56 protein-coding genes, 2 tRNA genes and 1 pseudogene (2 of these 59 cut by a window edge) are annotated in these 55,999 nt (G+C 61.4%); 30 read left to right on the top strand and 29 right to left on the bottom strand.

Annotation, left to right across the window (positions count from 1 at the left end; translation table 11 throughout):
- Together IB234_RS11740 and IB234_RS11735 are read right to left on the bottom strand one after the other, a co-directional pair.
- Positions 1-78 carry the start of a hypothetical protein gene (locus IB234_RS11740; protein WP_192317666.1) on the bottom strand. Its footprint begins 291 nt before the window's first position, so only the first 78 of its 369 coding nucleotides appear in the window; its start codon is at positions 76-78; the stop codon falls past the left edge of the window.
- Positions 79-484: 406 nt separating this feature from the next.
- Positions 485-751, bottom strand: a complete 267-nt coding sequence (locus tag IB234_RS11735) for a hypothetical protein (RefSeq protein WP_192317664.1) — start codon at positions 749-751, stop codon at positions 485-487.
- Positions 752-1,109: 358 nt separating this feature from the next.
- Here IB234_RS11735 and IB234_RS11730 point away from each other — a divergent pair, with 358 nt between their 5' ends.
- Positions 1,110-1,472, top strand: a complete 363-nt coding sequence (locus IB234_RS11730) for a histone-like nucleoid-structuring protein, MvaT/MvaU family (RefSeq protein ID WP_192317662.1) — start codon at positions 1,110-1,112, stop codon at positions 1,470-1,472.
- Positions 1,473-1,605: 133 nt separating this feature from the next.
- Here the strand turns inward: IB234_RS11730 and IB234_RS11725 are convergent, their stop codons facing one another.
- From IB234_RS11725 to IB234_RS11715, 3 genes are all read right to left on the bottom strand, one after another.
- Positions 1,606-2,301: an inovirus Gp2 family protein gene (locus IB234_RS11725; RefSeq protein WP_192317659.1), complete on the bottom strand. Its 696-nt coding sequence runs from the start codon at positions 2,299-2,301 to the stop codon at positions 1,606-1,608.
- Positions 2,302-2,802: 501 nt separating this feature from the next.
- Positions 2,803-3,033 (bottom strand): helix-turn-helix transcriptional regulator, encoded by a 231-nt coding sequence (locus tag IB234_RS11720; RefSeq protein WP_192317657.1) that lies wholly within the window; start codon positions 3,031-3,033, stop codon positions 2,803-2,805.
- Between the two features lie 65 nt (positions 3,034-3,098).
- Positions 3,099-4,124: a hypothetical protein gene (locus IB234_RS11715; RefSeq protein ID WP_192317655.1), complete on the bottom strand. Its 1,026-nt coding sequence runs from the start codon at positions 4,122-4,124 to the stop codon at positions 3,099-3,101.
- A 270-nt stretch (positions 4,125-4,394) separates the two neighbouring features.
- On the opposite strand from IB234_RS11715, the gene IB234_RS11710 reads away from it, so the two are divergent.
- Entirely contained in the window at positions 4,395-5,042 is a 648-nt protein-coding gene (locus IB234_RS11710) for a hypothetical protein (RefSeq protein ID WP_192317653.1), read from the top strand.
- 662 nt (positions 5,043-5,704) lie between these two features.
- Here IB234_RS11710 and IB234_RS11705 read toward each other — a convergent pair.
- The 12 genes from IB234_RS11705 to IB234_RS11650 form a co-directional block, all read right to left on the bottom strand.
- Entirely contained in the window at positions 5,705-6,373 is a 669-nt protein-coding gene (locus IB234_RS11705; protein WP_318652003.1) for a hypothetical protein, read from the bottom strand.
- Positions 6,374-6,463: 90 nt separating this feature from the next.
- Positions 6,464-7,405, bottom strand: a complete 942-nt coding sequence (locus IB234_RS11700; protein ID WP_192317651.1) for an endonuclease NucS domain-containing protein — start codon at positions 7,403-7,405, stop codon at positions 6,464-6,466.
- A 280-nt stretch (positions 7,406-7,685) separates the two neighbouring features.
- Positions 7,686-7,762, bottom strand: a tRNA-Pro gene (locus tag IB234_RS11695).
- 82 nt (positions 7,763-7,844) lie between these two features.
- Entirely contained in the window at positions 7,845-8,201 is a 357-nt protein-coding gene (locus tag IB234_RS11690) for a MerR family transcriptional regulator (protein WP_043310659.1), read from the bottom strand.
- On the bottom strand, positions 8,182-8,484 hold the full coding sequence (gene ihfA / locus IB234_RS11685; protein ID WP_002553164.1) for an integration host factor subunit alpha: 303 nt from the start codon (positions 8,482-8,484) through the stop codon (positions 8,182-8,184). Before ihfA ends, IB234_RS11690 begins: the two co-directional genes overlap by 20 nt.
- Before the next feature lie 3 nt (positions 8,485-8,487).
- Positions 8,488-10,866, bottom strand: coding sequence for a phenylalanine--tRNA ligase subunit beta (pheT, locus tag IB234_RS11680; protein WP_192317650.1), 2,379 nt, complete (start codon positions 10,864-10,866; stop codon positions 8,488-8,490).
- A gap of 43 nt (positions 10,867-10,909) precedes the next feature.
- Positions 10,910-11,926 (bottom strand): phenylalanine--tRNA ligase subunit alpha, encoded by a 1,017-nt coding sequence (gene pheS, locus IB234_RS11675; protein ID WP_192317648.1) that lies wholly within the window; start codon positions 11,924-11,926, stop codon positions 10,910-10,912.
- A gap of 95 nt (positions 11,927-12,021) precedes the next feature.
- Complete coding sequence (gene rplT / locus IB234_RS11670) at positions 12,022-12,378, bottom strand: 50S ribosomal protein L20 (protein WP_003243409.1); 357 nt, start codon at positions 12,376-12,378, stop codon at positions 12,022-12,024.
- Between the two features lie 31 nt (positions 12,379-12,409).
- A complete protein-coding gene (gene rpmI / locus IB234_RS11665; RefSeq protein WP_021701550.1) occupies positions 12,410-12,604 on the bottom strand; it encodes a 50S ribosomal protein L35 in 195 nt (64 codons plus the stop codon).
- 60 nt (positions 12,605-12,664) lie between these two features.
- Positions 12,665-13,216, bottom strand: a complete 552-nt coding sequence (gene infC / locus IB234_RS11660; protein WP_192317831.1) for a translation initiation factor IF-3 — start codon at positions 13,214-13,216, stop codon at positions 12,665-12,667.
- The gene (gene thrS / locus IB234_RS11655) at positions 13,216-15,138 is read right to left on the bottom strand and encodes a threonine--tRNA ligase (protein ID WP_192317646.1); all 1,923 of its coding nucleotides are present in this window, start codon (positions 15,136-15,138) and stop codon (positions 13,216-13,218) included. Before thrS ends, infC begins: the two co-directional genes overlap by 1 nt.
- Positions 15,139-15,362: 224 nt before the next feature.
- A tRNA-Val gene (locus IB234_RS11650) sits at positions 15,363-15,439 on the bottom strand.
- A gap of 185 nt (positions 15,440-15,624) precedes the next feature.
- Here IB234_RS11650 and IB234_RS11645 point away from each other — a divergent pair.
- Positions 15,625-16,908 (top strand): NAD(P)/FAD-dependent oxidoreductase, encoded by a 1,284-nt coding sequence (locus IB234_RS11645; protein WP_192317645.1) that lies wholly within the window; start codon positions 15,625-15,627, stop codon positions 16,906-16,908.
- Positions 16,909-16,964: 56 nt separating this feature from the next.
- Here IB234_RS11645 and IB234_RS11640 read toward each other — a convergent pair whose 3' ends face one another.
- Positions 16,965-17,270 (bottom strand): DUF2388 domain-containing protein, encoded by a 306-nt coding sequence (locus tag IB234_RS11640; protein WP_192317643.1) that lies wholly within the window; start codon positions 17,268-17,270, stop codon positions 16,965-16,967.
- A 146-nt stretch (positions 17,271-17,416) separates the two neighbouring features.
- On the opposite strand from IB234_RS11640, the gene dusA reads away from it, so the two are divergent.
- Positions 17,417-18,409 carry a tRNA dihydrouridine(20/20a) synthase DusA gene (gene dusA, locus IB234_RS11635; RefSeq protein ID WP_192317641.1) on the top strand — a complete coding sequence of 331 codons (993 nt, stop codon included), beginning with the start codon at positions 17,417-17,419 and terminating at the stop codon, positions 18,407-18,409.
- A gap of 74 nt (positions 18,410-18,483) precedes the next feature.
- Complete coding sequence (gene tal / locus IB234_RS11630) at positions 18,484-19,407, top strand: transaldolase (protein ID WP_192317639.1); 924 nt, start codon at positions 18,484-18,486, stop codon at positions 19,405-19,407.
- Positions 19,408-19,471: 64 nt separating this feature from the next.
- On the opposite strand, the gene rssC is transcribed toward tal, so the two are convergent.
- A complete protein-coding gene (gene rssC, locus IB234_RS11625; RefSeq protein ID WP_192317637.1) occupies positions 19,472-19,966 on the bottom strand; it encodes an anti-sigma factor antagonist RssC in 495 nt (164 codons plus the stop codon).
- Positions 19,963-21,147 (bottom strand): two-component system response regulator RssB, encoded by a 1,185-nt coding sequence (gene rssB, locus IB234_RS11620; protein ID WP_192317635.1) that lies wholly within the window; start codon positions 21,145-21,147, stop codon positions 19,963-19,965. Before rssB ends, rssC begins: the two co-directional genes overlap by 4 nt.
- A gap of 215 nt (positions 21,148-21,362) precedes the next feature.
- Between rssB and IB234_RS11615 the strand changes: the two genes are divergently transcribed.
- Positions 21,363-21,662 carry a PilZ domain-containing protein gene (locus IB234_RS11615; protein ID WP_192317633.1) on the top strand — a complete coding sequence of 100 codons (300 nt, stop codon included), beginning with the start codon at positions 21,363-21,365 and terminating at the stop codon, positions 21,660-21,662.
- Positions 21,663-21,711: 49 nt separating this feature from the next.
- On the opposite strand, the gene IB234_RS11610 is transcribed toward IB234_RS11615, so the two are convergent.
- Positions 21,712-22,413 (bottom strand): VacJ family lipoprotein, encoded by a 702-nt coding sequence (locus tag IB234_RS11610; RefSeq protein ID WP_192317631.1) that lies wholly within the window; start codon positions 22,411-22,413, stop codon positions 21,712-21,714.
- Positions 22,414-22,528: 115 nt separating this feature from the next.
- Between IB234_RS11610 and IB234_RS11605 the strand changes: the two genes are divergently transcribed.
- The 3 genes from IB234_RS11605 (at position 22,529) to IB234_RS11595 (ending at position 24,045) form a co-directional block, all read left to right on the top strand.
- Positions 22,529-22,936 carry an acyl-CoA thioesterase gene (locus IB234_RS11605; protein ID WP_192317629.1) on the top strand — a complete coding sequence of 136 codons (408 nt, stop codon included), beginning with the start codon at positions 22,529-22,531 and terminating at the stop codon, positions 22,934-22,936.
- Between the two features lie 62 nt (positions 22,937-22,998).
- A complete protein-coding gene (locus IB234_RS11600; protein ID WP_192317627.1) occupies positions 22,999-23,661 on the top strand; it encodes an HAD family phosphatase in 663 nt (220 codons plus the stop codon).
- A gap of 120 nt (positions 23,662-23,781) precedes the next feature.
- The gene (locus IB234_RS11595; RefSeq protein WP_192317625.1) at positions 23,782-24,045 is read left to right on the top strand and encodes a DUF4404 family protein; all 264 of its coding nucleotides are present in this window, start codon (positions 23,782-23,784) and stop codon (positions 24,043-24,045) included.
- Positions 24,046-24,164: 119 nt separating this feature from the next.
- Here IB234_RS11595 and IB234_RS11590 read toward each other — a convergent pair.
- The 3 genes and pseudogenes from IB234_RS11590 to IB234_RS11580 form a co-directional block, all read right to left on the bottom strand.
- Positions 24,165-25,939 (bottom strand): annotated as a pseudogene (locus tag IB234_RS11590) (DEAD/DEAH box helicase).
- A gap of 195 nt (positions 25,940-26,134) precedes the next feature.
- A complete protein-coding gene (locus IB234_RS11585; protein ID WP_192317621.1) occupies positions 26,135-26,890 on the bottom strand; it encodes a spermidine synthase in 756 nt (251 codons plus the stop codon).
- A complete protein-coding gene (locus IB234_RS11580; protein WP_192317618.1) occupies positions 26,887-27,855 on the bottom strand; it encodes an AraC family transcriptional regulator in 969 nt (322 codons plus the stop codon). The genes IB234_RS11585 and IB234_RS11580 overlap by 4 nt, the downstream gene beginning before the upstream one ends.
- Positions 27,856-27,959: 104 nt before the next feature.
- Between IB234_RS11580 and IB234_RS11575 the strand changes: the two genes are divergently transcribed.
- The 10 genes from IB234_RS11575 to IB234_RS11530 all read left to right on the top strand — a co-directional run bounded on the left by IB234_RS11575 (position 27,960) and on the right by IB234_RS11530 (position 38,871).
- Positions 27,960-29,306 carry a flavin-containing monooxygenase gene (locus tag IB234_RS11575; RefSeq protein ID WP_192317616.1) on the top strand — a complete coding sequence of 449 codons (1,347 nt, stop codon included), beginning with the start codon at positions 27,960-27,962 and terminating at the stop codon, positions 29,304-29,306.
- A complete protein-coding gene (locus IB234_RS11570) occupies positions 29,287-30,204 on the top strand; it encodes a bile acid:sodium symporter family protein (protein WP_192317614.1) in 918 nt (305 codons plus the stop codon). The genes IB234_RS11575 and IB234_RS11570 overlap by 20 nt, the downstream gene beginning before the upstream one ends.
- A complete protein-coding gene (locus IB234_RS11565) occupies positions 30,201-31,028 on the top strand; it encodes an SDR family NAD(P)-dependent oxidoreductase (protein ID WP_192317611.1) in 828 nt (275 codons plus the stop codon). Before IB234_RS11570 ends, IB234_RS11565 begins: the two co-directional genes overlap by 4 nt.
- Complete coding sequence (locus IB234_RS11560) at positions 31,025-31,753, top strand: sulfite exporter TauE/SafE family protein (protein WP_192317609.1); 729 nt, start codon at positions 31,025-31,027, stop codon at positions 31,751-31,753. The genes IB234_RS11565 and IB234_RS11560 overlap by 4 nt, the downstream gene beginning before the upstream one ends.
- A 148-nt stretch (positions 31,754-31,901) precedes the next feature.
- Positions 31,902-33,689 (top strand): N-acyl-D-amino-acid deacylase family protein, encoded by a 1,788-nt coding sequence (locus IB234_RS11555; protein ID WP_192317607.1) that lies wholly within the window; start codon positions 31,902-31,904, stop codon positions 33,687-33,689.
- 315 nt (positions 33,690-34,004) lie between these two features.
- The gene (locus IB234_RS11550; protein WP_192317605.1) at positions 34,005-35,348 is read left to right on the top strand and encodes a class II 3-deoxy-7-phosphoheptulonate synthase; all 1,344 of its coding nucleotides are present in this window, start codon (positions 34,005-34,007) and stop codon (positions 35,346-35,348) included.
- A gap of 59 nt (positions 35,349-35,407) precedes the next feature.
- Entirely contained in the window at positions 35,408-36,289 is an 882-nt protein-coding gene (locus tag IB234_RS11545) for a serine hydrolase domain-containing protein (RefSeq protein WP_192317603.1), read from the top strand.
- A gap of 120 nt (positions 36,290-36,409) precedes the next feature.
- The gene (locus IB234_RS11540) at positions 36,410-37,162 is read left to right on the top strand and encodes a M48 family metallopeptidase (RefSeq protein WP_192317601.1); all 753 of its coding nucleotides are present in this window, start codon (positions 36,410-36,412) and stop codon (positions 37,160-37,162) included.
- Between the two features lie 461 nt (positions 37,163-37,623).
- The gene (locus tag IB234_RS11535; RefSeq protein ID WP_192317599.1) at positions 37,624-37,944 is read left to right on the top strand and encodes a DUF2025 family protein; all 321 of its coding nucleotides are present in this window, start codon (positions 37,624-37,626) and stop codon (positions 37,942-37,944) included.
- 75 nt (positions 37,945-38,019) lie between these two features.
- The gene (locus tag IB234_RS11530; protein ID WP_225580471.1) at positions 38,020-38,871 is read left to right on the top strand and encodes a substrate-binding periplasmic protein; all 852 of its coding nucleotides are present in this window, start codon (positions 38,020-38,022) and stop codon (positions 38,869-38,871) included.
- Between the two features lies 1 nt (position 38,872).
- Here IB234_RS11530 and IB234_RS11525 read toward each other — a convergent pair whose 3' ends face one another.
- Both IB234_RS11525 and IB234_RS11520 read right to left on the bottom strand, forming a co-directional pair.
- Positions 38,873-40,174 (bottom strand): phospholipase, encoded by a 1,302-nt coding sequence (locus IB234_RS11525; RefSeq protein ID WP_192317827.1) that lies wholly within the window; start codon positions 40,172-40,174, stop codon positions 38,873-38,875.
- A gap of 104 nt (positions 40,175-40,278) precedes the next feature.
- Positions 40,279-41,004, bottom strand: coding sequence for a substrate-binding periplasmic protein (locus tag IB234_RS11520; protein ID WP_192317597.1), 726 nt, complete (start codon positions 41,002-41,004; stop codon positions 40,279-40,281).
- A 139-nt stretch (positions 41,005-41,143) separates the two neighbouring features.
- Here IB234_RS11520 and IB234_RS11515 point away from each other — a divergent pair, with 139 nt between their 5' ends.
- Positions 41,144-42,121: a zinc-dependent alcohol dehydrogenase family protein gene (locus IB234_RS11515; RefSeq protein WP_192317595.1), complete on the top strand. Its 978-nt coding sequence runs from the start codon at positions 41,144-41,146 to the stop codon at positions 42,119-42,121.
- 44 nt (positions 42,122-42,165) lie between these two features.
- Here IB234_RS11515 and IB234_RS11510 read toward each other — a convergent pair whose 3' ends face one another.
- A complete protein-coding gene (locus IB234_RS11510) occupies positions 42,166-43,506 on the bottom strand; it encodes a DEAD/DEAH box helicase (protein ID WP_192317593.1) in 1,341 nt (446 codons plus the stop codon).
- Between the two features lie 189 nt (positions 43,507-43,695).
- Here IB234_RS11510 and IB234_RS11505 point away from each other — a divergent pair, with 189 nt between their 5' ends.
- The 5 genes from IB234_RS11505 (at position 43,696) to IB234_RS11490 (ending at position 48,697) form a co-directional block, all read left to right on the top strand.
- Positions 43,696-44,229 carry a sigma-70 family RNA polymerase sigma factor gene (locus IB234_RS11505; protein ID WP_192317591.1) on the top strand — a complete coding sequence of 178 codons (534 nt, stop codon included), beginning with the start codon at positions 43,696-43,698 and terminating at the stop codon, positions 44,227-44,229.
- On the top strand, positions 44,226-45,194 hold the full coding sequence (locus tag IB234_RS11500; protein ID WP_192317589.1) for a FecR domain-containing protein: 969 nt from the start codon (positions 44,226-44,228) through the stop codon (positions 45,192-45,194). Before IB234_RS11505 ends, IB234_RS11500 begins: the two co-directional genes overlap by 4 nt.
- 158 nt (positions 45,195-45,352) lie before the next feature.
- On the top strand, positions 45,353-46,099 hold the full coding sequence (locus tag IB234_RS24235) for a TonB-dependent receptor (RefSeq protein ID WP_318652002.1): 747 nt from the start codon (positions 45,353-45,355) through the stop codon (positions 46,097-46,099).
- Between the two features lie 3 nt (positions 46,100-46,102).
- Positions 46,103-47,767, top strand: coding sequence for a TonB-dependent siderophore receptor (locus IB234_RS11495; RefSeq protein WP_318652001.1), 1,665 nt, complete (start codon positions 46,103-46,105; stop codon positions 47,765-47,767).
- A gap of 276 nt (positions 47,768-48,043) precedes the next feature.
- Complete coding sequence (locus IB234_RS11490) at positions 48,044-48,697, top strand: 7-cyano-7-deazaguanine/7-aminomethyl-7-deazaguanine transporter (RefSeq protein ID WP_192317588.1); 654 nt, start codon at positions 48,044-48,046, stop codon at positions 48,695-48,697.
- 27 nt (positions 48,698-48,724) lie between these two features.
- Here IB234_RS11490 and IB234_RS11485 read toward each other — a convergent pair whose 3' ends face one another.
- Positions 48,725-49,342 carry a hypothetical protein gene (locus IB234_RS11485; RefSeq protein ID WP_192317586.1) on the bottom strand — a complete coding sequence of 206 codons (618 nt, stop codon included), beginning with the start codon at positions 49,340-49,342 and terminating at the stop codon, positions 48,725-48,727.
- A gap of 213 nt (positions 49,343-49,555) precedes the next feature.
- Between IB234_RS11485 and IB234_RS11480 the strand changes: the two genes are divergently transcribed.
- The 4 genes from IB234_RS11480 to IB234_RS11465 all read left to right on the top strand — a co-directional run bounded on the left by IB234_RS11480 (position 49,556) and on the right by IB234_RS11465 (position 54,734).
- Positions 49,556-50,755 (top strand): efflux RND transporter periplasmic adaptor subunit, encoded by a 1,200-nt coding sequence (locus tag IB234_RS11480; RefSeq protein WP_192317585.1) that lies wholly within the window; start codon positions 49,556-49,558, stop codon positions 50,753-50,755.
- Position 50,756: 1 nt separating this feature from the next.
- Entirely contained in the window at positions 50,757-52,700 is a 1,944-nt protein-coding gene (locus IB234_RS11475) for a MacB family efflux pump subunit (RefSeq protein ID WP_192317583.1), read from the top strand.
- Positions 52,701-52,704: 4 nt separating this feature from the next.
- Positions 52,705-54,105, top strand: a complete 1,401-nt coding sequence (locus tag IB234_RS11470) for an efflux transporter outer membrane subunit (RefSeq protein WP_318652000.1) — start codon at positions 52,705-52,707, stop codon at positions 54,103-54,105.
- An 80-nt stretch (positions 54,106-54,185) separates the two neighbouring features.
- The gene (locus IB234_RS11465) at positions 54,186-54,734 is read left to right on the top strand and encodes a dihydrofolate reductase family protein (protein WP_192317581.1); all 549 of its coding nucleotides are present in this window, start codon (positions 54,186-54,188) and stop codon (positions 54,732-54,734) included.
- A 64-nt stretch (positions 54,735-54,798) separates the two neighbouring features.
- On the opposite strand, the gene IB234_RS11460 is transcribed toward IB234_RS11465, so the two are convergent.
- Positions 54,799-55,629: an oxidoreductase gene (locus tag IB234_RS11460; protein WP_192317580.1), complete on the bottom strand. Its 831-nt coding sequence runs from the start codon at positions 55,627-55,629 to the stop codon at positions 54,799-54,801.
- Positions 55,630-55,745: 116 nt separating this feature from the next.
- On the opposite strand from IB234_RS11460, the gene IB234_RS11455 reads away from it, so the two are divergent.
- Positions 55,746-55,999, top strand: the start of a protein-coding gene (locus tag IB234_RS11455; protein WP_192317578.1) for a LysR family transcriptional regulator. The gene runs 655 nt beyond the window's last position; 254 of the gene's 909 nt are visible here — the first part of the coding sequence; the start codon lies at positions 55,746-55,748; the stop codon falls past the right edge of the window.

Genomic DNA, 55,999 nt, shown 5'->3' with positions numbered 1-55,999 from the left:
AAATGGAACCGGAGCAATCATAACGATGCAACTGGGAAAGGCTTGTTCGGCAGTGAAGAGAAAGTAGCCCCAATCCATGGCCTCGCTCCCCCTAACGTTTGGCTAAGGGGCGGCCGCTTGCGGACGTCCCGAGTGAGCGAAGCGAACGACTTGAGCCAATTGTTAGATTGCCCAGCCGTACGTGGCAAGCGAGGCCAGCGCGGAGCTCACCGACTGGAGCGCACGGCGCGTCGGTTTTGGCCCGGAAGGTTATTTGTGATGTGCGCATTCTCTGAAAGCAACTCCTTTGCTGAGCACAAATAACGGCCTCTATTGTCAGGCGACCATTCGATTCAGGGACACCGCGGCGGTGCGGTGATTGTGTTTCCTGGCTCGGCGCTGAAACCCAATATTGCCCTTGCGCCTAACGTTTGGTTAAGGGGCTGCGGAACGCAGCCCCGAGTGAGCGAAGCGAACGACTTGAACCATTTGTTAGGTGAGTTGGTCAATCACCCTTGCTCTTTAAATAAGCCTCTTTTGCCTTGTTTCGCTTTAGTTCTTTTGCTGCTTCTTCATGCATTTTTTGTGTTTGGGTTTTCTTGGCTTCTCGGATTGTTATCTCCGGGGTTCTCTTTAAAGCTTGAGACCAGCCGCGCTCAAAAATATCATGTTCTAGAGAACCAGGAGGATAAGGGTTTTCATACTTTCCTTTGTTTGAAAAATAACGTTTCCTTCCTTCTTGGTACGCGGGATGATCATGAGCGTTGTTCATGACTTTCACCTAACTATAAGTAGACGACAGAAGTGGCGTAGCATTTTCCGCCGCATGTGTCGCATAACGCTCCACGCATAAGTCTAACTCCATGAAAATTAACAAGGGACGTGCAGATCAGCGACAGTGTAGGAAACCACCGCTGCAGCGAAATATTACTACCTCCAGGCTGACAGACAAGCCCAGCGCCTACAAGGCCGTATGGCGCCAGGCATAGGCAAGCCACTGCTCTACATTTTTTTTGCGGTGTGACGCGATGGGCGTATGCCGGACATGAGACACAGATAGTTCTTCCACTCTCATAGAACGAGCAGTAGAGTGGCACTGTGACCTCCCCTACCGAACAAAAGGCCGATCCATGTCCAAACTTGCTGAATTCAAAGCTCTTGAAGCTCAACTCGCCGCTCAACTTAAGCAGCTCGATGAGCTGAAGAACGATGGTGAGCTGCAGCGTGAAATTGAGTTCGAGGAGAAACTGCGCAAGTTGATGGCTGAGTACGGCGTCAGCTTGAAAGGCATCATTGCTCTTCTAGATCCCCAGGCCAGCTCAAGCGTAAATGCTTCTGCCCCTGCTCGCGGCCAGCGTCGCCAACGCCAAGTCAAAGTGTATAAGAACCCCGAGACCGGCGAGGTTGTGGAAACGAAGGGTGGCAACCACAAAGTGCTGAAAGCGTGGAAAGAGCAGTACGGTGCACAGAAGGTAGATGAATGGCTGCAGTAGCTCGACGCACGAGAAGATGACAAAGCCAGGCAAATGCCTGGCTTTTTTGCTGCAGGGCAATACGCCCATCAAGGCGTTTCTGACTCAATCCGTATGACCGCTACGGCACGTGGTCACTGGGTCCAGCCCATCGCTACCGGCTACCTCTGCTAGTACCGAATCCTCGCTGGCGATCTCCGTAGGACTTAGTAGCTGCCTTGCACAGGTAGCTCGCTCGATAGAACAACTCAGGCAGTGCGTCCTTATCACCAGAGCGAACATTCCGGTCGACTCGGTATTCAGCACTCTCCGGGATATGCACCAGCGCCCTCGCCTGCTCGTCCGGTATGCCCAGAGCATTAGCCCAAGACTCTTCCATCCGACTGATCATGTTCACTCTCTCTGACCCCAGCCGACCTACCGTGTAATAGGCATCCCGATTCAGCAGGATCAGCAGGTGGTAGTGCTGCCTACCGGACTCACCTATCTCCCTCGCCCATACGTATCGGACATTACAGTCACGGGCATACCTACTGCGCTTACGCAGCCTGTGTTGGTCATATCGGATCTTTCTCGTGAAAGACTCGAAGAACCGGCTGATGACTCGGTTCGTATAGGTGGAGTCAGGCAGATCTCCCTCCTGAGGAAGCCTGAGATCCACCCTGAATGCCAATACCCTAGGGTACTCATCCATAGCCGATTCAATAGTACGTTTCAGATCAGCGAGGTACTCCTTAACAAAGGGCCCTTTATCGACCATCACTGGTAGACCTTCGTAGGTCTCGTCGTAGTGGAGGTGGAGGTTGTTGTTATCTGGATGGCGAGTAGGCTTGCTAGCAGAGATAGGCATGGCTATGAGGTCTCTTAGGTTGAGTTCATAACCAGTGCTGCGCTGTGTGAGTCTTTACTGCTATCTCATCGCTAGCACCACGTCATCCCTGAGGTGAAACGCAACTAACCTCTCATGGCCTACCAAGCGTGATAGACAACTGATCATCTGGATCAGTCATACACCCGCAGGTGCGTAGGTGAGTACTAGAAGGGTCTCTGGTGAATAGGTGGTAGGTAGTAGAGGTAATCTGGGAGGTGATAGAAAGCATATTACCCGCACCGCAAATCACCTCTCCCCCAAGCAGGGGAAATCCACTTTTATCTCCCGGCCAACGAAGCATTTTTTGCTGAAAGGGTATTCCGGAAATAAACCAGCCCAAAGTCCGTGTCCAACCCCCTGGACTCGACCGAGGCGGCGGGAGACAGCACCACCCCTGCGTCTCAGGTCTACCTAATGACCCACGGGCTAATCAGCATAATCGCCATGACCAGCTACGGCTGGTCATGGCGTAAACGTGTCTTAGCTGGCCATTTTCAGAAGGCTAGTGGCTTGGACCACATGACCCTCTGCCAAATCTCGCTCCTCGATGCGGGCAAGAATCCAGTCCTGTACTTCACTCTCAACCCACCCGACACAGCGGTCGCCTAGCGGAACGGGTTTAGGGAAAGTCCCTTCCACGATGTGCTTGTAGATAGTCGACCGAGCTAGCCCGGTGGACTCAATAACTTCTTTTAGGCGAATGATCCTCATGAACGGGTCTCCTCGTGGTTCGTTCAGAGGATTCCCTTGCCGAGTGAAGCTCTACAGCTATATCCCTAAGCTATTGACTCATCAGAATTCCAGCGAATTAGATCCATTTCCCATTTGCCATAGGGAAGTATCCAGACACGCTCTTCCTCGTTGATATGATAGTCTGCAATGTAATGATCAGCTAAATAAACAGCCCATTCGGCCAGATCCTTACAAAGCAACTCAAAATCCACCCCATCTGCCTTGTTAGGTGAGTCAGCTCGCAGGGTAGACATTATCAACTCACCGACCGCCGCCTTATCCTCCAGGCGTATCGTCCACCTCAACGTAGATAGAGCGATTGAGATAAATCTATGCAACATAAGCCAAACGCCAAGCATAGACTCTCGAGATACTTTGAACCCTTTTTGCCTGGACAGACTTCCCTTAGCACTCGAAAAGTGCCCCCCTCCCACACTGAAAGTCTCGTAGACACGCTGCTCTTTAGCACTTGGCAGCAAATCATGGCTCAAAATGAAACTACTTTTCACCTTGCCACCAGGAAATCTTGCGGAAGCAAACCCTGGCGCGTGAAACATCACCAACCTAAGTTCCTCTAGAATGGACAAGCGATTGCGAACCCTATCGCCATTAAGCCCTGTCATCCTTTGTAGATCTGATCTGCTAACACCTACCACCAACCCCACATCATTGGCGTGATCTAGCAGAACAGCCAGAAGAAGTCGATTGAGTACGCCTTGTTTAAGCTTTTTCAGGACAATCTCCGCTGCTATCAAAAGCTCTCCACCATTCTGCTGAGATACGCCAGGTGATCGTTCAACGCCTAAAAAAAGCCCATCAAACAACGATGAGAAAGGGGACTCTAAAGGCTTCAAGTCATTCCGAACCTCACCACTCACTTGGTAGCTGATTGGCGGTCGCCCTCTTCTCTCAGTGACTGCGGATAGCCGGATCAGCAGCCCAGCACTCACCAAGTCATCCACTCCCACTGAGACGAAGTTCTTCGTCAGCCTCAACCTTCTAGCCAAGTCATTCTTCTTGCCATTCCATAGCTCCCCCCTTACAGCCATGCGAAGCACTGCCTCAATCAAGAACCTAGCTTCTGGACCCACGCCCCAAAGGCGCCTCTCCAGACCTTCACTTCGGATATGAAGCCCTGAGACGATCATAGACCTCCATTAAAAATACGATTTTAATACCTATTAAAATAGCCCATCATCACGTAACGCAAACAGTTACGTGACAATTTTACCACTATCGTGACGTCACGATTAAAATAAAATACAATAAAAGAAACCTTAAATATCTAAAAATATTTATATCATAATTATTATAATCAACATCAATCACAGGACTACTAAATGATAAAAAAACTCAAGCTACTAAGAGCCAGCGACTATAGCTGGGCAATAAATTACTTACTATCAAATATAGAAGACCGAGAGATCGCGAGAGAGATCAGAACATCGAATAGAGATCTTTTATCTATAGAGAACGCTATTGACTCACTGGAAAAGACGGCCACCGGAAGATTCAGAATATCTAAAATGCAGGCAGCACTAAGACAGAGAAGACGTAGGGACGCAGAAAAATACAATGACCCCTTAACATTCGTACTTCCCCAAGAAACCGTTAACCAGATAAAAAAAATCGCAAAGAGAAAAAACATTACAGAAACAGATGTAATAGCAATTTCCGTCATGGAGCTTAACGAGGAAACAGAGTTTCACAGCCGGCAAATCAGAAAGATACAAGCAGCCGAGCAACGAACAAACATTCAATTAAGGGAAAATATACGCAGCTACAAGAAAAGGCTCGATGCAGCTCTCGAACTCCTAGAACAACAAATAAGGCAGTTATTAAACACAGAAATAATAACAAGCAAAGACCTGCCAAGCCCCGAGAAAATCAAAGAGCTCGAAGGGAAAATAAATAAAGAGCTGCACAAGAAAATGTACGCAGCCCGAAAATATATCGAAGCATCAGGAGTAATGTATGGAGAAACGTAATATAATGAAAATACTAACAAATTCAGAGAATCGACAGTATATCTATACTCGCCGACGGCCGAGTTAATAGAGTGATAACTATATTTTTCTCGAGATCACTGAAACAACTCAGTGTTCAATCGAATTTTTCTGACTCAGAACGAGAAATGCAAACTTGGTTTGGTGCCTCGGCAGAAAGCCGAACCCTACTACATCAAAGGATTCAAATAGGGTAATACCCTGATGCAAAAGCAGCCGAGAGTACTTTTCGATATCAACACCTGAGTCGATAGTCAGACAGATTTCTTCACCAGAACGGCTAAGACGATCAGCATTGCTAATGCTCGAAGTTGCATTTCATTAGGGGGCAGCGTTCCAGTCGGTGTAGAACATAGCACCTACGAGGTAGACAAAAAGCTAAGGGCTGGATAACACGAGAAAGTGGGGGATATTTTCGAAATGAGCCCTTGAATTCCGCACCCTCCCTGCTCTCCCACGTGGAATTACCAGCATTGAAGTCGGGCCGCAGGCCTGCTTACACAGGTGATCGAAGAGTCTCTGCTCAAGCTCGGCTCGAAAAGCAAAGCTAGTTAACTAATTCTTCGCAGCCTGCGCTGATGATCGAGATTGAACTGTGAAATGAAGATGCTGGCCGGCGGGAGCAGATTATCAGTGAGGGGCATTCACGATGATGAAGCCAAGCCATCCTCCGGGACAAAGATCCAGCCTTCATGGCGTGGAACATCCACACATGGCTGTGCCAGTTGCTCTGGCTGAAAATGGAACAACCAGGCTATCAGCGCACAGGTCAGCGCATCCTCTTGGTCCACATGCTCCAATCCCCAATTTTTGTCAGCGCCCTGGAAAACGCTCGTCCGAAGTCCTTCCAGAGTCGAGGAACGCTTGCAGGAAGCCGGATAGGCCTCAATGGCGCTTAGCAGGTGATTGTCTGTCCACACACCGCATTGCTCGATATCAGGAGCAAAGCGGGCAAGTGCGTGCATCCCCTTGGTCGCCTGACTGCCGATCATGTCCTTGACTGCCGATAGAGGGCTGAGCCCCCTTTCAAACAGGAAGCGTTCGGTCTGCCGGAAAAGGTAGGGATTGCTTGAAGAGCCCTCGACTGCATCTACAGCCCGCCCATGCACCAGCAGCTCAATGAAAGCAGTGGAAAACCCAAGCGGTGTATCGATCGCTAGCACGACGGGGGCGGCGCGGAAGCCTGACGCATCAAGTGCGCAGTATCCGAGTAGCCGTGAGATGAAATCTGCGCTGTCTGAAGCCTGGTTGATGCACCTACGAAGGTTTCCGCGCCAGGGTTTGCCTATGAGCTGGCACTGGGAATTGAGCACCGCCAAGGCATCCCGACTGGCAGGATTCTTGTCGCAGTTCCAGCCCCCCCACATCCCACCCAATGAATATCGGTGACGATGTCAGAGGCATCATTTCTCGCCTTTGAACAGCTTAAAGCTGACCCGATAACGATAGAACTCGATATTGCTCGTCACGCTCAGCGCGCGCCGCAAGCGCAGGTCATCTTCGAGGGCAATGATGACACCACGCACCTGCTGGTGGGGTTCGGCCAACTCATCTTTGACATAGCCCATGTAGCGCTGGATCTGCCCGACCACCGTGTCACTGGCTCGACCACGCTTGAGCTCAACGATCAGGAGAGTCTGGCCATCCTTGCTGATTGCCAATATGTCAATTGGGCCGGTATCAGATGGATACTGGCGGCCAACAGGGTCTCCTTCTTCGGTAAAGATATCGAAGTCTTTACCCATATCGGTAAGCGCCCAGTTGGCCACCAGGAACTCTTCCAGGTGTTTCTCCAAAGCAAAGACCGTCGGATCCTCTACCCAGGCATCGCCGTACATCTGCGCAGGCGGCTGCTTGCCTGCCAGTAGGCTTGCAAGCTCCTCTGCATGCTTGCTGATGTCACTCACGGTGCCGATGGAGCCGGTCGAGTTCTTCAACGGCTGACTCATCTCATCACGGGCAATAACCTGGTCAAACCATCGAATCCTCCGACGATGAGAAAGACTACCCGCCGGAACGTAGTAGTAGTCCGAGATGACCTCTCCAACGTAATACTGCCCGGCGCCATTTGGGCAAACGACAATGTCGCCTTGACGCATCCCCTTGCATACGGTGTGCAACATTCCGCAGGCAAGCCCCGCTGCGATCTTCGATTTACCGGGGTTAGCCTGCAGATAGACTGGGATGAACTGGTGATTAAAGTCGCGCCAACTCTCTGGCAAGCTAGCAGACAAATCCTGATCAATGCTCCAGTTAGCGGCGATAAAGCCACCCTGGTAGCACTCGGAGGCGTATACCGACTTGGCACCAGCCATGATGCGGTAATAACTACGATTCGGGGTCATTGAGCGTCCATGTCAGTGTGGTTGATCAGGCGATCCCGCAGTATGCCTCAGTCAGCGAGTCATAGGCCGCCCCCCCTGCCGACAACCACAGTTGACGATCAGGACAGTCCTTAAGCAACTCCCCGCCCCTCAGGGACAGACCAGCTAGTTCTTTTCGGATCCAGCTGAGGACCGAGCTTCTCGGTGGGGCAAAAAGTGGGGCAAATTTCGAAGCACTCAAAACCCTTCAGGCATAAAAAAATCCAGTCACCGCTAAGTGACTGGATTTTCTAGGGTTTTTTGGTCGGGACGGAGTGATTCGAACACTCGACCCCTTGCACCCCATGCAAGTGCGCTACCGGGCTGCGCTACGCCCCGACGATGCTTCCGAGTTACCTGAAGCGGGGAGGACTTTACAATAAGCTGCTGAATTGTGGAAGTTTTTTTTACCGCCGAGGGCTTACTTGCGAAGCACCAGCAGAACATCCTCGAGCTCGGCAATCATCTGCCGAATCAGCTGCTTGTACTGGGTGGTGTCGTCCTTGGCTTCATCGCCGGAGAGACGCTGACGCGCCCCGCCGATGGTGAAACCCTGGTCGTACAGGAGCGCTCGGATCTGGCGAATCATCAGCACGTCTTGGCGCTGATAGTAGCGACGGTTACCCCGCCGTTTCACCGGATTGAGCTGAGGAAACTCCTGCTCCCAGTAACGCAAAACATGAGGCTTGACGGCACAGAGGTCGCTGACTTCGCCAATGGTGAAGTAGCGTTTGCCAGGGATAGGCGGCAGCTCGTCGTTATGACTTGGTTCCAGCATATGCCTCTACTCTGGCCTTCAACTTCTGGCCCGGACGAAAGGTGACAACACGGCGAGCCGTGATCGGGATTTCTTCGCCTGTTTTGGGATTGCGGCCCGGGCGCTGACGCTTGTCGCGCAGGTCGAAATTGCCGAAACCGGACAATTTGACCTGTTCGTTGTCTTCCAGCGCGTGGCGGATTTCCTCGAAAAACAGCTCCACCAACTCCTTGGCTTCCCGCTTATTCAGGCCAAGCTCTTCATACAGACGTTCCGCCATCTCAGCTTTCGTCAGAGCCCCCATACGCTACTTCCTTAACGTGGCGTTGAACCTTTCTTCCAGCGAGGTGATGATGTTTTGCGTAGTTGTATTCACCTCATCGTCGTTAAGAGTGCGCGATGGATGTTGCCAGGTCAAGCCAACGGCCAGGCTTTTTCTATGTGGATCAATGCCTTTACCGTGATACACGTCAAACAGTCTGAGGTCCGTCAGCCATTCGCCCGCGGCCTCGCGGATGGTGGCGAGCACGGCTTCGGCCGGCTGCTCGCGATCCACCAGCAGGGCCAGGTCGCGGCGCACCTCGGGGAAGCGTGACAGCTCGCTGAACGCCGGCATGCACCCGGTGGCCACTTCGGCCAGTACCAGCTCGAAGAGGAATACCGGCTGATCCAGACCCAGGGTCTTGGCCAGTTCCGGGTGCATTGCACCGAGGAAACCAACCAGGCGCCCTTCCCGCTCGATACGTGCGGTCTGGCCCGGGTGCAGGGCCGGATGCTCGCCCGGCACGAAGCTGAAGGCATCGGCGGCGCCGGCATAGCCCAGCAGCGCTTCGACGTCGGCCTTGAGGTCGTAGAAGTCCACGCTCTCACGATCGTTGGCCCAGGCTTCCGGCAGGCGGCTGCCGCTGATCACGCCGGCCAGCATGGCTTCCTGCTTCAGGCCTTCGAGCTGGCCGATGAAGCGCAGGCCGCTCTCGAACAGGCGCACGCGCGACTGCTGACGGTTGAGGTTGTGCTCCAGCGCCTTGACCAGGCCCGGCCACAGCGAAGAACGCATGGCTGCCATGTCGGCGGAGATCGGGTTGGCCAGCTGCAGCGGCGCCACGCCCGGATTGAACAGCTCGAACAGCTTGGGATCGATGAAGCTGTAGGTGATGGCTTCCTGATAACCGCGAGCGACCAGCAGGCGACGCAGGGCCGGCAGCTCGGCACGGGCTTCGGCCTTGGCCTGCGGGGCCAGGCGAGCCTGCGGGTAGCGCACCGGCAGACGGTTGTAGCCGTACAGGCGACCCAGTTCTTCGATCAGGTCCACTTCCAAGCTGATGTCGAAGCGGTGGCTCGGCACGCTGACCTGCCACTGACCGGCGCCCTGGGCGACGGTGCTCAGGCCCAGCGCATTGAGCAGGCGCTCAACCTCGGCGCCGTCCATGTCCATGCTCAGCATCTGGCTGATGCGCTCGGCACGCAAGGTGATCGGCGCGACGTTCGGCAGGTCGGCAGCGCTGGCCACTTCGATGATCGGACCGGCTTCGCCGCCGACGATCTCCAGCAGCAGAGCGGTGGCGCGCTCCATGGCGCTACGCGCCAGCTGCGAGTCCACGCCGCGCTCGAAGCGGTGCGAGGAATCGGTGTGCAGGCCATAGGAACGAGCCTTGCCGGCCACCGAGATGGTGTCGAAGAAGGCGCTTTCCAGGAACAGGTCGCGAGTCTTGTCGCTGACGCCGCTGTGCTCGCCACCCATCACGCCGGCGATGGCCAGGGCGCGGTTGTGGTCGGCGATTACCAGGGTGTCGGCGCGCAGGCTGACTTCCTGGCCGTCCAGCAGGACCAGCTTCTCGCCCTCTTCCGCCATACGTACGCGGATGCCGCCGTTGATCTCGGCGAGATCGAAGGCGTGCATCGGCTGGCCGAGCTCGAGCATCACGTAGTTGGTGATGTCGACAGCGGCGTCGATGCTGCGGATGTCGGAACGACGCAGGCGTTCGACCATCCACAGCGGGGTCGGCTTGGACAGGTCGACATTACGGACGACGCGGCCCAGGTAGCGCGGGCAGGCCTTGGATGCAAGTACTTCGACCAGGCGCATTTCGTCATGCGCAGCCGCGACCGGAGCGACGGATACAGTCGTTACCGGAGCGGCATAGATGGCGCCGACTTCGCGGGCCAGACCGGCCAGCGACAGGCAGTCACCGCGGTTGGGGGTCAGGCCGATCTCGATGCTGGCATCGTCCAGACCGAGGTAGTCGCGCAGGCTCTGACCGACCGGGGCGTCTGCCGCCAGCTCCATCAGACCGCTGTTCTCATCACTGACCTGCAGCTCGGAGGCCGAGCAGAGCATGCCCTGAGACTCCACGCCGCGCAGCTTGGCCTGCTTGATCTTGAAGTCGCCCGGCAACTCGGCGCCGATCATGGCAAAGGGAATCTTGATGCCGGCGCGGGCATTGGGCGCGCCGCAGACCACCTGGAAGGTGGCGCTGCCGTTGCTGACCTGGCACACGCGCAACTTGTCGGCGTCCGGGTGTTGTTCGGCGCTGAGGATCTCGCCCACCACCACACCGCTGAACTGGCCGGCGACCGGGATCACGGCGTCCACTTCCAGGCCGACCATGGACAGGCGGGCCACCAGCTCGTCGCGCGAAACTGCCGGGTTCACCCAGCCGCGCAGCCACTGTTCACTGAATTTCATGCTGTCTGTTCTCCATTAAGCGAATTCGATACGGGGTGTGCGGCTAGCGGAATTGCGCCAGGAACCGCAGGTCGTTATCGAAGAACAGGCGCAAGTCATTGACGCCATAACGCAGCATGGCCAGACGCTCGACGCCCATGCCGAAGGCGAAGCCGGAGTACTTCTCCGGATCGATGCCGGACATGCGCAGGACGTTCGGATGCACCATGCCGCAACCCATCACTTCCAACCAGCCAGTCTGCTTGCACACACGGCAACCCTTGCCGGAGCACATCACGCACTGCATGTCGACTTCGGCCGACGGCTCGGTGAAGGGGAAGAAGGACGGGCGGAAACGCACGCCCAACGGCTTCTCGAAGAACACGCGGAGGAACTCCTCGATGGTGCCCTTGAGGTCGGCAAAGCTGATGCCCTCGTCGATCAGCAGGCCTTCGACCTGGTGGAACATCGGCGAGTGGGTGATATCGGAGTCGCAGCGGTACACGCGGCCGGGGCAGACGATGCGGATCGGCGGCTGCTGCGATTCCATGGTGCGCACCTGGACCGGCGAGGTGTGGGTGCGCAGCAGCATGTTCGCGTTGAAATAGAAGGTGTCGTGCATCGCCCGCGCCGGGTGGTGGCCGGGGATGTTGAGGGCTTCGAAGTTGTGGTAGTCGTCTTCGACTTCCGGACCCTCGGCCACGTTGTAGCCGATATGGGTGAAGAACTGCTCGACGCGCTCGAGGGTGCGGGTGACCGGGTGCAGGCCACCGGAGGCCTGGCCGCGGCCCGGCAGGGTTACGTCGATACGCTCGGACGCCAGCTTCTCGGCGAGCAGGGCCTGCTCAAGCACGGATTTGCGGGCGTTCAAGGCATCCTGAACTTGGTTCTTGGCCGTGTTGATCAGGGCACCGGCCTGCGGGCGCTCCTCGGCCGACAGCTTGCCCAGGGTCTGCATCAGAGCGGTCAATTCGCCCTTCTTGCCGAGATACTGGACCCGAAGCTGCTCCAGGGTGTTCACATCTGCGGTGCTTTGCACGGCCTCAAGCGCTTGCGAGACCAATGCAGCCAGGTTTTCCATGTACGGACTCCAGATACGAAATAGGGGAAGAGCTTGAAGGCTCTTCCCCTATCTTTGACGTTGCCACCGGGCATGCCCGGTGATTGTCGGGGGACTTAAGCCAGAACGGCCTTAGCTTTCTCGACAATCGCAGCAAACGCCGCTTTTTCGTTCACTGCCAGATCGGCCAGAACCTTGCGGTCGATTTCGATCGACGCTTTTTTCAGGCCAGCGATCAGACGGCTGTAGGACAGACCGTTGACGCGAGCACCAGCGTTGATACGAGCGATCCACAGAGCGCGGAACTGACGCTTGCGCTGACGGCGGTCACGGTAGGCGTATTGGCCTGCCTTGATCACAGCCTGCTTGGCAACGCGGAACACGCGCGAACGCGCGCCGTAGTAGCCTTTGGCGAGTTTCAGGATTTTTTTGTGACGAGCACGAGCGATAACGCCACGCTTAACACGAGCCATGAGTAATTACCTCTAAAGTATCTTGACCGAATTAACGAACGCGCAGCATGCGCTCGACTTTTGCCTTGTCCGACGGATGCATCAGTTCGCTACCGCGAAGTTGACGCTTACGCTTGGTGGACATTTTGGTCAGGATGTGGCTCTTGAAAGCGTGCTTGTGCTTGTAGCCGGCAGCAGTTTTCAGGAAACGCTTAGCCGCGCCGCTTTTGGTTTTCATCTTTGGCATGTTTGGTACTCCGCATTCATTAACAACTGATAACCATCAGGCCTGCCAGTGCCCGGGAGGTTATTTACGCTTCTTGGGAGCGATGACCATCATCAGCTGGCGTCCTTCCAGCTTAGGATGCTGTTCTACGGTGCCGATTTCGGCGAGGTCGGTTTCGACCCGCTTCAACAGCTCCATACCCAGCTCCTGGTGGGCCATCTCACGACCACGGAATCGCAAGGATACCTTGGCCTTGTCCCCTTCATTAAGGAAACGTACCAGGTTGCGTAGTTTTACCTGGTAATCCCCTTCTTCCGTCCCTGGACGAAACTTGATTTCTTTAATCTGCTGCTGGTGCTGGTTCTTCTTCGCGATAGCAGCTTGCTTCTTCTTCTCGAACAGGTGCTTGCCGTAGTCCATGATGCGGCAAACTGGCGGAACGGCGTCAGCAGAGATCTCTACCAGATCCAGCTTGGCTTCTTCAGCCACACGCAGTGCCTCATCAATCGAAACAATCCCGACCTGCTCGCCATCCGCGCCAATCAGGCGGACTTCACGTGCGGTGATGTTCTCGTTGATCGGTGCCTTTGGGACGGCCCGCTTATCCTGTCTCATTTCACGCTTAATAGTGATTACTCCGAATCTTGGCGACCACGCCGGGAAACCGCTTGCTTGAGCTGCTCGGCGAATTGTTCCAGAGGCATGGAGCCCAGGTCGACACCTTCGCGGGTACGCACAGCAACGGATCGTGTCTCAACTTCCCTGTCGCCAATAACCAGGAGATAGGGAACCTTGAGCAAAGTATGCTCGCGGATTTTAAAGCCGATTTTTTCGTTTCTCAAGTCCGACTTGGCACGGAATCCGCTTTGACCGAGAGTTTTCTCCACTTCCAGGGCGAAATCGGCCTGCTTGTCGGTGATATTCATTACCACCGCCTGGACCGGAGCCAGCCAGGACGGGAAGGCGCCCGCATAGTGCTCGATCAGCATGCCGATGAAGCGCTCGAAGGAACCGAGAATGGCACGGTGCAGCATTACCGGACGAATACGGCTGTTATCTTCGGCGATATAGCTGGCATCCAGGCGCTCTGGAAGGTTCGGATCGTACTGCAGGGTGCCGCACTGCCAGTTACGACCGAGGCAGTCCTTGAGGGTGAATTCGATCTTCGGACCATAGAAAGCGCCCTCGCCCGGCTGGTATTCCCACTCCAGGCCGGACTCGTTCAGCGCATCAGCCAGCGCACCCTCGGCGCGATCCCACAGCTCGTCGGAACCTACACGCTTGGCCGGACGAGTGGACAGCTTCATCGAGATATCGGAGAAGCCGAAGTCCGAATACACCTGCAGCGTCAGCTTGATGAAGTCGGCCGCTTCTTTCTTCACCTGATCTTCGGTGCAGAAGATATGCGCGTCGTCCTGAGTGAAGCCACGCACACGCATAATGCCGTGCAGCGCACCGGACGGCTCGTTGCGGTGGCAGGCACCGAACTCGGCCATGCGCAGCGGCAGGTCGCGGTAGGACTTCAGGCCCTGGTTGAAGATCTGCACGTGGCATGGGCAGTTCATCGGCTTCACCGCGTAGTCGCGGTTTTCCGAATTAGTGGTGAACATGTTCTCGGCGTAGTTGGACCAGTGCCCGGACTTCTCCCAGAGAATGCGATCGACCACCTGCGGGGTGCGCACTTCGACGTAGCCGTTCTCGCGCTGCACCTGGCGCATGTACTGCTCCAGCACCTGATAGACGGTCCAGCCGCTCGGGTGCCAGAACACCATGCCCGGCGCCTCTTCCTGCAGATGGAACAGGTCCAGCTGCTTGCCGATGCGGCGGTGATCGCGTTTCTCGGCTTCTTCGATGCGCTGGACGTATGCCGCCAGCTGCTTCTTGTCCGCCCAGGCGGTGCCATAAATGCGCTGCAGCTGCTCGTTTTTCGAGTCGCCGCGCCAGTAGGCACCGGAAATCTTGGTCAGCTTGAAGGACTTGAGGAAGCGAGTATTGGGCACGTGCGGACCACGGCACATGTCGACATATTCTTCGTGGAAGTACAGACCCATGGCCTGCTCGTCCGGCATATCGTCGATCAGGCGCAGCTTGTATTCCTCGCCACGCGCCTTGAACAGCTCGATCACCTCGGCACGCGGAGTCATCTTCTTGATGACGTCGTAATCCTTGTCGATCAGCTCAGCCATACGCTTTTCGATGGCTGCCATGTCTTCAGGCGTGAAGGGGCGATCGATGGCGATGTCGTAGTAGAAGCCTTCCTCGATCACCGGCCCGATCACCATCTTGGCGTTCGGATAAAGCTGCTTGACCGCATGACCGACCAGGTGCGCACAAGAGTGGCGGATGATTTCCAACCCCTCCTCGTCCTTCGGCGTGAGAATCTGCAGGGTCGCGTCGCTATCGATCAAGTCGCAGGCGTCCACTTGCTTGCCGTTGACCTTGCCGGCCAGGGTGGCCTTGGCCAGACCGGCACCGATGGACTGAGCCACCTCAAGCACGGAAACGGGACGATCAAACGAACGCTGACTGCCGTCGGGAAGAGTAATGATGGGCATGGCGCCTCCTCTCCTAGTGGTGACCCCTACCAAAGGTCACGTGGGTTGGGATGAGCCAGGAAGCGATCCGGCGATATGCCTGCCAGACGATGGCAGGAGCCTTGCGGCAAACCGGGACAGACCGCAGTCACTGGAGGTAAACGAATCGCGGATGCTTTCAGAAAGCTGCAGCCCTGACAAGCAGCCAATAAAAAAGGGGCCGTATAAACGACCCCTTTCGGATTTGGTAGGCACAATTGGACTCGAACCAACGACCCCCACCATGTCAAGGTGGTGCTCTAACCAACTGAGCTATGTGCCTGCAATGGAGGCGCATTTTAGGGATATTCATCGGAGTGTCAACATCTTTTTTTGCTAAGCCTCTGAAAAAGTGGATTTTTTGCCGCACAGCGGCACGTTGAAAATTTTGCACATAGGCTAGCCGGCAGTTTTTGACTCGGGTAGCATCGGGCTAGACCGTAAAAAATAAAAAACGCAGGTTAAAATATGACACACACCCCATACCCTCAGTCCTATTACGCCGCCTCGGCTACTCCGGCTCCGCAGCGCCCGTCCCTGCAAGGCGAGACAGAGACCGATGTCTGCATCATCGGCGCCGGTTATACGGGGCTGTCCACCGCTCTCTTCCTGCTGGAGAACGGTTTCAAGGTGACTGTGCTCGAGGCCGCCAAGGTCGGCTTCGGCGCTTCTGGCCGCAACGGCGGACAGATCGTCAACAGCTATAGTCGCGATATCGATGTGATCGAACGCAGCGTGGGGCCTAAGCAGGCCCAACTGCTTGGCCAGATGGCCTTCGAAGGCGGCCGCATCATTCGCGAACGCATTGCCAAATACGACATCCAGTGCGACCTGAAGGACGGCGGAGTGTTCGCCGCCAACACCCCCAAACACATGAAGCACCTCGAGTCGCAGAAGAAACTGTGGGAGCGCTACGGCCACACCCAGCTGGAGCTGCTGGACGAAAAGCGCATTCGAGAGGTGATAGATACCAATAGATATGTCGGCGGCATGCTGGATATGAGCGGCGGCCACATCCACCCACTGAATCTTGCCCTGGGTGAAGCTGCCGCGGTGGAGTCTCTGGGCGGCATCATTTATGAGCAGAGCCCGGCGATCCAGGTCGAGCGTGGCGCGAACCCTGTCGTACACACGCCGAACGGCCGGGTGAAAGCCAAGTTCGTGGTAGTTGCCGGCAACGCCTATCTGGGCAACCTGCTACCGGAGCTGGCCAGCAAGTCCATGCCCTGCGGCACCCAGGTGATCACCACCGAGCCGCTGTCCGACGAGCTGGCCAAGAGCCTGCTGCCGCAGGACTACTGCGTCGAGGACTGCAACTACCTGCTCGACTACTACCGCCTGACCAGCGACAAGCGCCTGATCTTCGGCGGCGGCGTGGTCTATGGTGCCCGCGATCCGGCAAACATCGAGGCGATCATCCGCCCGAAGATGCTCAAGACCTTCCCGCAGTTGAGGGACGTGAAGATCGACTTCGCCTGGACCGGCAACTTCCTGCTGACCCTGTCACGCCTGCCCCAGGTCGGTCGCCTCGGCGACAACATCTACTACTCCCAAGGCTGCAGCGGCCATGGCGTGACCTATACCCACCTGGCCGGCAAGATTCTGGCCGAGTCCCTGCGCGGTCAGGCAGAACGTTTCGATGCCTTCGCCACTCTCCCGCACTACCCCTTCCCAGGCGGCCGGATGTTCCAAGTACCCTTCAGCGCCATCGGTGCGTGGTACTACAGCCTGCGTGACAAGCTGGGCGTGTAATACGACCGCAAACGAAAACGGCGCCCGAGGGCGCCGTCCTTTATTTAGGGTGCAAATCAAATGGCCAGGATTGCCTGGGCCAGCCGCATATCACTCACCTGCAGGGTAGGCAGCTTGCCGCGGATATGCTGGAAGGCCGCTTCGAGATGAGCACCGCGGATGTCGCCCTGACTAGCGACGAAGCTGGCTGCATCATCCCTGGCCTCCCTGACCACCTTGTCATCACCGAATGTGGATGAGGTCACGTCGCTCGAGCCCTCCACCGAGTTAACCATCCCATCGGTGGTGACCACGAAGCTAGTAGCGCCCGCCTGCAGGCTCACCCCCAACGCCAGAGCAGCCAGCCAATATTTGCTTTGCATGATGCGCACTCCTGAATACTAGAACCGATCCTGGGCGGCAGGTTACCCGCGCGCTTGCACAAGGTATAGCAGCAAGGCGCCTAGCCCGCCCTACTCCTGTAGAATGCAGAGCACGCCCCGCTTTTCTCGCAGTCCACGGCCCCTTCATGCAAACACAACCCCCTCACCCAGAGCCATCCCGCCGCTTCTCCGTAGCGCCGATGATGGACTGGACTGATCGCCACTGCCGCTACTTCCTACGCCAGCTGTCCAGCCAGGCACTGCTCTATACCGAGATGGTCACCACAGGCGCCCTGCTGCATGGCGACACCCAGCGCTTTCTGCGTTATCACGACTGCGAGCATCCGCTAGCCCTGCAGCTGGGCGGTAGCAACCCTAAAGATCTAGCCGCCTGTGCACGCATCGCGCAGGAGCATGGCTACGATGAGGTCAACCTGAACGTCGGCTGCCCCAGTGATCGGGTGCAAAACAACATGATCGGCGCCTGCCTGATGGGCCACCCGCAGCTGGTGGCCGACTGCGTCAAAGCCATGCAGGACACGGTGAAGATTCCAGTGACGGTCAAACACCGCATCGGCATCAACGGCCGCGACAGCTACGCCGAACTGTGCGACTTCGTCGGCACACTACGCGAAGCTGGCTGCACCAGCTTCACCGTGCATGCACGCATCGCCATTCTCGAAGGCCTTTCACCCAAAGAAAATCGCGAGATCCCACCGCTGCGTTATGAGGTAGCGGAGCAGCTCAAGCAGGACTTCCCGTACCTGGAGATCATCCTCAACGGCGGCATCAAGACGCTCGAGGAATGCCGTCAGCACCTGCAGACTTTTGACGGAGTAATGCTGGGCCGCGAGGCCTATCACAACCCCTATCTTCTAGCGCAGGTCGATCAGCAGTTGTTTGGCCTGGATAAGCCGGTAATCAGCCGCGCCGAGGCGCTGACGCGCATGCGCCCCTATATCGAGCAGCACCTCGCCGAAGGCGGGGCGATGCACCACATCACCCGCCATGCGCTGGGCCTGGCACAGGGCTTCCCCGGCGCGCGACGCTTCCGCCAGCTTTTGTCGGTGGACGTGCACAAGACCCAGGACCCGCTGGCCCTGCTCGACCAAGCCATCGAACTGCTCGCAGGCCACTGAAAAGCCCGCGCCAGACGTTGAAGCGCCCCGTGTGGCTCGGTTATGGTCGAGGCATGTAACGACAGGGCCTCGTCATGACCTCCAAACTGGACCAACTCAAGCAGTTCACCACCGTGGTCGCCGATACCGGCGACCTCGACGCCATCAGCCGCCTCAAGCCGGTGGATGCCACCACCAACCCCTCGCTACTGCTCAAGGCTGCCGCACTGCCGCGCTACACCGAGCTGCTGGATCAGGCCGTCGGCGGCTGCGCCGGTGATCTAGGGCTGGCGTGCGACCGCTTCGGCGTAGCCGTCGGCCAGGAGATCCTCAAGGTCATTCCGGGGCGTATCTCCACCGAGGTGGACGCACGCCTGTCCTTCGATACCCAGGCCACCCTGCGCCGCGCCGAGCGTATCATCGGCCTGTATGACCAGGCCGGTATCGGCCGCGAGCGCGTGCTGATCAAGATCGCCTCCACCTGGGAGGGCATCCGCGCCGCCGAGCAGTTGGAAAAGGCCGGCGTGCAGACCAACCTGACCCTGCTGCTCTCCTTCGCCCAGGCCGCAGCCTGCGCCGACGCTGGGGTGTTCCTCATCTCGCCCTTCGTCGGCCGCATCTACGACTGGTACAAGAAGGCCGAGGGCCGCGACTTCACTGGCGCCGAGGACCCAGGGGTTAAATCCGTCTCACGCATCTATCAGTACTACAAGGCCAACGGCTACCCGACTGTGGTAATGGGCGCGAGCTTCCGCAACCTGGGCCAGATCGAACAGCTGGCGGGCTGTGATCGCCTGACCATCAGCCCCGAGCTGCTGCAGCAACTGGCCGACGACCAGGGCGAGCTGCCACGCATCCTCACCCCAGGCGCCAGCGAAGCGCGCCAGACGCTGGATGAGAAAGGCTTCCGCTGGGCCATGAACGAAGACGCCATGGCCACCGAGAAACTGGCCGAGGGCATCCGCCTGTTCGCCCGCGACCAGGAGAAACTGGAAGCGCTGCTGGCCAACCGCAGCTGAGCGGCAGGTAAATAAAAAGGGCGATATCCAGCGGATATCGCCCTTTTTCATGCTTACTAGAAACTCAGCTGCGCTCCAGCGCACTCACCAGATCGTGGAAGGCTTCCCGATTGGAGTCGTTGAGCCCCATGAGAATACGGTGTGCCTCCAGCACCTTGGCCTTGACCACCTCTTCCGACTGATCCTGGGACGGTAGGTCGCTCAGGCACTCCGGGCAGGGAATCGGCCGGTCGACGATGTTGAACACCTGATCGAAACCCATGGACTGCAGCAGACGCGTGATGTCCTCGTGGGTAGTGACCACGGTGGGCAACAGGCCGATCTTCTGTCGGGACAGAATGGACAGCTTGGCCAACAAGCCAAGGGTCGTGCTATCGATGCTGCGGGTTTCCGTCAGGTCGATAACAATTGCTGAAAAATTCAGCGCCGTGAAAATCTTCTCGATCGTTGAATCCAGAGCCGAACACAAGGTCAGGCGGACTTCGCCAACAAACTTCAGGACGAAGGTACCGTCCTGCTCGGCGAACTGGATCCTACCGGGGCTATTCCCAGGATTCATGCAAGGTTCCTGCTCAACACCAGCAAGGCAATATCATCCGGCATATCACGTAGATTGGCCAGTCCAAAGACCTGGCGCAGCCCGTCGAGAGTGCCTCCCGCTTCGCTTACCAGCCTGGGCAGCGCCGCTTCTTTATCTTTGAGCGTATCACCGGGCAAAAGGTCCAGAATGCCGTCGGACATCAGACTGAGGCTGAACGATTGCGGCAGCTGCATCACCAGATCGGTGTAGCTGGCTTCATCGAAGAGACCGACTGGAAGCCCTCTTCCCTCCAGATAGCTAGCCTTGCCCTCACTGAACAATACAGGCAGCGGCAGATGGCCGCCGATGCTGTAGGTCAAGGTCCCACTCTCCTCGTCGATCACGCCACCCAGCATGGTCACATGTTTGCCCAGTTTGCAGTTGATCAGGCCGCGATTGATGTGGCCAAGCACATCAGACGGTTTGAACTCGGGCAGGATGCCATTGCGCCGCCACTCATACAGCAGGCGGGTGGTCATGAACTTGAGCAACACAGTGACAAAGGCAGACGAGGCGCCGTGACCAGAGACGTCGGCCAGATAGAACGCCACGCGGCGCTCATCTACCCGGAAGTAGTCGACGAAATCGCCAGAGAGATACAGAGAAGGAATGATCTGGTGAGCGAACTCCAGACCATCCACCTGCCAGGGTGTGGTCGGCAGCATGTTCATCTGCACCTGACGCCCAGCGTTCTGATCCTCCTGCAGAAGGTGCAGGCTGGCCTGCAACTCGCGATTGGTGGCTTCAAGCTTCTCGCGGTAGCGCTGATTCTCCAGACGCAGATGCGAGCGATCCAGTGCGCGGCGCACCGAGTGCTCCAGCACCGCCAGATCTTCCAGTGGCTTGATCAGATAGTCGGCTGCCCCCAGGCGCAGGGCCTCTACGGCGTCGCTCATCACTCCGGCACCGGAGACCACGATGACAGGCACTTCGCTGTTGATCACATTGATCCGGCGGATCAGCTCGAGACCATCAATCTGTGGCATCCGCAGATCGCAGATGATCACGTCGGGCCGTTCGCGCTCGAACACCTCCAGCCCTTGCAGCCCGTTTCCGGCCTGCAGGACCTGGAAACCGCTGTCGTCGAGATAGGCTGCAAGGCTTGCCCGTACTACCTCGTCATCATCGATAAGCAGCAGCTTGGCGCTGGTTTTATGCATGGGCCATCCAGGCAAACGACGCCGGAGAGAAATTGTATTTGGCGCCCGGCATCAGGAGAAACACCTGTACTCGGACGATTTACGGCGCAGACGGTACTCCCATCCGCCAGGCGATTCAAGCGACCAGCCAATTGTCGCAACGCGCCTTTACACCTCAAATCGGCGAGGGTTATAAGTCCCTCGGGAGCACGTTATAAAAGAAGAGGATTGGGTTCATGAGCCAGAATGATCGTGCCTACAGCGAGAAACGTGACTTCATCCGCATGCGCTTGGAAGCTCCGGTCACCCTCCACCACGCAGGCAGGGAGATCCAGGCCCAGTGCCTCGACCTTTCCAGCACCGGCATGCAGGTCGAGGCGGAATGCGAGTTATCCATGGGTGACCGGCTGAAGGTCCACATTCCATCCGAGCACAGCGAGCTGAAGGGACTTGAGGCTGACGCAGAGGTGGTTCGCCTGACGCCACTCGACAATGGCCGGACCTCCATAGGCCTGGCGATACTGTCGATGAGTTGAAAATCAGAAAGGCGGCCAAGGCCGCCTTTCTGATTTTCCGGGTGGTGGATCAGAAGTCGTCCACCACCTCGCCGTCCTTCACACGGAATTCGCGATTCTGCAGGTACGCGTTGCGAATGAAGATGTACTTGTCGCCAGTGACCATTTTCTCCGCCGACAACAGGCTCGCACGAGTATCGATCACATTGATCGCACGGGTGACATTGCGGGTCGGCACATGATCGATATAGGGATATGGGCCAAGGTAACCATCGGGAATCTTCGCCGGAGCATCGCGCAGGCTGCTCGGACCGAGAAGCGGAATGACCAGGTACGGACCACTTCCCACCCCCCAGACTCCCAGGGTCTGGCCAAAGTCCTCGTCGTTACGCTGCAGCCCCATCTCGCTGGCCACGTCGAAGAAACCGAGCAAGCCGAAGGTGGTATTGAAGATCAGGCGGCTACCGTCAACCCCAGCGTCATGCACCTTACCCTGCAGCAGATCATTAGCCAGGTTGCCGACGTCGCCGATATTGCGAAACACGTTATGTACACCGTCCTCAAGGAACTGCGGAGTCACCGCCTGGTAGCCCTTGGCAACGGGCTTCAGCGCATAGGTGTCTACCGCGTCATTGAAACGGAAGATCGGCCGATTGAAGCCCTCCCAGGGATCATCTTCCGCGGCACTTGCCGCCAGCGGCAATACCGCCAGTGCAGCGCACGCGCACAACCGGCCCAGACGATCGATCCAGCTTGCACCGATCATTCGCATTTGCAGTCTCCCCATCGCATCAGTAGTGTGGCGGCCCGAGGCCAACCGGAATCCCTGTAGGCCACGCAGTATAAACCTCGCCGCCCCGCAAGGCAGCAGCATAGCGGACTCCAGCATGCCGGATAAACGCCTGCTCCATACCGCCCGTATCGCAGTTCGCTGGAGCGACATGGACAACTATGGCCACGTCAACAACACCGTCTACCTGGAATACGTCCAGGAGGCGCGCGTGGAGTGGTTTGCTCAAGCGGGCATTAACATTGATCACGCCCCGCAGGGCCCGGTCGTGCTGCAGACAACACATACCTACCTGAAACCAGTGATCCACCCCGCCACCGTGGTGATCGAACTCTACGCGGGGCCCGTCGGCCGCAGTAGCTTGGTGGTCGAACACCGCCTGAGCACCGAGGAAGATCCTCTACGCTGCTACGGCGAAGGTCACTGCAAACTCGTCTGGATCGACCATGCCAACGGTGCTTCTGTAGCGGTTCCAGACGATCTGCGCAAACTGATGAACACTTAGACAGTCACGGGAACGTCACAGGCACTCGCTACCCTGCCCCGAACGCTTCGGGGAAACGATCTATGCCTGAGACTCAGTTCAACGCCTTGCTGTTCGGCATGACCGGCTGCCTGGTCGACCACGGTGCCCGCACACTGCCAATCGCCCTGCAGCATGCACAGCTTTCGCAGCGACCACGCGATCTAACGTGTCCGAAACTTCAGGACAGCCTGCTCGCCAGCGCCGATGAGCGAGCCGAAGCGCTCCCCGGCGTTCAAGAGTTACTGCACGACCTGCACCAACGGGGCCTGCCGTACGCGGCCTTACATGACCTGCCCACCGAGGTGGCACAGCAACTAGCAATCGCCCTGCCCCAGCCGATCACGCTCTCCGGCATCGGAAAGTCCCGTCCCTGGCCTGCCCCAGACAGCATCTGGCAGTCTCTGGCACTTCTGGAAGTCGAACGACTGGAAGGCTGCGTGCTGATCGCAAGCGACCCCCACCTCCTCCTGGCGGGATTGAACGCCGGCCTCTGGTGCATCGGCCTCGCCACCTGCGGCCCCCTGTGCGGGCTGGCTCTGGCGGACTGGCAGGCTCTAAACTCGAGTGAACGGGAAAAGCTCCGGGCCCTCGCTACTTTGGAGCTGTACCGGCTCGGCGCTCACTCGGTCATCGACCATCCCGGGGAGCTGCCAGCATGCCTTCTGGATCTGGCAGCACGGCGTGGCAAAGGCGAAAAACCCTGACACCCAAAACCTGCCCTGGATCAGGCAGCCGTCGGTTGACTGGATTAACCTACAGCTAAATGCAGCGAACCCGTACCGAAAGGTCGGGTCCACTCTGCGGTAGCCACGAAGGAGACAATCATGTCCGCACGCCTGCAGCAACACTTCCAGCAACTGCGCGAAGAGCTCGCCGCCGATGGCCCGCTGGACGCGGATGATCGAGTCGCACTGCTCGAGCTGATGCAGGAAATCGACTTGAAGCTGGCCAAGGAGCTAGCCAGCGACCCCGACGCCACCCTTGTCGACGGGGTCAACCTGGCCGTCGAACGCTTCGAAAGTCAACATCCCACACTGACCGGCACGTTACGCAACATACTGCAGAGCCTGGCTAATATGGGGATCTGACCCCTAAATGCAAAAAACGCCTTATCGCGTATCAAGCGATAAGGCGTTTTTTCTTTCGACTTCCACACCTTTATGCAGCCCGGCACCACATAGCATGCCGGAACCAAAAGGATAGATGATCAGTCTTCGCGATAACGGCGCAGCTTCAGGGCCTTGCCGGCGACACGGGTGTCCTTGAGCTTGCTCAGCAGGCGCTCGAGGCCGTCTTCCGGCAGTTCGATCAGGCTGAAGGTCTCGCGAATCTGGATACGACCGATGGCATCGCGCTGCAGGCCACCCTCGTTGAGGATGGCGCCCAGCAGGTTCTTCGCGGCGATACCGTCACGCGCACCCAGGGCAGTACGGCAGCGGGCCTTGCCCTCGCTCGGTGCGGCCATCGGGCGGCGCTCACGCACTTCGCCACGATCACCACGGTCGTACGAGCGCTCGGGACGATCGCCGTCACGCTCGCGACGCTCACGCGGGGCACCAACGCTCGGCACCAGCGGCTGCTCGCGCTCGACGCTGGCCAGATCCAGAGCCTGTCCACCGGTAGCCTTCTTCAGCAGAGCCGCGGCCAGGGCACGCGGGCTGCAGCCGATGTCGGCGATCAGACGATCCAGCAGAGCGCCATGGCTGGCTTCGGCATCCGCAACCAACGGGGTGATGCCGGTGGTCAGCTTCTTGATACGGGCGTCCAGCACCTGCTGCGCATTGGGCAGCTTCACCTCGCCGACCTTCTGCCCGGTGACGCGCTCGATCACCTGCAGCATGCGGCGCTCGCGCGGAGTCACCAGTAGCAGGGCACGACCTTCGCGACCGGCGCGGCCGGTACGGCCGATGCGGTGTACGTAGGACTCCGGGTCGTACGGCATGTCGACGTTGAGCACGTGAGTGATGCGCGGTACGTCGATACCACGGGCCGCCACGTCGGTGGCGACCACAATGTCCAGGCGGCCGTCTTTTAGCGATTCGATCACACGCTCACGCTGGTTCTGGGCAATGTCGCCGTTCAGCGCGGCGGCCTTGTAGCCCTTGGCTTCCAGGGCACCGGCCAGGTCCAGGGTGGCCTGCTTGGTACGCACGAAGGCGATCAGGGCGTCGAAGTCCTCGACTTCCAGCAGGCGGGTCACGGCATTGACCTTCTGATCGGCATGGATCATCAGGTGCGCCTGCTCGATGCGCGACACGGTCTGGGTCTTGGCGGCGATTTTGACGTGCTTGGGCTCGCGCAGGTGCTTCTCGGCGATCTCGCGGATCGAGTGCGGCAGGGTCGCGGAGAACAGCACGCTCTGGCGGGTGGCCGGCATGGCCTGGAAGATCACTTCCAGGTCATCCATGAAACCGAGCTTGAGCATTTCGTCGGCTTCGTCCAGCACCAGATGGCGGATGGTCGACAGCAGTTGGTCGTTGCGGCTCAGGTGGTCGACCAGGCGGCCCGGGGTGGCCACGATGATCTGCGCACCCATGCGCAGGGACTTCAGCTGCGGGCCCATCGGCGCGCCGCCGTACACGGCCACGACATTCACGCCGGGCATCTGCTTGGAATAGGTCTCGAACGCGGTGGCCACCTGCAGGGCCAGCTCGCGGGTCGGCGCCAGAATCAGCGCCTGTGGCTCGCGCTTGGCCGGGTCGATCTTGGACAGGATCGGCAGGGCGAAGGCGGCGGTTTTGCCAGTGCCGGTCTGGGCCTGGCCGATCATGTCGTGGCCGGCCAGGATCATCGGGATCGCCTGGGCTTGAATGGGGGACGGCTCTTCGTAACCGACTGCGGTCAGTGCAGCGAGAATGGAAGGATGAAGGCCGAGATCGGCAAAGGTGCCGGTTTCCTGGGTCATGGGTCTGCCTCGAAAGTGCATCCGCAAAGACCCGAGTGGCAAAGGCTGCACGTGCCATGAAGGACCTTGTGGGTCAACCTGGCAGCCCTGCGATGGGGATTTGCGAAGACGTGATTGAAGTGAGATCAAGGATAGTCCGCAGCAGCGGACAAGCAGCGAAGCAGCGCTTCGGGAATGCATCACCTGAACTCGGCCGTTTTGGCCGGGCGCGAATCATACAGGAAAAAGATGGCTGCGGGTCGTGAATTTGCACCAGCCGGTCGAACGGTTCGTCAACTGGCCGGGCGCAGGACGTCCAGCAGTGACTGTAGGGAATAACCCAGACGCGGCTTGAGCGCCTCGGCGCGAGCGCCCAAACCGTCAAGGTCGAGAGGCTGATCGAGATCGGCGGGCACCAACAGGGTGACATTACCCTCCTTCACCGGAATCTCCCAGTAATGACGGTGGAACAGCCCACGCAGCAGTGCAGCGCCGAGCGGACGACCATCATCGGTGCCCCACTGGTTGATCACCAGCCAACCGCCGGGGTTGAGCTTCTTCTGGCAGTTCTCCAGAAAGCGCCAGGCAAGATGACCGGGCGCCGGGCCGGTATCGGTATACAGATCGACGAAGATCAGGTCGGCAGTCTCGGCGCTATCGAGCAGCTCCAAGGCATCGCCGATGCGTATGGTCAGCCGCGGATCATCATCCAGCCCCAGATACTGCATGGCCAGGCGCGGGACCTCGGGGCGCAGCTCGATAACTTCGACGTCATCCAAGGCCAGGAACTTCAGGCACGCCTGGGTCAGGGTGCCGCCACCCAGCCCCAGGAACAGCGCCGACTCTGGCGCCTCATGGCACAGCGCACCGATCAGCATGGCGCGGGTGTAGTCGTACTCCAGCCAGGCCGGGTCGCGGGTGTAAGTACAGCTCTGCTCGATGGCCTCGCCGAACTCAAGAAAGCGGTAGTCGCCCACTTCCAGCACGCGAACCACGCCCCAGTCGTCGCGCACCTCTTCCAGCAGAACCTCATCGCGCAGATCGCTCATTGGCCGAGCCCCTGGCGAAACTGACCAGGCGTGATACCGCTCCAGCGACGGAAGGCTTTGGCAAACGAACTCTCGTCGGAAAAACCGAGCCCCTCGGCCACCTCGGCCACCCTTGGTGATTCGCGCAGACGCTGCTCAGCCATCTGGTGCAGCACCTGGTCGCGCAGCAACTTGAAGCTGGTGCCCTCCTCGGCCAGCTTGCGGTTCAAGTGGCGACCACTCAGCTCCAGTTGCTCGGCGATGCGCTCCTTGCCCCAGCGCGGCTGGGCACGCAATTGCTGCTGCACACGCACTGCCAGGCTCTGGTTGCCGAGGCGTTCGAGCAGGCTGTCGGCCAGGCCGCGCAGGTGCTCGCGCATCAGCGCGTTGGCCTGGATCAACGGTGTGGCCAAGGCGGCACGGTCGAACACCAGGGCGTTGTCATCGGCATCGAAGCGCAACGGGCAACCCAGCAACTCGATGTAGCGCGCTTCGCCACCACGCGGCCCATGAGCGAAGTGCAGCTCCAACGGCTGAATACGCTCGCCGGTGATCCAGCGGCTCATGTGCAACAGGCTGGCCAGCACTGCCTCCACCCGCTCCTCGCGGCGCACCTGATAGAACGGCTGATAGACCAGGCGCAGCTGGTCGCCCTCCTGGCACGAAGAAAATTCGCCGCCATCGCCCACGATTGGGTAGTACTCCAGGAACGCCTCCAGCGCTTCCCCCAGGGTCTCGCAGCTCATCAGCAGCGCGCCAACCATATCCAGATGGCCCACCTGCAGGGCACTGCCCAGGCGAAGACCGATCAGCGGGTCCTGGGCAGCGGTACAGAAGGCTTCCCACAAGGCTTCCTGACGGGCCAGCGGAATGCGCACCTCCTGGCCCAGCTGGCGCAACTCGGCCGGCAGCGGCAGAGCCAGGCGCTCTGCGGCCTGAAGGATGGCCTGGGCGTAGTGGACGGTGACCGAAGGTGGGTTGCTCATGGAGTCCTGAATTAACCGGAAGAGGTCCTGATTGAGCCATTACGACGCTCAGGTGCCTGCATATGCTTGCGGAACAAAACTAGAAAGACAATGAGTTGCCTTGCATGCATGCCATCATCGGAGCCGGCCCTATGGGGCTGGCTGCTGCACGTCAGTTGCAGCGCCATGGTATCCCTTTCGTCGGCTTCGAACTGCACCACGACGTCGGCGGATTATGGGATATCGCCAATCCACACAGCACCGTCTACGAGTCGGCGCACCTGATCTCGTCCAAGGGCATGACCCAGTTCGACGAGTTCCCCATGGCCGAGGCGGTGCCGCCCTACCCGCACCATAGCCACGTTGGCCAGTACTTCCGCGACTACGCTGAGCGCTTCGGCCTGCGCCAGCACTACCAGTTCAGCACCCGCGTAGTGCGCCTGGAGCGCCTGTGTCGCGGCTGGCGACTGGTCAGCGAGCACAATGGTACCCAGCGCGAATGGCAGTTCGAGGGCATGCTGATCGCCAACGGCACCCTGCACACGCCCAACCAGCCGGCGCTGCCAGGCCAGTTCGACGGCGAACTGCTGCATGCCTCGGCCTACAAGAATGCCGAGATTTTCGCCGGCAAACGGGTGCTGGTGATCGGCTGCGGCAACTCGGCCTGCGACATTGCCGTGGACGCCGCACACCGCGCCAGGTCGGTCGACCTGTCGGTGCGCCGCGGCTATCACTTCCTGCCCAAGTTCATCCTCGGCAAGCCGACCGACACCTTTGGCGGTGCGGTGAAACTGCCGCGCCGGCTCAAGCAGCTGGTCGACGGTCTGCTGACCCGCGTTCTGGTCGGCAAGCCCTCGCAGTACGGCCTGCCCGATCCGGACTACCGACTGTACGAGTCGCACCCGGTGATGAACTCGCTGGTGCTCCACCATATCGGCCATGGCGATATCCAGCCGCGCGGCGACATTCGCGCGGTAGACGGCAAGCAGGTGACCTTCACCAATGGCGACGTTGCCGAGTACGACCTGATCCTGCAGGCCACCGGCTACAAGCTCGACTATCCCTTCATCGACCGTGCCGAGTTGAACTGGCCGGCGAGCGCAGACGCCCCTCAGCTCTACCTCAACGTGTTCCACCCGCAGCGCGACGACCTGTTCGTGCTCGGCATGGTCGAGGCCTCTGGCCTGGGCTGGCAGGGGCGTGCCGAACAGGCCGAGCTGGTTGCCCTGGCCATCGCCCAGCAACAACGAGGTACGGCGTCGGCACGGCATTTCCGCCAGCAGGTTGCCGAGCGCGCCGGGGAACGCCTGGATGGCGGCTACGCCTACCTCAAGCTGCCGCGCATGGCCTACTACGTGCACAAGACCAGTTATCGCACCGCACTCAAGGCTCATATCGCCGCGCTGCGTGCCGACCTAGCGCCCTCCGTCACCCAGCTACGGGAGCACGGCGATGCCCAGCGTCAATCTTGAGTTCTCGCCCTCGGCGATGATCGCCCTCAACGCCATCATCGCCCTGATGATGTTCGGCGTGTCCCTGGAGCTGCGTGCCGGCGACTTCAGCCGCATCCTGCGCGCCCCCAAGGCGCCGGTGATCGGCATGCTGGTGCAGTTCGTGCTGCTGCCGGCAGCCACCTGCGGCCTGACCCTGCTGCTGCCGATCGATCCGCAGCTGGCCCTGGGCATGATCCTGGTCGCCACCTGCCCCAGCGGCACCTTCTCCAACATCATGACTTGGCTGGCGCGCGGCAACGTCGCGGTGTCGGCCAGCGTCACCGCGGTGTCCAGCCTCACGGCCGGCATCTTCACCCCGCTCAACTTCGCCCTGTACGCCGGGCTCAACCCCAACACCCGCGCGCTGCTCACCGAGATCCATGTCGAGCCGCTGGACCTGCTGGCCATGGTGGTACTGGTGCTGATCCTGCCGATGCTCGCCGGCATGACCCTGGGCAAGCGCCGCCCGCTGATCGCGCGCAAGCTGGAGAAGCCGTTGCGGCACTTCTCCCTGCTGGTGCTGCTGGCCTTCGTCGGCGGCGCCTTCGTGAAGAACTTCGACCAGTTCATCGAGCACTTCCACCTGTTCTTCTGGCTGGTGGTCACCCTCAACGCCCTGGCCCTGGGCCTCGGCTACCTGTGCGCCAAGCTGTGGCGTCTGAATGACGCCGACGTGCGCGCGGTGACCCTGGAGAGCGGCATCCACAACTCGGCGCTGGGCATGGCGCTGATCTTCACCTTCTTCCCGCAGGCCGGCGGCATGCTGCTGATCGCCGCATTCTGGGGCTGCTGGCAACTGCTGGCGGGCCTCGCGCTGGCCCTGCTGTGGGCGCGGCGTACCCCGGCCGGCGCGGTCGCCGCCGAGGTGGCGCAATGAACGTCACTCTGATCACCGGCGCCGCCAGCGGTCTCGGCTGGGAGCTGGCCAAGGCCTGCCACGCCCGCGGCGACAGCCTACTGCTCACCGATATCGACGCCGCCGGCCTGGCCGCGCGGGTGGCCGAGCTGAACAGCGAGCGGGTCGAAGCCTTGTCCGGAGACATCACCGATCCGCTGCTGCACCGCCAGTTGGTCGACGCCTGCCGTACTGTCTTCGGCCGCCTCGACCTGCTGATCAACAATGCCGGCATCACCCATCGCTCACCGACCCTGCTGACCCGCCCCGAAGTGCTGCGCAAGGTGATGGCGGTGGACTACCACGCGCCGCTGGAGCTGACCCTGGCCGCCGCCGAGCTGCTGCGCGAGAGCCGTGGCCAGGTCGCTGCCATCGGCTCCATGGCCGGTTGGATGCCGGTGCTCGGCCGCGCCGGTTACTGCGCAGCGAAGAGTGCCCTGGCGCAGAGCTTCGAGGTGCTGCGCGCCGAGCTGGCGCAGGATGGTGTGGGCCTGCTGATGGTCTACCCGAGCTTCCTCGACACCCCCATCGACCGCAACGCCCTGGGCGCCGATGGCAAGCCCGCCGGCCACGCCCGCTCGACCCTGGGCAGCGTGCGCAGCGCAGGCTGGATGGCCGAGGAAATCCTCAAGGCCCTGCGCAGCGGCCGCGAGCGCCTGTTCCCCGACCGTGGCAGCTGGCTGGCCAGCCTGCTCTGGCGCATCGCCCCGGGCCTGTACTACCGGCAGATGAGCCGCCGCTTCGCCGGCGAGCTGCCGCCACCCGGCAGCCGCGCAGTGGTGTTGCAGGGCGAGCCGCAGCCGTGAGTGCCTCCTATGCCCTGGGCGCCTTCATTCTGCTCGCCTACACCCTGGAAGCCGTCACCGGCTTTGGCAGCATCGTTATCGCACTGTCGCTCGGTGCGCTGCTACTGCCCATCGAACAGCTGCTGCCAGTGCTGGTGCCACTGAACATCGGCATGACCGGCTACCTGGTGTGGCGCCACCGCGCGCAGATCGACCGCCGCCTGCTGCTTGGCACCATCCTGCCGGGCATGGTCGCCGGTACCGCGCTGGGCTACCTGCTGCTGCCGTATCTGGACGCGGCGCTGCTCAAGCGTGGCTTCGGCGTGCTGATCCTGTGGTTCGCCGGGCGCGAGCTGTGGCGCCTGCGCAACGCTACCGCGCTGCCGGTACGCCCGCAGTGGCTGACCCGTCTGCTCACCCTCGGCGCCGGCCTCAGCCATGGCCTGTTCGCCTCCGGCGGGCCGCTGCTTGTCTACGGCCTGGCTGGCACCACGCTGGACAAGGCGCGCTTTCGCGCCACCCTGGTCAGCGTCTGGTTCACCCTGAACAGCCTGCTGACCGCCGCCTTCCTGATCGACGGCCGCCTGCAACCAGCCCTGCCTCAGGTGCTGGCCTACGCCCCGCTGCTGCTGGTCGGCCTATGGCTGGGCGAACACCTGCATAGGCGCTTCGACGAACGCCACTTCCGCATCTCCATCTACGCCCTGCTGCTGGTCACCGGCACGCTGCTGTTGGTAGGCCCTTGAAAAACGTTAGCGAGGTAGCCAGCGCAAGGCAAAAGCAGGCGAAAAGGCGGAGTTTACGAGCTGTAAATGAGCACTTTGAGCCTGCTTTTAACGCCGCGATGGCAACGCAGGTAGTTTTTCAACGGCCTACAGCCCCCTGGAGCCTGGTATGAGCTACGACATCATCATCAAGAACGGCCTGTACTTCGACGGCAGCGGCGCGCCGGGCGTGCCGCGCCATATCGGCATCCGCAATGGCAAGGTCGACGCGGTCAGCATCAGTCCGCTGGATGAAAGTGGCGCCGAGGTGCTCGACGCCGCCGGCAAGTGGGTCACCCCAGGCTTCCTGGAAATCCACTCGCACTACGACGCCGAGGTGATCGCCGCGCCGGCGCTCAAAGAATCCGTGCGCCACGGTGTGACCAGCGTGACCATCGGCTCCTGCTCGATCAGCATGGTGCTGGCCGATGCCGAGGACTGCTCGGACCTGTTCACTCGTGTCGAGGCCGTGCCGCGCGAATACGTGCTGCCGATCCTGCAGGAGAAGAAGACCTGGCGCGATGCCGCCGGTTACCGCGCCTTCTACGACCAGCTGGCGCTGGGCCCCAACGTCAGCTCCTTCCTCGGCCACTCCGAGCTACGCGTGGCGGTGATGGGCCTGGAGCGCGCCACCAGCAACGTGGTGCCGACCGAGGCCGAACTGCAGCGCATGGAACAACTGCTGGAAGAGGCGCTGGACGCCGGCTGCATCGGCCTGTCGGTGATGACCACGCGCCTGGACAAGATGGACGGCGACCGCGCCTGGTCCAGCCCACTGCCCTCGACCTTTGCCAGTTGGAAGGAATTCTCCCGCCTGTTCGCCATCCTCCGTCGCCGTGGCGCGGTGATGCAGGGCGCGCCCAACGCGGTGACCAAGGTCAACGTGTTCGCCTTCCTCTGGCAGGCCCACGGCTGGTTCCGCACCCCGTTGAAGTGCTCGATGCTCACCGCCCTGGATCTCAAGTCGCAGCCGCTGCTGCACCGTTTCACCCGTTTCTCCGGCTGGTTGGCGAACAAGGTGCTGCGCGGCAACTTCCGCTGGCAGACCCTGCCGGCACCGTTCACCCTACGCCTGGAAGGGCTCAACGTGAACGCCTTCGAGGAGTTCGGCGCCGGCGAGATCCTGCGCAACATCAAGGACCCGGACGAGCTGTACGCCAAGGTACTGGAGCCGGAGTTCCGCGCCCTGTTCAAGAAGCAGGTCAAGGCCGTGCTGACCAAGGGCCTGTGGCACCGCGACTTCTCCGACTGCTGGGTGACCGAGTGCCCGGACGCAACAATGGTCGGCAAGAACTTCAAGCAGCTCGGCCAGGCCCGTGGCCTGGACGCGGTGGACGCCTACTTCGAGCTGGCCTGCCAGTACCGCGAGGCGCTGAAGTGGACCACCTGCTACGGCAACCAGCGCCTGCCGGTAATGCACAAACTGCTGTCCAGCCCCTGGACCCAGCCGGGCTTCGCCGACTCCGGCGCGCACCTGCGCTCCATTGCCCAGTACAACTTCCCGCTGCGCTTCCTCAAGTACGTGCGTGACGCCCAGATCGCCGGCACCCCGTTCATGGAACTGGGCCAGGCGGTGCGCCGCTGCAGTGGCGAGCTGGCCGACTTCATCGGCGTCGACGCCGGCTATATCCGCGTCGGCGACCGCGCCGACCTGGTCATCGTCAATCCCGCCGGGCTGACCGATGAGCTGGACGACATGAGCGAGGCACCGATGGAAGTGCTCGGCCTGGTGCGGGTGGTCAAACGCAACGACGCCGCAGTGGACGCCACCCTGATCAACGGCCGCATCGCCTACCGGCGCGATCAGGAATTCCCGGACGATCTGGGCAAGGCCCAGGGCTACGGGCGCTTCCTGCAAGGCCGCGATGTACAGCCACGCACGGCGCCGGTACGCGGCTTCCAGCCGGCGACCGCCTGAAGATTCATCCCTCGCCTCCCCCATCGGTGAGGGTTCGATAGAGGGCTAGCCCTCGATAGATCAGGCGCCAGCAAGAGCGCCGCGTCCCGGCCCAGCCGGGGCGACGCCAGCGGCCATCCCAGCCGTGTATTCGGGATGCCGCTGGCGTCGTTACGTATCCGCTGGGGTCACCCTGTCGGCAGCCAAGTATTCGTTGGCAGGCTGACCTCTGCGGATGCTCCGTCCTCAATGCATCCGCTCAATCACAGCTATCGGCTGACCTGCCGCGTCCTGCGGGGTTAACATGCCGGCAACCGATTAGCCGCGAGAAGTCCGATGCACGCCTGGAGCCCCGAAAGCTGGAGAAAGCACCCCATCCAGCAGCAACCCGAATACCCCGATGCCGCCCACCTGGCCCGCGTGGAGCAGACCCTGGCCGGCTACCCGCCGCTGGTGTTCGCCGGCGAGGCCCGTGAGCTGCGCCGCCAGTTCGCCGAGGTCACCCAGGGTCGTGCCTTCCTGCTGCAGGGCGGCGACTGCGCCGAGAGCTTCGCCGAATTCAGCGCGGCGAAGATCCGCGACACCTTCAAGGTGATGCTGCAGATGGCCATCGTCATGACCTTCGCCGCCGGCTGCCCGGTAGTAAAGGTTGGGCGGATGGCCGGCCAGTTCGCCAAGCCGCGCTCTTCCGGCAGCGAGACCGTCGATGGCGTGACCCTGCCGGCCTATCGCGGCGACATCGTCAACGGCATCGGCTTTGACGCCGTTAGCCGCGTGCCGGACCCGGACCGCCTGCTGCAGGCCTACCACCAGGCCACCGCCAGCCTCAACCTGCTGCGCGCCTTCGCCCAGGGCGGCTTCGCCGACGTGCACCAGGTGCACCAGTGGAACCTGGACTTTATCGCCAATTCCGCCCTGAGCGAGAAGTACCACCAGTTGGCCAACCGTATCGACGAGACCCTCGCCTTTATGCGCGCGGTTGGCATGGACAGTGCGCCGCAGCTGCGCGAAGTCAGCTTCTTTACTGCCCACGAGGCGCTGCTGCTGAACTACGAGCAGGCCTTCGTGCGCCAGGACAGCCTTACCGGGCGCTGGTACGACTGCTCCGCGCACATGCTGTGGATCGGCGACCGCACCCGCCAGCTGGACGGCGCCCACGTCGAGTTCATGCGCGGCATCGAGAACCCCATCGGGGTCAAGGTCGGCCCGAGCATGGACCCGGACGAGCTGATCCGCCTGATCGACGTGCTCAACCCGGACAACGATCCGGGCCGCCTCAACCTGATCGTGCGCATGGGCGCCGAAAAGGTCGAAGCCAACTTCCCGCGCCTGCTGCGCAAGGTGAAGGAGGAAGGTCGCCAGGTGCTGTGGAGTTCCGACCCCATGCACGGCAACACCATCAAGGCCTCCAGCGGCTACAAGACTCGCGACTTCGCGCAGATCCTCTCCGAGGTGAAGCAGTTCTTCCAGGTGCACCGCGCCGAGGGTACCCACGCCGGCGGCATCCACATCGAGATGACCGGGCAGAACGTCACCGAGTGCATCGGCGGTTCGCGACCGATCACCGAAGACGGCCTGTCGGACCGATACCATACCCACTGCGACCCACGCATGAACGCCGACCAGTCGCTGGAGCTGGCCTTCATGATCGCCGAGACGCTGAAACAGGCGCGCAGGTAATAAGCGGGCGGCATGAGCAGAGGTGATCGATCCACTGCTCGCTCCCCCCAGGAGCCATCATGGCCTTCGCCCTCTATATAGACGGTCACCTTCGGCGATCCGAGCCAAGCGAGCCTCGCCTGCCTTGGTGGAGTTTCACCAAGACAGTGCTCGCGGCGGCGGCACTCTCGCTGGTGGATGACCGACGTATGGGACTGGACGAGCTGGTTCCTGAGGGCCCCTTCACGCTGCGCCAGCTATTAGGTCACGAGGCCGGCCTGGCCGATTATGACGAACTGACCGACTACCATGCCGCCGTCGCCCGTGGCGATGACGCCTGGCCTGCAGAGGAGATGCTGCAGCGCGTCGACGCAACCCGACTGCGCTATCCACCCGGAGAGGGCTGGCGCTACTCGAACGTCGGCTACCTGTATATATGCCGTCTGATCGAGCGCGCGTCGGGCCTTCCACTCGCCCATGCGCTGGACCAGCGAGTGTTCAAGCCTCTCGGGCTGACGGATGTCGCGCTCGTCCGTGAGCGTACCGACCTACCAGGAATGACCGGATACGACACGGCCTGGGTCTATCACGGCCTGCTCGTCGGCCCCATCGGCCAGGCAGCCCTGCTGCTTGATCGCTTGCTGAGCGGGCATCTGCTTTCCGAGGGGATGCTTGCGCAGATGCGCTGCGCAAGAGTCCTCGGCGGCCCCATCGCCGGCACCCCATGGCAGGTTCCTGGATACGGACTCGGGCTGATGCAGGGTGAGGTGGCGGGCGGATTGTTGCTGGCCGGCCACACCGGATCAGGGCCGGGAAGTAGTGTCGCGGTGTACGGCGCTACCGACGGCATCCGACGAGCCACCTGCGCCGTTTTCCGCAGAGGAGGACAAGCGGCCGCCACCGAGGCGGAGACCGTAGGACATCTTTCGGAAAGCCTGGGCTTGCCACCACGGAGTCATTGACAGACCGAGGAGTGCGAATCGCTTCACGTCCTCAGCAGGCCATATCGCCGACAATGACTGGCCGGCCGGATGCCGACGCCTCTCGGCCAACTCAATACGCCAAAGTGTAAGGACGATGCTATGAAGCTGCAGTACTCCCTTTCTGCTCTCGCGCTTGCCACCCTGCTTTCGGGTTGCCAGAACATGAGCACAGACGCCATGCTGAACACCGGCCTGCAAGCCTTCCAGGCAGCGACCCTCAGCGATGCCGACGTCAAGGCAATGGCCGACGACGCCTGTGCACAAATGGACTCGGAAGCGAAGATCGCTCCAGCCAGCAGCAAATACAGCCAGCGCCTGAAGAAGATCTCCACCAACCTCGGCAGCGATGCCGGCGGCACTCCGGTCAACTACAAGGTCTACCTCACCGACGACGTCAACGCCTGGGCCATGGCCAATGGTTGTGTACGCGTGTACAGCGGCCTGATGGACCTGATGAACGACAACGAAGTAGAAGGCGTACTGGGCCACGAGATGGGCCACGTTGCCCTTGGCCACAGCAAGAAGGCGATGCAGACTGCCTACGCCGCATCCGTTGCCCGTGGTGCAGCAGCCTCGTCCGGCAATGGCGCTGTCGCTGCCCTGTCGAGCTCGCAGCTCGGTGAGCTGGGTGAAGCCCTGGTCAACGCCCAGTTCTCGCAATCCCAGGAAAGCGATGCCGATGACTTCTCCTTCGACCTGCTGAAAAAGCGTGGTATTCCGCTGAACGGCCTGGCCAGCGCCTTCGACAAGCTCGCCAAACTGGGCGGCGGCGACAGCAGCATGTTCGACTCGCACCCGGGCTCAGCCGATCGCGCTGCCCACATCCGTCAGCGTATCGCCTCCGGCAAATAAGTGCCCCACCCGCTCGTGCCCTGGCGCGAGCGGGTCCCCAGGCGCATCGTCTGCTCCCTCTCCCTTCCGCACTGCCAAGCTACCTCAACTACCTACCCGTCGAGCGTGGCGACGAAAACATCGTCTCCATGGGTGTATGTACACCGCCCCCACGTCAGATTGTGCGGGCCTGCGCCTAGACGACCTAGCGGCCTCACGAAGCAGCATCCACATCGCCTCTAGAAATCGCCGACACGTCGCATTCGGTCGAGCGCCGTGAGAGAACTGCTTCTCGATTACCTAGCTACCGTCGCGTTGATCCAGAGCAATACCGCCGCCCCGTCATCCCCTAGGATGACCGGCAGAAAAAGAGCCGGAAACGAAACGTCGTCCCAGAACGGCGGCCCCAGGAGCGTCCGCCAGGGAGGGTGGACTACTCATGCTAGGCGTGCGAACTCCGAAAACATCCACAGGAGGTTTGCATGAGCATCACATCGTCCGCCATCTGCTCCGCCGCCGATGCCCTGCAGGGGCTGGTTGGATACAACGCAAAGAGTGGCTATCACATTGTCCGCTTCAGCGAGGACTCCTTCGGCCTCGACGTGCCCGAGGACACCATCCAGCCATGTGCCGAGTTCGTCTGGCAGCCCCTCAAGGGAGAGCTGATGACCCTCAGCCGCGAACGCCTCGGCCTTCTGCTGGAGCAACGCATCGACGAGCGCCTGAATATCTCCGAACCACTGCGTGTCTATCTCCACCGCAGCGACCTGCCAGAGATCATCGCCGAGCGCCGAAAGGCTTGAGAATCGGCGAAGCGGCTCAGGGCTGGCATAATCCACTCCTCACGATGAGTTTCATGATTCGAAGGATTGCAATCGATGCCATTGTGGCGCCTGCCCTGGCTGCTGCCTCTGCTGCTGATGGCGCTTCCCTGCCCGGCAGCCCAGGAACTGGTCCGTTACCCTCGCGCAATGCCGGGCGGCGACTTCCGTCCGACCTATCCGCTTGCGCAGCTGCAGCTCGCACTGGACAAGGCTGGCAGCGACGCGCGCATCGTTCCGTCCGACCATTACATGGAACAGGATCGGGCCCTGCTCAACCTCGAGCAGGGCAAAGCAGTGGACGTGGTATGGACAATGACCAGCCGCGAACGCGAACAACGCCTGCTGCCCGTACGCATTCCGCTGGATAGGGGCCTGTACGGCTGGCGTGTAGCCCTGGTGCGTGCCGACAATCAGCATCTGCTGGCGAATGTCCGCGACCTATCCGACCTGACGCGCTGGCGTGCCGGCCAGGGACATGACTGGCCCGATACAAGCATCCTGCGTAGCCATGGCCTGAGGGTGGAGGTCAGCTCCAGCTACGAGAGCCTGTTCCTGATGCTGCGCGCCGGTCGCTTCGACTACTTCCCCCGTGCGGTGCTGGAGGTACGCGGCGAGCTGCAGCACTCCGGCGGGAACGACCTGACGCTGGATGAGCACCTGGCTCTGCGCTACCCCACCGCCCTGTACTTCTTTTTCTCGCCCGACAATCCGCAACTGGCGGAAACGGTACGTCGGGGATTGGAAGTAGCGCTGGCGGACGGCTCCTTCGAGCAGCTCTTCCAGCAATACCACGGCGCAGACCTGCACGCCGCGCAGATGGATAGGCGACGAATTATCGAGATAAGCAACCCACTACTGCCAGAGGAGACGCCGCTGCAGCGCACCGAGCTGTGGTACCACCCCTGAATCAGTCGCGAGGCAGGTTACCCTTCAGCGCATTGCGACTATGGGCGCCGAAGTGTCGGAACAGCTCGACCAGCAGGTGTTCCAGGGCGGGATCGGGTGTCGCCGGCTTGAGGGCGTTGCCCTCGCTGAATCCCATAGATGCCTTGCCCTGCTGCGTCGAGGCGCGTGCCATCCACTCCCCGATCAGCGCATCGAAATCATCGGCACGGGCATAGGATTCCGCCGCCACTACCTCAGCCGCGTAGTCCGAGTCGAACGTCGGGTAGTCTCCATCCGTTTCGCTTGCCGCATAGGCCCGCAACAGAGGATGGTCAACCTGGCCCTCATTTAGCAGCATCTGCATCCGGTCGAACTGATATTGCTCGATGGCCGTGTGCCGATCGGCAACGCGCTGAATGGCAGCCTGACGATCCTCCGGATAACCGGCCTGCGCCTTGGCGGCGATCAGCACCATGCCGGCGGCGCTCACTCCGGGCAGCACGCTAGCATGATAGGGCTGGGTAAGGTCCTGCAGGTAATGCATGGTCCAGCCCAGGAAGCGATAGCCCCAGTAAGGATGACCGCTGGCGAACGCCAGGCGAGCCAGGCCACTGTACTGGTAGACGCGCCAGTGGGGCAGCGTTTGACCCAGGTAGGGAGCCGCCGCGAAGATCAGAGCCGGCTCGTGGTAGTAACCGATATGAAATGGGGCTTGCGAGGAATACTCGAAGCGGGCATCACCGAATGGCTGCGGGCCGAAGTTGTAGCGTTGCCCTGCCGCTCCCGGATTGTCACTGAACAGATTGATGTCATGACCGTAGTCCGGCTCGTCCGCCGCGCTGGTCAGCACCTGCAGCGCCTGGACCTTTTCCCCGGACTGCAGCGCCAAATAGCGCCAATGCGTCCAAGGGCCGACCTTGTGAAACACCAGAACATCCTCCCCCTTCAGCAAAGGCCGGCCACCCGCCTCCTGCCCCGGCAGCTGCTGAATGAAACTGGCTAGCTTGATCTCCGGGTTGATACGCAATGCTTCGAGAAAAGCCTCTCGGCGGTCCTCCTTGGCATCGGCCCGCCAGCGCAGATCGTCGGGGCGCGGCGGATAATAGGAGAAATGCTCCCGCGCATGGCGCTCCTGCTCATCCAGCAGTTGTTCGATGGCAACCGCCTGGTCCTCGAGGAAGGCTTCCAGCGGCTCCACCACTATCTCCTCACGCAGCTCCGGCTGCTCTTGCAGGGAAAGCAGGCTACCCAGCGAGTGGTTGGACCAGGCCAGAGCATGGGGGGACAGGCCGCAGGCCAGGGCAGCCGCGAACAACAGGGCAATGGGCTTCACGAACACTCCAATGTCAGTATTTTTGGACCAAGGCTACCTGCCGACCCACCGTGAGGCACTGTCAGGGCGCGCCAACCCTACTCACCGATCGGGCTTCAATAGTCGGCGTAACTGCGCTCGATCTCGCGATACAGGCCATTCTCTCGAATGATGGCAAGGCCCCGATTGAAGCCCTCGGCCTGCTCCGGCAGACGGAAGCCGACGCTGTAGGCCGTCGGAGGAAACAGCATGTACTGTGTGACCGGTTGGGTCGTATCGACCTGCTCGGCTACCTCGCGATTGAAGTAGCGCAAGATGCGTGGATCCCCCACGGCAACCTCGACGCGACCGCTATACAGCAAGCGGTTGCGATTGATCTGCTGCGCCTCCTCGCGATATCGAGGATTGGCCTCGGCCATGGCCTGGAACTCCGGCCCCAGAAGATACCGGGCTCGTTGGAACGCACTGACGGAGTACCGCCCCAGCTCGGCAATATCGGTGATGCGGTAACCGCGCGAGGACAATGCCAAGGCGACGTTCTGGCAATGAATGTAGGGTTCCGAGTAATGGGCCTGTACGCCGCTGAAGGTATTGGTGGTCGCGATTCCATCTAGCTCGCCACGCACGATGGCGAGATGCAGCCGCTCCATGGGAGCGAATCGCGCATCCAGCTGATATCCGGCCGCTTGCACCGCCGCTGCGACGATGTCGTACTCCAGTCCGCGCTTCTCGTTCTCGAATACATAAGGTGGCTTGTGGGTGCCGAAGCCGATGCGCAGGGGCTCCGCCATCACGACGGGCGCCAGCAGTAGCCACAACCATGGCCAGACACGTGAAAGCATGCGGTTTCACCTCGATGATTGGGTCTAGCATAGGGCCTGGCTGGCAGAGGGCGCCATCACCCGCGCATATGCACGGCGATTCATCCCACAGCAGCGTCTTGGGTCTAGACTCAGCGCTCTCAGCTGACGGAGAACTGCCATGCTCAAAGCCGAATACCAACACCGCGGCAAGGTGCCGCAAGACGTGATCGAAGCGGTCAAGCTGGAACTACCGCCGCTGGCCGCTGGCCAGGCACTGATCAAGGTGCTGGCTGCGCCGATCAACCCCTCCGATGTGCTTACCCTGACTGGCGAATACGGCATGCTGCCGCCTCTGCCGGCCATTGGCGGCAACGAAGGTGTCGGCCGCGTCGAGCAACTGGGCGAAGGCGTGAGCAACGTCAAGGTCGGCCAGACCGTGCTGCTGCCGGTCGGCTGTGGCACCTGGGTGACCCACCTGCACGCCCCCGCCGCCAAGCTGATCCCGCTGCCAGACACTGATCCGCAGCAGCTGGCGATGATGACCATCAACCCGCCGACCGCCTCCCTGCTGCTCAGCCAGTTCGTCGACCTGCAACCGGGTGACTGGGTGATCCAGAACGCCGCCAACTCCGGAGTGGGCGGCTATCTGATCCAGCTGGCCAAGCTGCGCGGTTTCAAGACCATCAATGTAGTGCGCCGTGAGGCGGCCGTGGCCGGTCTGCAGGCCGAGGGTGGCGACGTGGTGCTGGTCGACGGCCCCGACCTGCACAAGCGCGTGCGCGAAGCCACCGGCGGCGCCAACGTGATGCTCGGTATCGACGCGGTCGGTGGCAAGGCCACCGACCATGTCGCGGCCTGCCTGAGCGAGGGCGGTACTCTGGTGAACTACGGCCTGATGAGCGGCGAGCCGTGCCAGGTGTCGGCCTCCTCCTTCGTCTTCCGCGATGTGACCCTGCGCGGCTTCTGGCTGGCCAAGTGGTTCCAGAAGGCCACCCCGGCCGAACAGATGAAGGTGTTCGGCGAGCTGACCCAGCTGATCGCCACCGGCAAGCTCAAGGCGCGCATCGCCGCCACCTACAACGTCAGCCAGATCAAGGAAGCGATCGCCGCGGCCGCCAGCGGCGAGCGCGATGGCAAAATCCTGATCGTGCCCTGATCGTTACCGGTATGAAAAAGGGGCCCTCTGGGCCCCTTTTCGTTTCACTCCGCCGCTGGCTTCTTGCGCTTCAGCGGGGCCATGCCGTCCTGGCTGACCAGCCCTGACGGCGCCGCCTTGGGCGCATTGGGGCGGCGCTTGGGCGCGGTCTTGCTGGCCGATTTCTTGGCACCGTCCTTCTTGTCGGTCTTTTTCTTCTTGACGCCGACCGCCTTGCCGGACGCCTTGACGTTCTTCGGGCCCTGGTAGCTACCCTTGAGCTCCTTGATAGTACGGCGCTCGAAACGCTGCTTGAGGTAGCGCTCGATGCTCGACATCAGATTCCAGTCGTTATGGCAGATCAGCGATACCGCCAGCCCGTCCGCGCCAGCACGGCCGGTACGACCGATGCGGTGCACGTACTCGTCGCCGGAACGCGGCATGTCGAAGTTGATCACCAGGTCCAGGCCGTCGATATCCAGGCCTCGCGCCGCCACGTCGGTGGCCACCAGCACCTTGCTACCGCCCTGCTTGAGGCGGTCGATAGCCTGCTTGCGGTCCTTCTGGTCCTTGTCACCATGCAGTACGAAGGCCTTGTAGTCCGCCGCTACCAGATGGCCGTAGAGGCGGTCGGCTTGCACCCGGGTATTGGTGAAGACGATGGCCTTGCGGTAGGTCTCGTTGGTCAGCAGCCAGTGCACCAGGCGTTCTTTGTGCCCCGGATCGTCGGCGGTGATGATCTGCTGGACGGTAGTCTCGCTAAGCTGATCGACGCTGTTGAGCTTGAGGTGCACCGGCTCACGCAGCACCTTGGCGATCATCTCGCGCAGCACCTTGCCGCCGCCGGTGGCGGAGAACAGCAGGGTTTGCTGGCGGTTGGCGCACTCCTTGGTGATGCGCTCGATGTCCTCGGCGAAGCCCATGTCGAGCATGCGGTCCGCCTCATCCAGCACCAGCACCTCGACACCGTTGAGCTTCAGACTGCCAGCGTTGAGGTGCTCCATCAGACGGCCCGGCGTGGCGATCAGCAGGTCCGGCTGGCGGCGCAGCATGGCCGCCTGTTCCTTGAAGTCCTCACCGCCGGTGACCAGCGCCGATTTGATGAAAGTGAACTGGGAGAAGCGCTCGGCTTCCTTGAGGATCTGCTGGGCCAGCTCACGGGTCGGCAACAGAATCAGCGAGCGCACGTCGGTGCGCTGCTTCGAGGTGGCATCGCCGAGCAGGCGATTGAACAACGGCAGCAGGAAAGCCGCGGTCTTGCCACTGCCGGTCTGCGCCGTCACCCGCAGATCCCGCCCCTCCAGCGCCGGCGGGATGGCCGCCACCTGCACCGGCGTCGGCTCGGTGAAGTTGAGCTCGGCCACGGCCTTGAGCAGGCGTTCATGCAGGGCGAATTGGGAGAACACGGGGCATACCTCGACACGGATCAGAAACTGGCTGCATAGGTTACCGGTTCTGTCGGCTAAAAGCCCGAACGGCTGCGCCACTGCCCTCTGGGCAATGGCCGGAAGCACCCAGCCCGTTTGCCATAAGCTCGCCACGCCGGATAAAATGCGAACAAATCTCAAATGCACTGAATTCCGGTGAACAGCTCAATGTCGACCCTAGACAAGCCCTATCGTCAGCAGGTGGAGCTGTATTACGCCGAACACCACGGGTGGGTCAGGGCCTGGCTCAACCGCAAGCTGGGCAACAGCAGCGACGCCGCCGATCTTGCCCATGACGTGTTTTTGCGCCTGCTCAGCAAACCCCGCAGTTTTGACAGCGACAGCCATGCCCGCGCCTATCTGAGCGCCATGTCGCGGCACGTCTGCGTCGATTTCTGGCGCCGCCGCGAGGTCGAGCATGCCTGGCTGGATGTGCTGGCCAGCCGGCCGCAAGAGCATGCTCCGTCGGAGGAACATCGAGCTCTGATCCTAGAGGCGCTGCAGCAAGTGCACGGCATGCTCGCCAGCCTGCCGGAGAAGGTCGCCGAAGCCTTTCTGCTCGCCCAGCTGCAGGGCCTCAACTACCGCAGCATCGGCGAACAGCTGGGTGTTTCCGAACGGACGGTGACCAAATACATGGCACAGGCCATGTACCAGTGCCTGCTCCTGGAAGCCGAGCTCGACGCGGTTCTCGACCGATGAGCGCTCCGCGACCCGACCACGCCACTTTGCAGCAGGCGGCGCAGTGGTATGCGCGGCTCAGTGCAGAGCCTCCAGACCACGCTACGCGACAGGCGTGGCGGCAGTGGCATGAGCAGAGCGATGCCCATCAACAGGCCTGGCACTATGTCGAGCGCATCAGCCAGCGCTTCGCACCACTGCAGTCCGAGGCAGAGATGGCACTGCAGACCCTGGGGACCGCCCGGAATAATGCCCGCTCGCGACGCCAGGTGCTACGTACCCTGGCGGTGCTCTCTGGTGGTGCGCTGCTTGGCTGGACCGGCCTTCGCCACCCGCAGCTGAGCCGCCCGCTGCTGGCCTTGCGTGCCGAATACCGCAGCCCGACCGGCAGCGTTCGCCCGTTCACCCTGACCGATGGCACGCGCATCTGGCTGAACAGTGCCAGCGCCTTGGACGTCGATTATCGGACCGACCTGCGCCTTCTGCGCCTGATCGAGGGCGAAGTGCTGATCGATACCGCCAGGGACCCACGGCCCTTCGTCGTGGAAACCACGGAGGGTCGCCTGCGAGCTTTGGGCACGCGCTTCAGCGTGCTGCAGCAGCCGCGGAGCACTCTGCTCAACGTGTTCGATGGTGCAGTGGAAGTCCGCCCCGCCGAAGGCGATCGACCACACGTGACTCGGGCCGGCCAGCAGGTGAGGTTCGACCGGCAGAGGATTGCCGATAGCATGCCGGCAAGCTATCTGCGCCAAGGCTGGAGTGATGGCCTGCTGCTGGCCGATGACATGACGCTTGCAGAGTTCACTCAGGAACTGGCGCGCTATCGCCACGGCCATCTCGACGTCGCCCCGGAAATCGCCCATCTGCGCGTGATGGGCACCTACCCGCTGCACGACAGCGAGCAGGCCCTTGCCATGCTGGAGCGGGTACTGCCGGTTCGCGTGCGCTACACCTTGCCCTGGTGGGCGACCCTGGAACCTCGCTGAGGTCACCGCCCAGCGACCACGCCCTGCATTCCCAGGCTCCCACTTGCGGGATCCGAGCCAACGAAAAAATCCTGTTTCCGCTTCCGGTTTTTCCTTCTCATCCGAATTAGCTGGTGACACCTGCTTTCTGCCCACTAAAAAGATCAAGGAAAACCTGCATGTCACCGCACAACCTGCGCTTCTCCCTGCGCCCCCTGGCACTGGCTATTCCCCTGGCGCTGAGTGCCGGCCTCGGCCTGTGGCCAGCCGGCCTCGTCCATGCCGAACAGCAGCTGATTCGCTACGACATCCCTGCCGGCCCGCTGGCCAGCCAGCTCAATCGGTTCGCCGCCCAGAGCGGCATCTACCTGGCCGGCGACGCCGCCCTCACCACAGGCAAGACCAGTCAGGCACTGCACGGCAGCTATGGTGTCGAGCAAGCTCTGCAGATTCTTCTCGACGATAGTGGCCTGACCGCACAAGCGATTGGCAACGGACGCTACGAGCTGAACCTGGCGGTCGACCAGAGCAGCACGCTGCAGCTGGGTGCGACCACCGTGAGCGGCCGGCAGGAAAACGCCTGGGGACAGGTCGACGGCTACGTCGCAACCCGTAGCGGCAGCGGGACCAAGACCGATACTCCCATCAGCGAAATTCCACAAACCATCAACGTGGTCACCGCCGATGAAATTTCCGCACGCGGTGCCACCAGTATCGCCCAGGCACTCAACTACACACCTGGGGTATCCAGCAGCGGCTTCACCCAGTCGCACATGCTCGCGGATGAAATGAGTTCACGCGGTTTCGCTCCAGCACCGCTCTACCTCGACGGAGCCTACCTGCCCTATGCCGGCAGCCTTGGCGGTGCGCCACAGATAGAGCCCTACAGCCTGGAGCGTGTGGAGGTTCTAAAAGGCCCGGCTTAGGTGATGTTCGGACAGAACCAACCCGGTGGTATCGTCAATATGGTCAGCAAGAAGCCGACCGGCGAGAAGCGCCACGAAGTGCGCCTCGGCGTCGCCAGCCACGACCGCATCAACGGTGCGCTTGATGTCGGCGGGCCGCTCGCCTCAGACGACGACAGCGTGCTGTATCGTGTGCTCGCACTCGCCAACAGTGGCAATGAGCAGATCGGCTACACCGAAAGCCAGCGACTGTTCATCGCCCCCAGCCTGACCTGGAACCTCAGCAACGCCAGCGCCATCACAGTCTATCTGCAAGCACAGCGGGACGACGCGGTGCCCGACTATCAGCCATTGCCGATGATCGGGACGCTGAAGCGCGGCACCAATGGCAAAAGGATCGACCGTGACTTTTTCCAGGGCGAGCCCGGCTACAACGACTACATGCGTGAGCAGTACATCTTCGGTCTGAACTTTTCGCACCAGTTCAGCGATGACCTGCAACTGCGCCAGAGCCTGCGCTATGTTGACTATCAGGGCTTCTACCTGCGCTGGTACGCCAACCCCGAAATGACCACCGCAACACGCAACAAGCTTGACTGGGAGCAGCGCAACAACACGCTGAGCATCGATAACAACCTGGAGTTAAAGATAGATACCGGCGCGCTGGAACACACCCTGCTAGCAGGCGTCGACTATCGACGCTTCTCCCGCAAGTACGATGGCTACAACAACTACTATGCCGAGCCCATCGACCTCTACGATCCGGACTACGGAGTGATCTCCGATAACCCGGTGATGGACTACCAATGGGACAACACGGTCAACCAGACCGGCCTGTACTTCCAGGACCAGATCCGCTGGAACGACTTGATCCTCACCTTGGGCGGACGCCAGGACTGGGCAGGTCTGAACAACAAAGACCTGCTGGCCGACACCCACACCACACGTGACGACGAATCCTTCACAGGGCGCGTCGGCGTCACCTGGTTAGCTGGCAACGGCATTGCTCCGTACCTGAGCTACTCCGAGTCGTTCCTGCCGGTCGTCGGTAGCGACTATTCTGGCAAGGCCTTCGAACCTACCACCGGCAAGCAGCTGGAGGCCGGCATCAAGCACCAGCCCGAGGGTCAGCGCTCGCTGCTGACGTTCTCCGTCTTCGAGATCAAGCAGCAGAACATGGAGACCGAGGACCTCGCACATCCCGGCTTCTCCATTCAGGCCGGCGAGGTACGCTCGCAGGGCGCTGAACTCGAAGCCAAAGCCCAGATCACCGAAGCGCTCAACATCATTGCTGGCGTGAGCTACCTCAATACGCGTATCACCAGCAGCAACTATGGCGACGAGGGCAAGCAAGTGGTCGGGCAAGCGCCCTGGTCAGGTTCGCTGTGGGCGGACTATCACTTCGCCACTGGTGTGTTTGATGGGCTGGGCCTTGGCGCTGGCATGCGCTGGACCGGCAAGCAATACGCCGATGCGGACAACGACATGACTACTCCCAGCTATGCCGTGTTCGACGCGGCGGTGCGTTATGACCTAGGCCGCGTCGATACCTCTCTGCGTGGCACCGAAGTCAGCCTGAACGCCCAGAACCTGTTCGATCGGACCTACGTATCGAGCTGCAACTGGGAGCTGGGCTGCTACTACGGTAAGGCTCGCACGCTGAAAGCCGAGGTTGCCTACCGCTGGTGACGAATGCTGCGTGCGGGTGCGCCATCCGCACGCGTTCCGCCCTCACCAGCGCCTATCGTGTCTCGTGCAAGCTGATGACGGGGCTCAAATAGACCCTCCGCCCCCCTCCGGAACAGGGCGCGCCATGCAGATGGCGCAGCCTCCCTTCAAGCCTTCTTGATGCCACCTCCTGTCAGCCGGCTACGCACGCGGCACCTCATCTCTGTACAATGCGCGCCGTCGTTCAATCCCGGACGCCATGGGTTCCCTAACCCCATCCATCAAAAAGGTGCTGTCATGACTCTGCTCTCCGAGCCGCGCCAACGCTTGGCGCTGGCTGCCCTGATCGTTTTCCACATTCTTGTCATCGTCGCCAGCAACTACCTGGTGCAGCTGCCGATCACCCTGTTCGGCTGGCACACCACCTGGGGCGCATTCAGTTTCCCGTTCATCTTTCTCGCCACCGACTTGACCGTGCGCCTGCTCGGCAAGGGCTCCGCGCGCCAGGTGATCGCCCGGGTGATGATTCCCGCGCTGCTGGTGTCCTACGCGGTGTCGATGCTGTTCCAGGAAGGCAGCTTCCAGGGGCTGGCCGCACTGGGCCAGTTCAACGAGGTGGTACTGCGGATTTCCGTCGCCAGCTTCCTCGCCTACGTGGTCGGCCAGCTGCTCGACATCCAGGTGTTCGACCGCCTGCGCCGCCTGCGCCAGTGGTGGGTCGCACCGACCGGTGCCATCGTGGTCGGCAGCCTGGTGGATACCTTCGTGTTCTTCTCGGTGGCCTTCTGGCACAGCGCCGACCCATTCATGGCCGAGCACTGGGTGGAGATCGCCACGGTGGACTACGGCATCAAGCTGGCGGTCAGCCTGATGCTCTTCGTGCCGTTGTACGGCGTGCTGCTGAACGCCATCCTGCGGCTGCTGGCAGGTCGTCAGCCCGCCACCGCCTGAGTCGGGCGCCCGCCAGGGCGCACTGCCTCACTTCACCTCGAACGACAGGGTCGCCACATGAGTGACGCTGTCGTACGACTTGCCATCCACGGTCGCCGAGCCGTTGATCTGCGCTGCCACCTCCAGCACGTAATGACCGGGGAACGGCGTATCGAGCATCACGCTGCCATCGGCCGCCGGCTTGAGCACCTTCGACCACTGCTCGGAGGTATGCACGTTGACCTGCGAGGCCGACACCACCTTGCCCTTCCAGTGCAGCTGGAAGACGTTGCCGTTCGGCGTGGTCGGCACCAGTTCCAGATCATTCTTCGCCGTCGTTTCTCCGCGCCCTTCGCGGGCCTCGTAGAGGGTCAGCGCCTTGCCGTCGGCATGCTTGGCCTGCATGCGCAGATCGCCTACGGCGCCGTTCAACACATAGGCGTCGCCGGATGCCTGCAGCGGCTGCCAGCCACCATCGGCCAGCCGCTGCTGCGGCTCCGTCAGCGCGGCCAGGCTCAATTTTTCGGTCGGCTGAAAGTCACTGAGCACGGCCCTCGCCGACGTCTCGGCGCCGCGCTCGATCCACAGATACTCGGCCTGCGCGAGCGGCGCGCCACTCGCCATCAGCGCCAGCAGCAAAGCGCGGTGTCCAATCGAAACAGACATGGAAACTCCTTGTTGTGAACCAGGGGGAGCCTCCCGCAACGGGATGCTCTCTACATAGAGACGAGCGAGCGATGAAAACCCCGCACCCAGGAGGAACATTTTCCAGTCGCCACAAGGCTTTACCCATTCTTGACAGTACTTACCTCCAGCTTACCCACGCCCCGCGGCCCTGCCCCTATAGTGGCGACCATCAAATTCGCCATGTACCACGCCATGCCCAGAATTCGCCCTCGCCACCTGATCCCCGCCCTCGCCGCCCTTCTCATCGGCGGCTATGCACTCAAGACCTGGTTAGCGCCGGCCCCTGCCGGTGAAGGCTTGCTGACTGCGGAAGTCCGCAACGTCGACATCGAGCAGACGGTAATCGCCACAGGCACACTGGAGGCCTACAAGCAGGTCAGCGTCGGTGCCCAGGTGTCAGGACAGATCACCAGGCTGCACGTCGATTTCGGCGACCAGGTCAAGCAGGGTGATCCCATCGCCGAAATCGACTCGATGACCCAGCAGAACGACCTCGCCAACGCCAAGGCCGCGCTTGCCAACGCCAAGGCCCAGCGTGCAGTGCAGGCAGCGGCACTGAAGAAGGCCCAGCTGGCCTTCGCCCGGCAGAAGTCGATGCTGGTGCAGAACGCTACCTCGCGGGAGGACTACGAGACAGCCGAGGCCGACCTGGACACCGCCAGGGCCCAGGTGGCCGCCCTCGACGCACAGATCCAGCAGGCGCAGATCCAGGCCTCCACCGCCGAAGTGGACCTGGGCTACACCAAGATCACGGCCCCCATCGACGGCACCGTGGTCGGCGTGGTGGTCAAGGAAGGCCAGACCGTGAACTCGGCGCAATCGGCCCCGACCATCGTCAAGGTCGCCCAGCTGGATCGCATGACCGTGAAGGCCGAGATATCCGAGGCGGACGTGGTCAATCTTCGCCCCGGCCTGCCGGTCTACTTCACCATCCTCGGGGAACCCGGCAAGCGTCACAGCGCGACTCTGCGCATGATCGAACCGGCCCCCAGCACGATCAACGATAACGACAGTTCCTCCAGCGCATCCTCCAGCACCGCATCGACCGACACGGCCATCTACTACATCGCCGTCTTCGACGTGCCCAATCCGGAAGGCAAGCTACGCATCTCCATGACCACCGAGGTGAACATTGTCCTAGACAGCGTCAAGGATGCCCCGAGCATCCCGGTTTCGGCCCTCGGCAACACCACCCGCGACGGCCGCTACGTGGTCCAGGTCCTGAGCAGCACCGGCAAGGTCGAGCCCCGACGCATCCGCATCGGTCTTGAGGACTCGATCAACGCCCAGGTGCTCGAAGGCCTGGAGGTCGGCGACAAGGTCGTGCTCGGTGACGCGGCGGCGGGCTCGACCACGACGATGCGCATGCGCGGGCCGGGTATGAGGCTGTGACATGGCACTGCTAGAGCTGAGCGGCCTGCGCCGCGAATTCCCGGCAGGCGAGCAGACCATTGCCGTGCTCAAGGATGTCGACCTGAGCATCGAGCAAGGCGAAATGGTCGCCATCATCGGTGCATCCGGGTCCGGCAAGTCGACCCTGATGAACATCCTCGGCTGCCTCGACCGACCAAGTGCGGGCACCTACAGCGTAGGGGGCCGTGAAACCGGGCAGCTCGACCCGGACGAACTGGCCGCCCTGCGCCGGGAATATTTCGGCTTCATCTTCCAGCGCTACCACCTGCTGGGCGACCTGGATGCCGTGGGCAACGTCGAAATCCCGGCCATCTACGCCGGCAAGGACGCCGCCAGCCGCCACGAACGCGCCCAGAGTCTGCTACAGCGCCTGGGCCTGGGCGAGCGCCTGGGGCACAAGCCCAGCCAGCTCTCCGGCGGGCAGCAGCAGCGGGTGTCCATTGCCCGTGCCTTGATGAATGGCGGCCAGGTGATACTTGCCGACGAACCCACCGGCGCCCTCGACAGCCACAGCGGCGAAGAGATGCTCAAACTGCTGCGCGAGCTGCACGCAGCCGGGCATACCGTCATCATCGTCACCCACGACATGAAGGTCGCGGAAACCGCAGACCGCCTGATCGAGATCAGCGACGGCAGCATCATCGCCGACCGCCGACTGCGCAACAGCGACGATGTCAGAGCTCTCGACGAACCGGAGCAGGCTATCGAGGCCAGCGCCCTCAAGGCCGGCATCGGCCAGTTCCGCGAAGCCTTCCGCATGGCCCTGCTGGCGATGCTTTCGCACAAGCTGCGTACCTTCCTGACCATGCTGGGCATCATCATCGGCATCGCTTCGGTGGTATCGGTGGTAGCACTCGGCCAGGGCTCGCAGCAGAAGATTCTCGAGAACATCAGTGCCATCGGCACCAACACCATCGATATCTATCCCGGCAAGGGATTTGGCGATCGTCGCTCGGCACGCATCCAGACCCTGATACCGGCAGATGCCGAGGCTCTGGCCGGCCAGGACTTCGTCGACAGCGTGACACCGTCCGTATCCAACTCCGGCACCCTGCGCTACCGGGAGCAGGCGCTGACCGTGTCCATGAGCGGGGTGGGCGAGCAATTCTTCCGCGCCAAGGGTTATACCTTCGCCCAGGGTCGCGCATTCGACACCAAGGCAGTGCGTGACTCGGCACAGGACGCGGTCATCGACAGCAATACCTATCAGAAGCTGTTCGCCGGCAAGCAGGCGCTCGGCCAGGTGGTTCTTCTCGGGAAGGTGCCCGTACGTATCGTCGGTGTGCTCGACCCGATCCAGAGCAACTTCGGCGGCAGCGACCAGCTACGCGTATACCTGCCCTACACCGCCGTGATGAACCGCATGCTCGGCCAGTCGTACCTGGAGAGCATCACGGTAAGGGTCGACGATAGTGTCTCCAGCGACGCCGCCGAGCAGGGCATCATCCGCCTGCTCACCCGTCGCCACGGCGTGCAGGATTTCTTCGTGATGAACACCGACACCATTCGGCAGACCATCGAGAAGACCAGCCAGACCATGACCCTGCTTATTTCAGCCATCGCCCTGATCTCGCTGCTGGTTGGCGGCATCGGCGTGATGAACATCATGCTGGTATCAGTCACCGAGCGGACCCGCGAGATCGGCGTGCGCATGGCGGTCGGCGCGCGGCAGAGCGACATCATGCGCCAGTTCCTCATCGAGGCGGTGCTGGTCTGTCTGATCGGCGGCACCCTCGGCGTGCTCTCCGCATTGGCCTTCGGTGCGGTGTTCAGCCGCCTCACCAGCGACTTCAGTCTGGTGTTCTCCGCAACATCCATCGTCGCTGCGTTCCTCTGCTCAACGGTCATCGGCCTGGTATTCGGCTTCCTGCCGGCCCGCAACGCCGCGCGCCTTGACCCCGTCGACGCACTTTCCCGAGAGTAGAACCGTGAAGCGATTCCCCCTGCCCGCGCTGGCCCTCGCCCTGACACTGAGCGGCTGCGGCACCCTGATTTCCACCCCCTACGAGCGCCCGGCGCTGGACATTGCCACCGACTGGCAGCAGTTCGCACGGACCCAGGCCGGTGCCCATGCCGATTGGTGGAAGGCCTTCGCCGACGCTCAGCTCGATCACCTGGTCGAACAGGCGCTGGCGAAGAACAACGACCTGGGCAGTGCCTTGCTCAATACCCGCCGTGCGCGCCTGCAGGCCGGCCTTGCCCACGAGGCGCAGTGGCCGCAGCCCGGCGCCAGCGTCAACGCCAGCCGTAACCGAGATCTGGGCGGCGGCGGTAGCACCAGCCATGGATACTCGCTGAACGGCTCGGTGAGCTGGGAGGCCGATCTGTGGAACCGTCTTGGCAGCGCCACCGATGCGGCGGAACTGGAGGCGTTGGCCCGCGAGCAGGACTACGCCGCCACGCGCCTGTCGCTGATCGGCACCGTCGCCACGCTGTACTGGCAGATCGCCTATCTCAACGAGCGCCTGGCAGTCGCGGGCGCCAGTATCGACTATTCGCAGCAGACCCTGGACCTGGTGCAGGTGCAGTACAACTCCGGCCAGGCGTCCTCTCTGGAACTGGCCGAGGCACGCCAGAGCCTGGAGAGCCAGCTCGCCGCAGAGGTCGACCTGCGCCAGCAGCGCGTGGTCCAGCGCAATGCCCTGGCGGTCCTGTTCGACGGTGCCACCCCGGTCGAGATGAATGAGCCGCAAAGCCTGGCGCAAACCAGCCTGCCAGCGGTCGATGCGGGCCTGCCGGCATCACTTCTCTCCCGTCGCCCGGACCTGCGTGCTGCCGAGCTGCGTCTGCGCGGCACGCTCAAGACCGTGGATTCGACACGAGCCAGCTACTACCCGGACCTCAGCCTGACCGGAACCCTGGGCTACTCCAGCGAGGCGCTCGGCAATCTGCTGCAGAACCCGGTCGGTGCTCTTGGAGCCGGCCTGACGCTGCCATTTCTGCAATACCGGCAGATGCAGCTCGCCATCGATGTGTCGAAGACCGACTACGAACTGGCCGTGACCAGCTTCCGCCAGACCCTCTACGAAGCACTCGCCGACGTGGAGAACAACCTCGCCGGTCGCCGCCACTATGCGGAGCAGGAAGGCATGCGGGCTCGCGCGCTGGAGGCGGCACGGGAAGCCGAACGTATCTATCGCATCCGTTATCAGTCCGGCGCCGAGACGCTGCAGTCCTGGCTCGCCGCCCAGGAGACCCGGCGCAGCGCCGAAATCACTCTGTCGGAAAACCGTCTGAACCAGTTACTGAACTACATCACCCTGAGCCAGGCGCTGGGTGGCGACGCTCAGACAGCCGGCCAGACGACACCGGGTATTCCCGCGGGCTGATCACGACCTCGGCCTGGAAACTTCGGCGCTGCGCTTGGCTCCAAGCCTTATCGGTCGCCGACCGCCCGCAGGATATGTCGATGAAACCCCAACTGATCTACTACGTCGCAGCCAGTCTGGATGGCTACATTGCACGTCCCGATGGACGAGTCGACTGGCTGCACGAAGTCGACTCATCAGGCGATGACCACGGTTACCCGGCGTTCTATCAGTCCATCGACGGCCTGCTCATGGGCCGCGCCACCTATGACATGACCCGTAATCTCACGGGAAACTGGCCTTACCCCGACAAGGCCTGTCTGGTGCTCGCCCGCAACCCCATCGACGCCGCAACCAGCAACATCCAGGGGCGCCACTGCACGCCCGCCGACGCGCTGGATGAGCTGGCGGAGCGAGGTTGCAAACGGGTCTGGCTGGTCGGCGGCGGCAGCCTCGCCGCCAACTGCCTGGCAGCCGGACTGCTCGACGAGCTGGTCGTGAATGTCGTGCCCTATCTGCTCGGCGCCGGTATCCCGCTCTTCTCCACCGGCCTGGAACGTCCGCTGCGCCTGGTCGGCGAGCGACGATTCGACAGCGGGCTCATCCAGATGCACTACCAGGTGCTTCCGGAAGCAGCACTGGCCGGCTAATCCCCCCTGTCTGAACACAAAGAAGCCGTGCTCCTCGCACGGCTTCCTGCATGGTTGTTTTCTATCAGGCAGGGAAGTCGGTGGACATGGCCAGTGCACGCCAGGCCTGCAGCTCGGCCTCGACCTGCGCATGCTTCTGCTCGATGCGCGCCACTGCATCGCTGCCCAGCGGCAGGCGCAGCGGCGGTTGCTCGGCATTGGCCAGCGCCAGCATGGCCTCGGCGAATTTGGTCGGGTCGCCCGGCTGGGCATGGTTGGCCGCGTGGGCGAACGTGCGCATTGCGCCGACCGTCTCGTCGTAGTCGGCCAGCTCCAGGGCGGTCTTCACCAGCGACTGCTCGTCGAGGAAGTCGGTGCGGAAGAAGCCCGGCTCGACCACGGTGACATGGATGCCAATCGGCGCGACTTCCTGCTGCAGCGCCTCGCTGATGCCCTCCACGGCGAACTTGGTGGAGCCGTACACGCCCCAGCCCATGTAAGCCTGGTAGCCGCCCAGCGAAGAGATGTTGATGACATGCCCGGAGCGCTGGCGGCGCATGTGCGGCAGCACGGCGCGGGTGACGTTGAGCACGCCGAACACGTTGGTGGCGAACAGGCGCTCGGTCTCCGCCGCGCTGGTTTCTTCCACCGCGCCGAGCACACCGAAGCCGGCATTGTTGACCAGCACATCGATGCGACCGAAGCGGGCGATGCCGGCAGCGACGGCCTCATGGGCCTCTTCTTCGCGGGTCACGTCCAGACGCACGACCAGCAGGTTGGGATGCTCGCCCAGGCGGGCGGTCACGTCGGCGGGTTTGCGGGCGGTGGCGATGACGGCATCACCGGCATTGAGGGCCTGCTCGGCGATCAGTGCGCCGAAACCACGGGAAGCTCCAGTAATCAGCCAGGTACGCATATCGAATTCCTCGGATGTCGTCCCGCACCACGCGGGCCGTTGACGACACTCTAGGGCTGCGGTACTGATGTGATAATCCCAATAAAATTGCATGACTTACTGAGCAGTTTTCATCAATGAAAAACGTCTCACCCACCGACCTGGCGATCTTCCTGGCCATTGCCCAGCACCTCAGCTTCGCCCGCGCCGCGGTCGATCTGGGCCTTACACCCTCGGCGCTGAGCCATGCCCTGCGTGGCCTGGAAGAGCGCCTGGGCGTGCGCCTGTTCAACCGCACCACGCGCAGCGTGGCACTCACCGAGGCCGGTGAACGCCTGCAGGCACGAGTACGGCCGGCCTTCCGCGATATCGCCGACGCCCTGGAAGACCT

Source organism: Pseudomonas sp. PDM16, assembly GCF_014851865.1.
GTDB lineage: Bacteria > Pseudomonadota > Gammaproteobacteria > Pseudomonadales > Pseudomonadaceae > Aquipseudomonas.
Note: the sequence above shows the minus strand (reverse complement) of the source record. Positions and strands in the feature narration are given on the sequence as shown.

Coding starts and splice junctions, on each gene's coding strand:
- IB234_RS11735 (WP_192317664.1), bottom strand. CDS start 751: ATGAACAACGCTCATGATCATCCCGCGTACCAAGAAGGAAGGAAACGT.
- IB234_RS11730 (WP_192317662.1), top strand. CDS start 1,110: ATGTCCAAACTTGCTGAATTCAAAGCTCTTGAAGCTCAACTCGCCGCT.
- IB234_RS11725 (WP_192317659.1), bottom strand. CDS start 2,301: ATGCCTATCTCTGCTAGCAAGCCTACTCGCCATCCAGATAACAACAAC.
- IB234_RS11720 (WP_192317657.1), bottom strand. CDS start 3,033: ATGAGGATCATTCGCCTAAAAGAAGTTATTGAGTCCACCGGGCTAGCT.
- IB234_RS11710 (WP_192317653.1), top strand. CDS start 4,395: ATGATAAAAAAACTCAAGCTACTAAGAGCCAGCGACTATAGCTGGGCA.
- IB234_RS11700 (WP_192317651.1), bottom strand. CDS start 7,405: ATGACCCCGAATCGTAGTTATTACCGCATCATGGCTGGTGCCAAGTCG.
- IB234_RS11690 (WP_043310659.1), bottom strand. CDS start 8,201: ATGCTGGAACCAAGTCATAACGACGAGCTGCCGCCTATCCCTGGCAAA.
- ihfA (WP_002553164.1), bottom strand. CDS start 8,484: ATGGGGGCTCTGACGAAAGCTGAGATGGCGGAACGTCTGTATGAAGAG.
- pheT (WP_192317650.1), bottom strand. CDS start 10,866: ATGAAATTCAGTGAACAGTGGCTGCGCGGCTGGGTGAACCCGGCAGTT.
- pheS (WP_192317648.1), bottom strand. CDS start 11,926: ATGGAAAACCTGGCTGCATTGGTCTCGCAAGCGCTTGAGGCCGTGCAA.
- rplT (WP_003243409.1), bottom strand. CDS start 12,378: ATGGCTCGTGTTAAGCGTGGCGTTATCGCTCGTGCTCGTCACAAAAAA.
- rpmI (WP_021701550.1), bottom strand. CDS start 12,604: ATGCCAAAGATGAAAACCAAAAGCGGCGCGGCTAAGCGTTTCCTGAAA.
- thrS (WP_192317646.1), bottom strand. CDS start 15,138: ATGCCCATCATTACTCTTCCCGACGGCAGTCAGCGTTCGTTTGATCGT.
- IB234_RS11645 (WP_192317645.1), top strand. CDS start 15,625: ATGACACACACCCCATACCCTCAGTCCTATTACGCCGCCTCGGCTACT.
- IB234_RS11640 (WP_192317643.1), bottom strand. CDS start 17,270: ATGCAAAGCAAATATTGGCTGGCTGCTCTGGCGTTGGGGGTGAGCCTG.
- dusA (WP_192317641.1), top strand. CDS start 17,417: ATGCAAACACAACCCCCTCACCCAGAGCCATCCCGCCGCTTCTCCGTA.
- tal (WP_192317639.1), top strand. CDS start 18,484: ATGACCTCCAAACTGGACCAACTCAAGCAGTTCACCACCGTGGTCGCC.
- rssC (WP_192317637.1), bottom strand. CDS start 19,966: ATGAATCCTGGGAATAGCCCCGGTAGGATCCAGTTCGCCGAGCAGGAC.
- rssB (WP_192317635.1), bottom strand. CDS start 21,147: ATGCATAAAACCAGCGCCAAGCTGCTGCTTATCGATGATGACGAGGTA.
- IB234_RS11615 (WP_192317633.1), top strand. CDS start 21,363: ATGAGCCAGAATGATCGTGCCTACAGCGAGAAACGTGACTTCATCCGC.
- IB234_RS11610 (WP_192317631.1), bottom strand. CDS start 22,413: ATGCGAATGATCGGTGCAAGCTGGATCGATCGTCTGGGCCGGTTGTGC.
- IB234_RS11605 (WP_192317629.1), top strand. CDS start 22,529: ATGCCGGATAAACGCCTGCTCCATACCGCCCGTATCGCAGTTCGCTGG.
- IB234_RS11600 (WP_192317627.1), top strand. CDS start 22,999: ATGCCTGAGACTCAGTTCAACGCCTTGCTGTTCGGCATGACCGGCTGC.
- IB234_RS11595 (WP_192317625.1), top strand. CDS start 23,782: ATGTCCGCACGCCTGCAGCAACACTTCCAGCAACTGCGCGAAGAGCTC.
- IB234_RS11585 (WP_192317621.1), bottom strand. CDS start 26,890: ATGAGCGATCTGCGCGATGAGGTTCTGCTGGAAGAGGTGCGCGACGAC.
- IB234_RS11580 (WP_192317618.1), bottom strand. CDS start 27,855: ATGAGCAACCCACCTTCGGTCACCGTCCACTACGCCCAGGCCATCCTT.
- IB234_RS11575 (WP_192317616.1), top strand. CDS start 27,960: ATGCATGCCATCATCGGAGCCGGCCCTATGGGGCTGGCTGCTGCACGT.
- IB234_RS11570 (WP_192317614.1), top strand. CDS start 29,287: ATGCCCAGCGTCAATCTTGAGTTCTCGCCCTCGGCGATGATCGCCCTC.
- IB234_RS11565 (WP_192317611.1), top strand. CDS start 30,201: ATGAACGTCACTCTGATCACCGGCGCCGCCAGCGGTCTCGGCTGGGAG.
- IB234_RS11555 (WP_192317607.1), top strand. CDS start 31,902: ATGAGCTACGACATCATCATCAAGAACGGCCTGTACTTCGACGGCAGC.
- IB234_RS11550 (WP_192317605.1), top strand. CDS start 34,005: ATGCACGCCTGGAGCCCCGAAAGCTGGAGAAAGCACCCCATCCAGCAG.
- IB234_RS11545 (WP_192317603.1), top strand. CDS start 35,408: ATGGCCTTCGCCCTCTATATAGACGGTCACCTTCGGCGATCCGAGCCA.
- IB234_RS11540 (WP_192317601.1), top strand. CDS start 36,410: ATGAAGCTGCAGTACTCCCTTTCTGCTCTCGCGCTTGCCACCCTGCTT.
- IB234_RS11535 (WP_192317599.1), top strand. CDS start 37,624: ATGAGCATCACATCGTCCGCCATCTGCTCCGCCGCCGATGCCCTGCAG.
- IB234_RS11530 (WP_225580471.1), top strand. CDS start 38,020: ATGCCATTGTGGCGCCTGCCCTGGCTGCTGCCTCTGCTGCTGATGGCG.
- IB234_RS11520 (WP_192317597.1), bottom strand. CDS start 41,004: ATGCTTTCACGTGTCTGGCCATGGTTGTGGCTACTGCTGGCGCCCGTC.
- IB234_RS11515 (WP_192317595.1), top strand. CDS start 41,144: ATGCTCAAAGCCGAATACCAACACCGCGGCAAGGTGCCGCAAGACGTG.
- IB234_RS11505 (WP_192317591.1), top strand. CDS start 43,696: ATGTCGACCCTAGACAAGCCCTATCGTCAGCAGGTGGAGCTGTATTAC.
- IB234_RS11500 (WP_192317589.1), top strand. CDS start 44,226: ATGAGCGCTCCGCGACCCGACCACGCCACTTTGCAGCAGGCGGCGCAG.
- IB234_RS24235 (WP_318652002.1), top strand. CDS start 45,353: ATGTCACCGCACAACCTGCGCTTCTCCCTGCGCCCCCTGGCACTGGCT.
- IB234_RS11495 (WP_318652001.1), top strand. CDS start 46,103: ATGTTCGGACAGAACCAACCCGGTGGTATCGTCAATATGGTCAGCAAG.
- IB234_RS11490 (WP_192317588.1), top strand. CDS start 48,044: ATGACTCTGCTCTCCGAGCCGCGCCAACGCTTGGCGCTGGCTGCCCTG.
- IB234_RS11485 (WP_192317586.1), bottom strand. CDS start 49,342: ATGTCTGTTTCGATTGGACACCGCGCTTTGCTGCTGGCGCTGATGGCG.
- IB234_RS11480 (WP_192317585.1), top strand. CDS start 49,556: ATGCCCAGAATTCGCCCTCGCCACCTGATCCCCGCCCTCGCCGCCCTT.
- IB234_RS11475 (WP_192317583.1), top strand. CDS start 50,757: ATGGCACTGCTAGAGCTGAGCGGCCTGCGCCGCGAATTCCCGGCAGGC.
- IB234_RS11465 (WP_192317581.1), top strand. CDS start 54,186: ATGAAACCCCAACTGATCTACTACGTCGCAGCCAGTCTGGATGGCTAC.
- IB234_RS11460 (WP_192317580.1), bottom strand. CDS start 55,629: ATGCGTACCTGGCTGATTACTGGAGCTTCCCGTGGTTTCGGCGCACTG.